The sequence below is a fragment of the Bartonella rochalimae ATCC BAA-1498 genome, from assembly GCF_000706645.1.
Classification (GTDB): domain Bacteria; phylum Pseudomonadota; class Alphaproteobacteria; order Rhizobiales; family Rhizobiaceae; genus Bartonella; species Bartonella rochalimae.
The window spans coordinates 823,806-881,476 of the sequence record NZ_KL407337.1; the positions used below are offsets into that span (position 1 = coordinate 823,806).

Annotated in this window: 44 protein-coding genes (2 of these 44 cut by a window edge); 32 read left to right on the forward strand and 12 right to left on the reverse strand. The window is 34.8% G+C overall.

Going from position 1 to position 57,671, the window contains the following annotated elements; genetic code table 11:
* The 19 genes from gyrB to O99_RS03625 form a co-directional block, all read left to right on the forward strand.
* Positions 1-2,347, forward strand: the 3' portion of a protein-coding gene (gene gyrB / locus O99_RS03535) for a DNA topoisomerase (ATP-hydrolyzing) subunit B (protein WP_035006374.1). Its footprint begins 83 nt before the window's first position; 2,347 of the gene's 2,430 nt are visible here — the last part of the coding sequence; its start codon lies off the left edge, out of view; its stop codon occupies positions 2,345-2,347.
* A gap of 121 nt (positions 2,348-2,468) precedes the next feature.
* On the forward strand, positions 2,469-3,251 hold the full coding sequence (gene ubiE, locus O99_RS03540; protein ID WP_035006375.1) for a bifunctional demethylmenaquinone methyltransferase/2-methoxy-6-polyprenyl-1,4-benzoquinol methylase UbiE: 783 nt from the start codon (positions 2,469-2,471) through the stop codon (positions 3,249-3,251).
* A gap of 3 nt (positions 3,252-3,254) precedes the next feature.
* Positions 3,255-4,841: a 2-polyprenylphenol 6-hydroxylase gene (gene ubiB / locus O99_RS03545; protein ID WP_035006376.1), complete on the forward strand. Its 1,587-nt coding sequence runs from the start codon at positions 3,255-3,257 to the stop codon at positions 4,839-4,841.
* An 80-nt stretch (positions 4,842-4,921) separates the two neighbouring features.
* Positions 4,922-6,322 (forward strand): bifunctional phosphopantothenoylcysteine decarboxylase/phosphopantothenate--cysteine ligase CoaBC, encoded by a 1,401-nt coding sequence (gene coaBC / locus O99_RS03550; protein WP_035006377.1) that lies wholly within the window; start codon positions 4,922-4,924, stop codon positions 6,320-6,322.
* Between the two features lie 128 nt (positions 6,323-6,450).
* On the forward strand, positions 6,451-7,173 hold the full coding sequence (locus tag O99_RS03555; RefSeq protein ID WP_035006378.1) for a sulfate transporter family protein: 723 nt from the start codon (positions 6,451-6,453) through the stop codon (positions 7,171-7,173).
* Positions 7,174-7,593: 420 nt separating this feature from the next.
* The gene (gene accD, locus O99_RS03560) at positions 7,594-8,499 is read left to right on the forward strand and encodes an acetyl-CoA carboxylase, carboxyltransferase subunit beta (RefSeq protein WP_035006380.1); all 906 of its coding nucleotides are present in this window, start codon (positions 7,594-7,596) and stop codon (positions 8,497-8,499) included.
* 18 nt (positions 8,500-8,517) lie between these two features.
* Complete coding sequence (locus O99_RS03565; protein ID WP_035006381.1) at positions 8,518-9,837, forward strand: bifunctional folylpolyglutamate synthase/dihydrofolate synthase; 1,320 nt, start codon at positions 8,518-8,520, stop codon at positions 9,835-9,837.
* Positions 9,838-9,882: 45 nt separating this feature from the next.
* A complete protein-coding gene (locus O99_RS03570) occupies positions 9,883-10,881 on the forward strand; it encodes a complex I NDUFA9 subunit family protein (RefSeq protein WP_035006749.1) in 999 nt (332 codons plus the stop codon).
* Between the two features lie 307 nt (positions 10,882-11,188).
* A complete protein-coding gene (gene ahcY, locus O99_RS03575) occupies positions 11,189-12,586 on the forward strand; it encodes an adenosylhomocysteinase (RefSeq protein ID WP_035006382.1) in 1,398 nt (465 codons plus the stop codon).
* A 34-nt stretch (positions 12,587-12,620) separates the two neighbouring features.
* Positions 12,621-15,083, forward strand: coding sequence for a PAS domain-containing sensor histidine kinase (locus tag O99_RS03580; protein WP_035006383.1), 2,463 nt, complete (start codon positions 12,621-12,623; stop codon positions 15,081-15,083).
* 55 nt (positions 15,084-15,138) lie between these two features.
* Positions 15,139-16,659: a tRNA (adenosine(37)-N6)-threonylcarbamoyltransferase complex ATPase subunit type 1 TsaE gene (gene tsaE / locus O99_RS03585; RefSeq protein ID WP_035006384.1), complete on the forward strand. Its 1,521-nt coding sequence runs from the start codon at positions 15,139-15,141 to the stop codon at positions 16,657-16,659.
* A 192-nt stretch (positions 16,660-16,851) separates the two neighbouring features.
* Positions 16,852-19,974, forward strand: a complete 3,123-nt coding sequence (gene addB / locus O99_RS03590; RefSeq protein WP_035006386.1) for a double-strand break repair protein AddB — start codon at positions 16,852-16,854, stop codon at positions 19,972-19,974.
* Entirely contained in the window at positions 19,971-23,429 is a 3,459-nt protein-coding gene (gene addA, locus O99_RS03595) for a double-strand break repair helicase AddA (protein WP_035006389.1), read from the forward strand. The genes addB and addA overlap by 4 nt, the downstream gene beginning before the upstream one ends.
* A gap of 106 nt (positions 23,430-23,535) precedes the next feature.
* Complete coding sequence (gene trxA, locus O99_RS03600; protein WP_035006390.1) at positions 23,536-23,859, forward strand: thioredoxin; 324 nt, start codon at positions 23,536-23,538, stop codon at positions 23,857-23,859.
* A gap of 1,007 nt (positions 23,860-24,866) precedes the next feature.
* Positions 24,867-25,370, forward strand: a complete 504-nt coding sequence (locus tag O99_RS03605; protein WP_035006391.1) for an invasion associated locus B family protein — start codon at positions 24,867-24,869, stop codon at positions 25,368-25,370.
* Positions 25,371-25,409: 39 nt separating this feature from the next.
* Entirely contained in the window at positions 25,410-26,639 is a 1,230-nt protein-coding gene (gene rlmN, locus O99_RS03610; RefSeq protein ID WP_035006392.1) for a 23S rRNA (adenine(2503)-C(2))-methyltransferase RlmN, read from the forward strand.
* A 739-nt stretch (positions 26,640-27,378) separates the two neighbouring features.
* Entirely contained in the window at positions 27,379-28,602 is a 1,224-nt protein-coding gene (locus O99_RS03615) for an argininosuccinate synthase (protein ID WP_035006393.1), read from the forward strand.
* Between the two features lie 382 nt (positions 28,603-28,984).
* Positions 28,985-30,643, forward strand: coding sequence for a lysine--tRNA ligase (locus O99_RS03620; protein ID WP_371441554.1), 1,659 nt, complete (start codon positions 28,985-28,987; stop codon positions 30,641-30,643).
* Positions 30,643-32,220 carry a peptide chain release factor 3 gene (locus O99_RS03625; RefSeq protein ID WP_035006395.1) on the forward strand — a complete coding sequence of 526 codons (1,578 nt, stop codon included), beginning with the start codon at positions 30,643-30,645 and terminating at the stop codon, positions 32,218-32,220. The genes O99_RS03620 and O99_RS03625 overlap by 1 nt, the downstream gene beginning before the upstream one ends.
* Positions 32,221-32,405: 185 nt before the next feature.
* On the opposite strand, the gene lptB is transcribed toward O99_RS03625, so the two are convergent.
* The 3 genes from lptB to lptC form a co-directional block, all read right to left on the reverse strand.
* Complete coding sequence (gene lptB, locus O99_RS03630; RefSeq protein WP_035006396.1) at positions 32,406-33,200, reverse strand: LPS export ABC transporter ATP-binding protein; 795 nt, start codon at positions 33,198-33,200, stop codon at positions 32,406-32,408.
* Positions 33,201-33,206: 6 nt separating this feature from the next.
* On the reverse strand, positions 33,207-33,806 hold the full coding sequence (locus O99_RS03635) for an LptA/OstA family protein (RefSeq protein WP_035006750.1): 600 nt from the start codon (positions 33,804-33,806) through the stop codon (positions 33,207-33,209).
* A 69-nt stretch (positions 33,807-33,875) separates the two neighbouring features.
* Positions 33,876-34,526, reverse strand: a complete 651-nt coding sequence (gene lptC / locus O99_RS03640) for an LPS export ABC transporter periplasmic protein LptC (protein ID WP_035006751.1) — start codon at positions 34,524-34,526, stop codon at positions 33,876-33,878.
* A gap of 213 nt (positions 34,527-34,739) precedes the next feature.
* Between lptC and O99_RS03645 the strand changes: the two genes are divergently transcribed.
* The 7 genes from O99_RS03645 (at position 34,740) to O99_RS03675 (ending at position 40,240) form a co-directional block, all read left to right on the forward strand.
* A complete protein-coding gene (locus O99_RS03645) occupies positions 34,740-35,018 on the forward strand; it encodes an integration host factor subunit beta (RefSeq protein ID WP_035006398.1) in 279 nt (92 codons plus the stop codon).
* Between the two features lie 8 nt (positions 35,019-35,026).
* The gene (locus O99_RS03650) at positions 35,027-35,338 is read left to right on the forward strand and encodes a LapA family protein (RefSeq protein WP_035006399.1); all 312 of its coding nucleotides are present in this window, start codon (positions 35,027-35,029) and stop codon (positions 35,336-35,338) included.
* 159 nt (positions 35,339-35,497) lie between these two features.
* Positions 35,498-36,430: a class I SAM-dependent methyltransferase gene (locus O99_RS03655; RefSeq protein ID WP_035006400.1), complete on the forward strand. Its 933-nt coding sequence runs from the start codon at positions 35,498-35,500 to the stop codon at positions 36,428-36,430.
* Positions 36,431-36,432: 2 nt separating this feature from the next.
* Positions 36,433-37,275 carry a TrmH family RNA methyltransferase gene (locus O99_RS03660; RefSeq protein ID WP_035006401.1) on the forward strand — a complete coding sequence of 281 codons (843 nt, stop codon included), beginning with the start codon at positions 36,433-36,435 and terminating at the stop codon, positions 37,273-37,275.
* Positions 37,276-37,278: 3 nt separating this feature from the next.
* On the forward strand, positions 37,279-37,782 hold the full coding sequence (gene lspA, locus O99_RS03665) for a signal peptidase II (protein WP_035006402.1): 504 nt from the start codon (positions 37,279-37,281) through the stop codon (positions 37,780-37,782).
* A 708-nt stretch (positions 37,783-38,490) separates the two neighbouring features.
* Positions 38,491-39,264 (forward strand): Bax inhibitor-1/YccA family protein, encoded by a 774-nt coding sequence (locus O99_RS03670; RefSeq protein WP_035006403.1) that lies wholly within the window; start codon positions 38,491-38,493, stop codon positions 39,262-39,264.
* A gap of 142 nt (positions 39,265-39,406) precedes the next feature.
* Positions 39,407-40,240 (forward strand): endonuclease/exonuclease/phosphatase family protein, encoded by an 834-nt coding sequence (locus O99_RS03675; protein ID WP_407636705.1) that lies wholly within the window; start codon positions 39,407-39,409, stop codon positions 40,238-40,240.
* Here the strand turns inward: O99_RS03675 and polA are convergent.
* The 5 genes from polA to O99_RS03705 form a co-directional block, all read right to left on the reverse strand.
* Complete coding sequence (gene polA, locus O99_RS03680) at positions 40,237-43,143, reverse strand: DNA polymerase I (RefSeq protein ID WP_035006405.1); 2,907 nt, start codon at positions 43,141-43,143, stop codon at positions 40,237-40,239. The genes O99_RS03675 and polA overlap by 4 nt on opposite strands.
* Positions 43,144-43,447: 304 nt before the next feature.
* On the reverse strand, positions 43,448-44,155 hold the full coding sequence (gene dnaQ / locus O99_RS03685; protein ID WP_035006406.1) for a DNA polymerase III subunit epsilon: 708 nt from the start codon (positions 44,153-44,155) through the stop codon (positions 43,448-43,450).
* Positions 44,156-44,168: 13 nt separating this feature from the next.
* A complete protein-coding gene (gene coaE, locus O99_RS03690; RefSeq protein ID WP_035006407.1) occupies positions 44,169-44,762 on the reverse strand; it encodes a dephospho-CoA kinase in 594 nt (197 codons plus the stop codon).
* Between the two features lie 775 nt (positions 44,763-45,537).
* Complete coding sequence (locus O99_RS03700; protein ID WP_035006409.1) at positions 45,538-46,134, reverse strand: Maf family nucleotide pyrophosphatase; 597 nt, start codon at positions 46,132-46,134, stop codon at positions 45,538-45,540.
* Positions 46,131-46,961, reverse strand: a complete 831-nt coding sequence (locus tag O99_RS03705; RefSeq protein ID WP_257787860.1) for a pyruvate, water dikinase regulatory protein — start codon at positions 46,959-46,961, stop codon at positions 46,131-46,133. The genes O99_RS03700 and O99_RS03705 overlap by 4 nt, the downstream gene beginning before the upstream one ends.
* Before the next feature lie 599 nt (positions 46,962-47,560).
* On the opposite strand from O99_RS03705, the gene rho reads away from it, so the two are divergent.
* The 6 genes from rho (at position 47,561) to O99_RS03735 (ending at position 54,554) form a co-directional block, all read left to right on the forward strand.
* A complete protein-coding gene (gene rho / locus O99_RS03710) occupies positions 47,561-48,826 on the forward strand; it encodes a transcription termination factor Rho (protein ID WP_035006411.1) in 1,266 nt (421 codons plus the stop codon).
* A gap of 25 nt (positions 48,827-48,851) precedes the next feature.
* A complete protein-coding gene (gene mnmE / locus O99_RS03715) occupies positions 48,852-50,159 on the forward strand; it encodes a tRNA uridine-5-carboxymethylaminomethyl(34) synthesis GTPase MnmE (protein ID WP_035006412.1) in 1,308 nt (435 codons plus the stop codon).
* Positions 50,160-50,280: 121 nt separating this feature from the next.
* Positions 50,281-52,149, forward strand: coding sequence for a tRNA uridine-5-carboxymethylaminomethyl(34) synthesis enzyme MnmG (mnmG, locus tag O99_RS03720; protein WP_035006414.1), 1,869 nt, complete (start codon positions 50,281-50,283; stop codon positions 52,147-52,149).
* A complete protein-coding gene (gene rsmG / locus O99_RS03725; RefSeq protein ID WP_035006415.1) occupies positions 52,149-52,808 on the forward strand; it encodes a 16S rRNA (guanine(527)-N(7))-methyltransferase RsmG in 660 nt (219 codons plus the stop codon). The genes mnmG and rsmG overlap by 1 nt, the downstream gene beginning before the upstream one ends.
* Positions 52,805-53,602: a ParA family protein gene (locus O99_RS03730; protein ID WP_035006416.1), complete on the forward strand. Its 798-nt coding sequence runs from the start codon at positions 52,805-52,807 to the stop codon at positions 53,600-53,602. Before rsmG ends, O99_RS03730 begins: the two co-directional genes overlap by 4 nt.
* A gap of 43 nt (positions 53,603-53,645) precedes the next feature.
* Positions 53,646-54,554, forward strand: coding sequence for a ParB/RepB/Spo0J family partition protein (locus O99_RS03735; protein ID WP_035006418.1), 909 nt, complete (start codon positions 53,646-53,648; stop codon positions 54,552-54,554).
* Between the two features lie 84 nt (positions 54,555-54,638).
* Here O99_RS03735 and gloB read toward each other — a convergent pair whose 3' ends face one another.
* From gloB to mtaB, 4 genes are all read right to left on the reverse strand, one after another.
* Positions 54,639-55,400 (reverse strand): hydroxyacylglutathione hydrolase, encoded by a 762-nt coding sequence (gloB, locus tag O99_RS03740; RefSeq protein WP_035006420.1) that lies wholly within the window; start codon positions 55,398-55,400, stop codon positions 54,639-54,641.
* Positions 55,401-55,483: 83 nt separating this feature from the next.
* Complete coding sequence (locus O99_RS03745) at positions 55,484-56,158, reverse strand: septation protein A (protein WP_035006422.1); 675 nt, start codon at positions 56,156-56,158, stop codon at positions 55,484-55,486.
* Positions 56,155-57,396 carry a signal recognition particle-docking protein FtsY gene (ftsY, locus tag O99_RS03750; RefSeq protein WP_051668852.1) on the reverse strand — a complete coding sequence of 414 codons (1,242 nt, stop codon included), beginning with the start codon at positions 57,394-57,396 and terminating at the stop codon, positions 56,155-56,157. Before ftsY ends, O99_RS03745 begins: the two co-directional genes overlap by 4 nt.
* Positions 57,397-57,410: 14 nt before the next feature.
* Positions 57,411-57,671: the 3' portion of a tRNA (N(6)-L-threonylcarbamoyladenosine(37)-C(2))-methylthiotransferase MtaB gene (gene mtaB / locus O99_RS03755; RefSeq protein ID WP_035006425.1), read on the reverse strand. The gene runs 1,023 nt beyond the window's last position; 261 of the gene's 1,284 nt are visible here — the last part of the coding sequence; its start codon lies beyond the right edge, outside the window; its stop codon occupies positions 57,411-57,413.

Sequence of the window (57,671 nt, forward strand, 5' to 3'; positions counted from 1 at the left end):
CAAACGTCCTGGCATGTATATTGGTGATACCGATGATGGTTCAGGTCTGCACCATATGGTTTATGAAGTTGTAGATAACGCTATTGATGAAGCTTTAGCTGGTTACGCTACTCTTGTAAATGTCACACTTCATGCTGATGGATCCTGCTCTGTTCGTGATAATGGACGTGGAATTCCAACAGATATTCATCCAACCGAGGGTATTTCGGCCGCTGAAGTTATCATGACACAACTCCATGCTGGTGGAAAATTTGATCAAAATTCTTACAAAGTTTCCGGAGGATTGCATGGTGTTGGAGTTTCTGTTGTTAATGCACTTTCTGTTTGGCTACGGTTACGTATTAAGCGTAATGGAAAAATTCATGAAATGTCGTTTACACATGGAGTCGCTGATTCCCCATTAAAAATTGTTGATGATTGTGATTCAGAAAGCGGAACAGAAATAACTTTTTTACCAAGTTCTGAAACCTTTACGATGGTTGAATTTGATTTCGAAACTTTAGAGCGTCGTCTACGAGAATTAGCTTTTTTAAATTCGGGTATACACATCATCCTTACAGATCAACGTCATGCTGATGTTCAATCAGTAGAATTGCATTATGAAGGTGGATTAATTGAATTTGTCAAACATATCGATCAATCAAAAAAAGCTCTCATTGATAATCCTATTTATATCACAAACCAAAAAGATGGCATGAGCGTAGATGTTGCTTTATGGTGGAATGATTCCTACCATGAAAAAGTATTGTGTTTTACTAATAATATTCCGCAACGAGATGGCGGAACTCATTTAGCAGGTTTTCGTAGCGCTTTAACACGTCAAATTAATGGTTATGCAGAATCCTCAGGGATTGCCAAAAAAGAAAAAGTTAATTTAACTGGTGATGATTGTCGTGAAGGCTTAACAGCTATTCTTTCTGTCAAAGTGCCTGACCCAAAATTTTCCTCTCAAACAAAAGATAAATTGGTTTCTTCAGAGGTGCGTCCTATTGTTGAAAATTTGGTCAATGAAGGTCTTTCATCATGGCTAGAAGAACACCCTAATGAAGCAAAAATCCTTATCAGTAAAGTAGTAGAAGCTGCAGCTGCCCGTGAAGCAGCTCGTAAAGCACGGGAACTCACACGACGTAAAGGAGCCCTTGATATCACTTCTTTACCAGGAAAACTTGCTGATTGTCAGGAACGTGATCCTACAAAATCAGAAATCTTTATTGTCGAGGGAGATTCAGCTGGTGGATCCGCTAAAAGTGGACGTTCACGTCAAAATCAAGCAATTTTGCCCTTGCGTGGTAAAATTCTTAACGTCGAACGAGCACGCTTTGACCGAATGCTTTCATCTGAAATGATCGGAACACTCATCACTGCTCTTGGTACCTCCATCGGGAAAGACGAATTTTCGCCAGATAAGGTACGTTATCATAAAATTATTATTATGACAGATGCGGACGTTGACGGAGCACATATCCGCACCCTACTTCTCACCTTCTTTTTTAGACAAATGCCTGAATTGATTGAACGTGGACATCTGTATATTGCTCAACCACCTCTTTATAAAGTATCCCGTGGTAAATCTTTTCAATATATAAAAAATGAAGCAGCATTCGAAGAATTTTTAATTGATGCGGGATTGGAAGAAACGACATTAGAACTTGCAACAGGTGAGGTTCTTGCCGGTGCTGATTTGCGTAAGCTTGCTGAAGATGCCCGTATGTTACGCCAACTTCTCAATGGTCTTCACACACGCTATGATCGTAATATCGTTGAGCAAGCCGCAATTGCTGGTATTTTTGGCTCTAAAGCTTTTACAACACCAGAAAAAGCTCAACAAACAGCAGACAATGTGGCAAATCGATTGGATTTAATTGCTGATGATATGGAACGCGGTTGGACGGGTATCTGTGCACCAGAAGGAGGGTTGTATTTTGAGCGTATTTTGCGTGGCGTTAAAGAAGTTATTACACTTGATGCAGGGCTTATAAATTCAGCGGATGCGCGCCAAATTGATCGTATTGCTCAAAATCTCATAGAAGTCTATAGTCCCCCTCCTCTCTTGCATCGCAAGGATAAATCAGAGCGTATCTTTGGACCTATTAGTTTATTAGAAAGTATTTTTAAAAATGGCAAAAAAGGTTTGACTTTACAGCGTTATAAAGGTCTTGGAGAAATGAACGCCGACCAATTGTGGGAAACAACCCTTAATCCTGACGCACGTACTCTTTTACAGGTTAAAATTAATGACGCAACGGATGCAGACTCACTCTTTTCTCGCTTAATGGGTGATGAAGTTGAACCACGGCGATCTTTTATTCAAGATAATGCCTTAAGTGTTGCTAATCTGGATATCTAAAAGCGCTTTTTTATCTTAAGCTGTATATAAACATTATGATTTTATCCGTTGTTTTTTCGTATTTGAGCATTTTTTTCACATGTCGTTTACGATAAAAGAAAAATAAGAAAGGTCATGTATTATGGCGGCGGAAACAGAACGCGTAGGAATTGAAGGAGGTATGGAACATTTTTTTGGTTTCAAAAAAGTTGATGAAATGCAAAAACAATCTATGGTTGATAATGTATTTCATTCTGTTGCTGAAAACTACGACAAAATGAATGATATCTTATCTCTTGGACTTCATCGTATATGGAAAAATTCTATAGTGGCGTGGCTATCTCCCCCTGCTATTTCTAACTGGAAAGCTCTTGATGTAGCCGGTGGTACTGGCGACATTGCTTTTCGTATTCTCAACGCCTCACGCAAAAAAGCTCATGTTACAGTCCTTGATATTAATGACTCAATGCTAAACGTTGGTAAAAAACGTGCACAAAAAAATAATCTTGCCTCTCTTATTGACTTTATTGAAGCCAATGCAGAACTTTTGCCTTTTGAAGATCAAAGTTTTGATGCTTATACTATTGCCTTTGGAATTCGTAATGTACCACATATTGATAAAGCTCTTAAAGAAGCTTTTCGTGTTTTAAAACCAGGTGGACGTTTTTTGTGCTTAGAATTTTCAAATGTTGAAATGCCTCTACTTGATAAAATTTATGACCTTTGGTCTTTCCATGCTATTCCCAAACTAGGTCAATTCATTGCAGGTGATCATGATGCATATCATTATTTGATTGAATCGATTCGTAAATTTCCTAAACAAAATGACTTTGCCCATATCATCAAAAGTGCAGGCTTTTCCTCGGTATCATATCGCACTCTTACAGGTGCTATTGCAACATTATATTCAGGTTGGAAAATTTAAAAAATGGTACAAATTTCTACCTATTTTCAACTTTTACGTGCATTATTTGTTTTTACGCGAGAAGGTGTTATTAGCGCTCTCCCTTGTGATGGCCTTCAAGGATTTCCAGCAGTATATCACCGTATAGCGAGCGTATTAGCACGACGTAAAACGAAAAAAAAACATCGATCTGAAAATATATCACATGCTATCAATAAACTCGGCCCATCTTACGTCAAACTTGGTCAATTTCTTGCTACTCGGCCAGATATTGTTGGGCGCGATATTGCAGCAGACTTAGCTCAACTCCAAGATCGTGTTCAAACTTTTCCTTGTGCCGATGCAATTATTCAAATTGAAAACTCTCTCGGCCAATCTATTAATGATTTATTCACAGATTTTCACCCGCCTATTGCAGCAGCTTCTATTGCCCAAGTTCACCCAGCTGAATACTATGATAAAACAGGCAACAAAAAAAAATGCGCCGTTAAAGTTATCCGTCCTAATATTAGAAATCGTTTTGCAAAAGACCTTAAAGGTTTTTATCTCATTGCCCATTTACAAGAACGTTATATACCTGCCTCTCGACGTTTACGTCCCGTTCGTGTTGTTGATACTTTGGCACAAACAACGCAAATTGAAATGGATTTGCGCTTAGAAGCAGCTGCTATATCAGAAATGGCTGAAAATACTCAACATGATGCAGGTTTTCGGGTACCCAAAATTGATTGGGAACGAACGGGGCGGAATGTTTTAACAATGGAATGGATTGATGGCATAAAAATGTCTGATATTCCAGAACTTAAAAAAGCTGGTTTTGATTTAAAAGCTTTAGCCATTACACTCATTCAATCTTTTCTCCGTCATACTTTACGTGATGGCTTTTTTCATGCTGATATGCATCCTGGTAATTTATTTGTTGATCCACAAGGATGTATTGTTGCGGTTGATTTAGGAATCACAGGACGGCTTGGAAAAAAAGAAAAGCATTTTCTTGCTGAAATTCTTTACGGTTTTATTACTCGCGATTATCATCGTGTAGCATACGCTCATTTTGAAGCAGGTTATGTCCCATCACATCATAATATTGAGAGTTTTGCTCAAGCCAACCGAGCTATTGGTGAACCTATTCATGGACAATCCGCACAAAGTATTTCTATGGCCAAATTGCTTACACTCTTATTTGAAGTTACTGAACTATTTGATATGAAAACGCGGCCTGAACTCTTATTACTGCAAAAAACCATGGTGGTTGTTGAAGGAGTAGCACGCTCATTAGATCAAGATTTTAACATGTGGAAAGCCTCTGAACCAATTGTCAAAGAATGGATTAGCAAAAACTTAGGACCGATCGGACTTGTAAAAGATATGAGTGAAGGAACACAAGCATTGCTTTCACTTGTACGTCAAACTCCACAATTGATACAAAATTTCCAACAGATAGAAGAAGGGTTAAGTAAAATGACAAAGACAGGACTTTATCTTTCTCCTGCTACGCTTAAACAACTTGCTTTTGAACAAAGCCGCAATAACCGTTATGGTCGCTATAGCTTATTCATTATTGCTTTTTGTTTGCTTTTTATAACTTTTTTTCTTTTTCCTTCTTTCTAACTTACGCAATATATTAAAATATTAAAGGAGACACAATTAATGAAACTATTTCTATCATTTTAATATTTCGGAGATATATTATGGCGAATATTACCCTTCGAAATGTATCACTTGAGATTCAAGAATTTCTGCGTGTACGCGCTGCGCAAAATGGTATTTCTATAGAAGAAGAAACTCTTCACATATTAAATAATCTCGCAAAAACATCCATTATATCACAACAAAAAGTAAGCACTGTTGAACAACAATCATTAAAATCAAAATCAATTCTTCTTATTATTGGTGGCAGTATTGCAGCCTATAAAGCACTTGATTTAATTCGCCGTTTGCGAGAACGTGGAGCCCATTTAAACATTATTATGACAAAAGCAGCTCAAAAATTTATTACCTCTCTAGCTGCTGAAGTTCTCAATGGTGGTCATGTATATAACGATTTATTTTCACGTGAAGAAGAACAAGATGTTGCTCATATCCGATTAGCGCGTCAGGCTGATTTAATTATTGTAGCTCCAGCCACTGCAAATCGTATTGCAAAAATAGCCACTGGAATAGCGGATGATTTAGCTAATTGCGCCATCTTAGCAGCACATTGTCCACTTTTAATTGCTCCTGCAATGAATCCAGCTATGTGGACACACCCAGCGACTATTCGTAACATTGCAAAATTGTGTGCAGATGGAGTCCACATGGTAGGACCAGAAGTAGGCGAAATGGCTGAACAAAACGAAAGAGGTTGTGGACGTATGAGTGAGCCTCTAACCATTGTAGCTTCAACAGAAGCACTTTTGGGTGCACAAAAAAAATCACTTTGTGGTCGTCACTTTATTGTAACTTCTGGACCTACTCATGAACCAATTGACCCAGTGCGTTATCTAGCTAATAGCTCATCAGGTAAACAAGGACATGCCATTGCAATAGCCTTAGCTAACTTAGGTGCAACTGTGACACTTATTTGTGGTCCTGTTGATCTTATGGATCCAGGAGGAGTAAAAACTATTCATGTGAAAACAGCTTGCCAAATGTTACAAGCCGTACAAGAATCACTCCCCGCTGATGGTGCTATTTTTGTTGCTGCTGTTTGTGATTGGCGCAGTCAAACACAATCTTTGCAGAAAATAAAAAAGGAATCCAATCAAACACCATTTTCTTTGCACATGGTTGAAAATCCTGACATTTTAGCTACAATCGGTCATGCTCCAAATCGTCCTCCACTTGTGATTGGCTTTGCTGCTGAAACGTGCAATATCATTGCTAATGCACAAAAAAAATGTATTCAAAAAGGAGCAGACTTCATTCTTGCTAATAATGTTTCTTTTAACGCAGATGGTAAAAACGTCATGGGTTCTGATACAAATGAAATTTTTTTCGTAAGCAAAAACAATATCGAACATTGGCCACGTATGAGTAAACAAAAAGTAGCTGAAAAATTGGTAAATATTATTGTATCATTTTTTTCTTCTCTTGCTACCACTCATGAATAACGAATAGAATCCTATTCTCAATGAAAACAATTAATCCTAAAAATATAATTTACACGATAAATATTATAATATAAAATACTCTTTATTCTATCTCTCGTTTTTTATTCTTCATTTCTCACTTATTGCTCATGATTTTTACTGCTGCTTATTACGCTCTACAACGCCTTTTTAGTCAGAAATATCGCTCAATGATATGGAAAGTGTTAGGACTTACTTTTATCGTCTTTGTTATTATATGGTCATGTACACGTCAGTTTTTTATGTCCTACTTTTGGCTTTGGATTGCTCATTTTGTTCCTAGATTAACCAATTGGGCAGAATGGATAGAGTTAAGCATACTGATTATTTTTAATCTTGGTTTGTCTTTATTAATCGCCTTTTTTATTGCTCCAATCACAGCAATGATTGGCAGTTTTTTTATTGATAACGCTGCTGAAATTATTGAAAAAGAAGATTATCCAAATGAGCCTACTGGACAAGCTATGTCATTTGGATATTCTGTTATTTTTGCTTTGAAATTTATTATCTTAAGTCTTTTCGGAAATGTAATTGCTTTTTTCTTGTTTTTTATACCGAATATTAATTTACTTGCCTTTTATATAATTAATGGCTATCTTTTTGGCCGTCAATATTTCGCCTTTGCTGCTTATCGTTTTCGATCTAAACAAGAAGCTCATGCTTTTTTACGGACTCATCATACCACTGTTTTTTGTGCAGGTTTATTGATAGCGTTTTTTGTTTCTATTCCTATCCTTAATTTGGTCACGCCGCTTTTTGCAGCTGCCTTTATGACACATTTACACAAAATGCTTTCACGCCAAAAATCTACATCCATTACACTGAAACAATAACACTTGATTCATTAAAATAAGGAAAAGAAATATATTTTTATAAAACCAACACGACTTCAAACAATTTTATAAGCTGAGAAAAAATAGGCTTAAATTTAGAATATGCCATCTTAAAATTATTGAAATAATAAATTTCAGAATAAAAGATTGACCTATTATATTTTCTCAAAAATTCCTTATAATAAAGTCATTATTGCCAATTTCTCGCATAATCGTACCGCAATGCAATTTGACATTAAAATAAAAAACTAACAAAATAAATTATCTTAATTATAGAAAAATTTTTATTTGAGCTATTATCATCGCATTAAATGAAGTAATTTATTGTTTATTTGGAGCAAAGATAAGCTTCACTATTCGGTCCTACATTCCCTCAACCCACACATAAGGTGTATAACATTTCATAGAGAGGCGACAAAGATGAACTGGATTACAAATTATGTTCGTCCTAAAATCAATTCCATATTAGGACATCGTGAAATTCCGGATAATCTATGGGTCAAAGATCCCACCAATGGTCAAATGGTTTTCCATAAAGATCTGGAAGCTAATCAATATGTGATTCCTAATTCTGGCTATCATATGCGTATTAGTGCTAAAAATCGCCTCATGCATTTCTTTGATGATGGCATTTATACACTGATTGAAAATCCAAAAGTTGTCATAGATCCATTAAAATTTCGCGATGAAAAACGTTATATTGACCGGTTAAAAGATTATCGTTCTAAGCTTGGTGTTGATGATAATATTCTAAATGCACGAGGAACTATTGAAGGTTTACCAATTATTGCTACTGTTCAAGATTTCGCGTTTATGGGTGGATCACTTGGCATGGCTGCAGGAGAAGCTATTATAAAAGCTTTTCATACTGCCATTCAAGAGAAGTGCCCTTTAGTTCTTTTCGCAGCTTCAGGTGGAGCAAGAATGCAAGAAGGAACATTATCATTGATGCAAATGCCACGCACAACAGTAGCAATTGAAATGATAAAAGAAGAAAAACTACCTTATATTGTGGTTCTTACCAATCCTACCACTGGTGGTGTTACTGCTTCTTATGCTATGCTAGGTGATATCCATATTGCTGAACCTGGTGCTATGATTGGCTTTGCAGGACCACGTGTTATTCAACAAACAATTCGTGAAACATTGCCTGAAGGTTTCCAAAGTAGTGAATATCTCTTTGAACATGGTATGATTGATATGGTTGTTTCTCGTTTGGAAATGAAAACTACTATTGCGCGGCTTTTACGTTTAATGACAAAAAGTCCTGCAATTTCTAAATCTTCTAATCCATCATCCATTCAATCTGCAAAAACTGATTTCTGAAGCCAAATCTATTAAATTATGAAAAAAAGCTGCATGCAAAAAGTGATAGATGATTTACTAAAAATCTATCCGCGAAAGTGTGATCTTTCTTTAGAGCGTATTTCACGTCTTTTAAAATGTCTTGATAACCCACATTTAAATCTTGCTCCTATTATTCATATTGCTGGAACAAATGGTAAAGGATCTGCTTCAGCTATTTGTCGTGCTCTTTTAGAGAGTGCAGGCTATCGTGTTCATGTATACAGCTCTCCTCACTTAGTTAATTGGAATGAGCGTTTTCGACTCAATCACAAAGGAGGCAGCCAATTTGTCACAGATAGCCTATTAAGCAAAACAATTCATCAAATTATAGAAGTAAATTGCAACGAACCTATCACTATTTTTGAAGTTTTTACGGCTGCTGCTTTTATGTTGTTTAGCACGCACCCAGCTGATGTCATTATTTTAGAAGTTGGATTAGGAGGACGTTTTGATGCCACAAATATCATTAACAAGCCAGCTGTATCGCTTATCATGCCTATTGATTATGATCATGAATCTTTTCTTGGTAACACAATTGAACAAATTGCTTTTCAAAAAGGAGGAATTATTAAACCAGAAGTTCCTGTAGTCATTGGTAAACAAGATCATGAAATAACTTATTCTTTTCTTAGTGATCTTGCTGTCAAAAATAAAGCACCCTACTACCTTTTTAACCAAGATTATCAAAGCTATGAAGAATACGGACGTATGGTATTTCAAAATAATCAAGGCCTAATGGATCTCCCGCTCCCTAAGCTTATTGGTGCTCATCAAATTGACAACGCCGGTGCTGCTATTGAGGCAATTTACCAAGCAGGTTTTCAACTCTCAGAACAAGTCATAAGCAACGCTTTACAAAATCTTTATTGGCCAGCACGGATGCAACATCTGACTCACGGGAAATTGGTCGATCAACTTCCTCCCGATTTTGATTTATGGCTAGATGGTGGTCATAACTCTGCCGCTGGAAAAGCCATCGCAAAAATATTAACCCAGTGGAAAGAAAAATCAAATTGCCCCATTGTAATGATTGCTGGCATGCTTAATACTAAAGACAGCGTTGGTTATTTTCGCCCTTTGGTCAATCTTGTCAAGAAAGTGTATACAGTTCCTTTAATTTCCAGTAATGCAGGTATTTGTCCCAAAATTTTAGCAGAATTAGCTCAAAAAGCAGGGCTTATCGCTAATCCACAGGCTAATCTACAAGCTGCATTTCACAAAATTAGCTCAGAATATAAAAAAGCAATTGTCCTCATTGGTGGTTCTTTGTACCTTGCTGGTGATATTTTGCGTGACAATCAAACGCCCCCATGTTAGTAACAACCAGGTGTTTTTAGCGCCTTAATGACAGGATTTTTGATCATGAAACTTGATTACGCCCTTTATCAAAAACCTAAACTTATCACTGTTTTTGGCGGATCCGGTTTTGTAGGACGGCATGTTGTAGAAGCCTTAACAAAGCGAGGTTATCGAGTACGTATTGCTGTACGTTGTCCACAAAAAGCTTATTATATGTTACAAATAGGCGAAGTAGGACAAACACAGATGCTTAAAACTGACGTCAGAAATTATACTTCAGTTGAGCATGCATTATTGGGAACAGATGGTGCAGTTTTTCTTCCTGGAAGCTTAGCCCAAACAAACAAGCCGAATTTTCAAAATATACAAGTTGATGGTGCGAAACATGTTTCTGAATTAACAGCTAAAGCTGGTATTCCTCTTATCTATATGTCAACACTTATTTCCGATGAAAATGCCTCATTTTCTTATGCACGCGCTAAAGCTATAAGCGAACAGATTGTTCGTAATACGCATTCTCAAGCAGTTATTATGCGTTCATCTGTTATTTTCGGACCAGAAGATTGTTTTTTTAATTTTTTAGCAAATTTCTCTCGTTTTATGCCAATTATGCCACTTTTTGGTGGGGGGCAAAGTAAATTGCAACCTGTTTATGTTGGTGATATTGCTAAATTTGTTGTATATGCTTTAGAAAAGCGTGTTGTTTTAGGCAAAAATTATGACCTTGGTGGGCCCAAAGTTCTTACATTCCAAAATACTCTTGAAGAGATATTAAAAGTTATTCACCGCAAAAAAAGAACACTTCCTCTACCTCTGGCTATGGGACTTTTTATCGGAGGTTTCTTCGGAACTCTTGGCAAAGTACCCCTCTTTCCAAAACTCGTAACAGCTAATCAAATACGCTTTTTACAAAAGGATCATATTGTTTCTCAAGAGGCTAAAGATAATGGATATACTTTAGAGGGAGTAGGAATTACGCCTAAATCAATGGCAGCTATTTTACCAAGTTATCTGTGGCGATTCCGTCCGCAAGGACAGTTTTCTCATAATTTATCAATTTAATACACTTCGATTTTGTGAGCTCATTTATTTTCCTATAAAAAAGAAAAAAATTTAAAGATCTTGAAATATCTGTAAGTTTTACATTTTTCTCAAAATAAAATTTTATAATGATTTTTTCTTGCATCTAAAGAACTTTAAAATTTTCTGGTTCGCTTCTCACATCACCATTTAAAATGTTAATACACATTTGTTCCGTAAACTGATGAACATTTAAAATTTTTTTTCATTTAGACAAATATTTGTATTTGCTTGCATTTCTTTTTAATTTCTCCTACCGTTCTGGAAAAATAATTTTGAAAGAACAAAAATGACAGCTCAAGATTATGTTATCAAAGATATCGCACTAGCTGCTTATGGTCGTAAAGAACTTGATATTGCAGAAACGGAAATGCCTGGTTTAATGGCTTGCCGTAAAGAATTTTCTTCCAGTCAACCTTTACGTGGAGCACGTATTTCTGGTTCATTACACATGACCATTCAAACAGGCGTCTTGATTGAAACATTAAAAGCAATTGGTGCTGATATACGATGGAGCTCTAGTAATATTTTTTCTACACAAGATCATGCAGCAGCAGCTATTGCAGCTACGGGAATCCCAGTCTTCGCAATCAAGGGAGAAACACTTGAAGAATATTGGACCTATATTGATGCAATTTTTCAATGGCCTGATGGTAAACTTTCTAATCTTATATTAGATGATGGAGGCGATGCTACTAACTATATTTTAATAGGTAGCTGTGCAGAGGAAAACAAAAACATCCTATCGAATCCTAAAACAGAAGAGGAAGAATTATTTTTCAAACAAATTCAAAAACGTATAGCTCTCACACCGGGATTTTTTACGCGTCAGCGCGCAGCAATCAAAGGTGTAAGCGAAGAGACTACAACGGGAATACACCGCCTTTATCAATTACAGAAAAAAGGACTTTTGTTTTTTCCTGCTATTAATGTCAATGATAGCGTTACAAAATCAAAATTTGATAATAGATACGGATGTAAGGAATCATTAGTCGATGGTATCAGGCGTGGAACGGATGTGATGATAGCAGGTAAAATAGCTATTATCTGTGGTTATGGTGACGTTGGTAAAGGTTCAGCAGCTTCTCTTTCAGGCGCTGGAGCACGTGTAAAAATAACAGAAATTGATCCAATTTGCGCTCTTCAAGCCGCTATGGATGGCTATGAAGTTGTTACTTTGGAAGATGCAGCTTCTAGCGCTGATATTATTATAACAACTACTGGAAATAAAGATGTTGTCCGCTTAGAACATATGCGACAAGTTAAAGATATGTGTATTCTAGGAAATATTGGTCATTTTGACAATGAAATACAAGTATCAGCTCTCAGAAATCTACCATGGACAAATATTAAACCACAAGTTGATATGATTACTTTTCCTGATGGCAAACGCATAATTTTATTATCTGAAGGACGTTTGTTAAATCTTGGTAATGCCACAGGCCATCCTTCTTTTATCATGTCCGCTTCATTTACTAATCAAGTATTAGCGCAGATTGAGCTGTTTATTAATGCAAAAAATTATAAAAATGAAGTAACGTGTTTACCTAAACATCTTGATGAAAAAGTTGCGCGTCTTCATCTTGATCGGCTAAAAATAAAATTAAGCGTTTTATCGGAAGAACAAGCCGCTTATATTGGGGTTCCCTTACAGGGACCTTATAAGCCAGAACATTATCGTTATTAGGATATTGTCTTAGTACAAAGAAAAAAGACGCATTATGCATAGCTTTGGTGACTATACATTCAAAGAAAAAATAAAAAAAATTACTCAAATTTGTGTTGGTGTTTTTTTTCTCTTATTTCTTTTATTTCTAGTATATGCTGTCACTCAAACCTCAGTATTTCATTTGTTTACTTTTTTCGCTTGGCCAAATGAACCATGGCTTATTATACTGATCTTTGGCAGTATTGCTTGCGCGTCATTTCTGATCTGTATCATAGTTATTATAAATACAAAAAGAGCTTTACGGAAATCTTGGATAATGATCCAGGCTCATTTTTCTGAAAAACTCAAACATTATGAATGGCTTCTTGAAGAAACAGGTCAGTGCCTCTTTATTTGGGACAATCCAACAGCCTTACCCCGTATAATTGGTAATATTCCCACATTGCAAAAAGCAGGTATTCATAAAAAAGATTTTCAGCATTTTGAAAAATGGCTTGAAAAAAGCTCTTTGCAGCAACTTGATCAAGCACTCACCCAGCTACGTTGTAACGGTTGCTCTTTTGAATTTTCCGTCACGACTATAACTAAAATATTCTTGCAAGTTACAGGAATTATCGCTGGAACAGCCGCTATTGTGCGGTTTCAAGATATTTCAGCACAACAGAGTGAAAATATCCGATTACAGAAAGAAGCAACCCAAATCCTCACGGAATTGAAAATGCAACGTAATCTTCTTGATCATATTCAAGAACCGGTGTGGATTCGAGATTGTGAAGGGAAAATTTGCTTTACCAACCGCGCTTTTCGGGAAATGACGAATTTTCAAGAAAAGAATAATATTGTTGATCCTTTCAATGAAACAACGCAATGCAAAACAGATGAAACAGAAGCAATTTTTCAAAAGCATATTTATACAGTAGTTAAAGGAGAACGACACCATTTTCATCTCACACGTATCACAACAAAAGAAGGAATGGCAGCCTTTGCGCGTGATGATAGCGCGTATGAAAATCTTGCCAAAGAAATGAAGAGAATTCTTCAAAATCATTGTGAAACACTCGATCAAATTTCAACGGCTGTAGCAATTTTTGATGCCAACCAAAAATTAAAATTTTGCAATCATGCTTTTAAAATTTTATGGCCATTGGAAATCTCTTTTCTAGAAAGTGAACCAAGTCATTCATTGCTTCTAGAACGTTTGCGTGAGAAAGGTTTTATCGGTGAACATCCTGATTGGCATGCGTGGAAAGAAGAGCTTTTTAAAGCTTATCAACAAACAGAATCGAATCAACAAATTTGGAATCTTCCTGATGGACGTACAGTACGTGTCATTTCTAGTCCTCATCCTCAAGGAGGTATTACCTGGCTTTATGAAAATCTTACAGAAAAAATTGATCTTGAACGACGTTATAATACACTCATTAAAATACAAGGTGAAACACTTGACAAACTATCTGAAGGAGTTGTTGTTTTCGGTACTGATGGACGTTTGCGTTTATCAAACCCAGCTTTATCGAAATTGTGGTCGCTCCCTCATAATTTGCCTGTAGAAGGAACGCATATTACCGAATTACAAAACCACTGTTCTGCTTTAACAATAGGAGAAGAATGGAAACAATTTGCACAATTCATTACTGGTTTTGCTGAAAAACGTGATACCTATTCAGGCCGCATAGATTTAAAAAGTGGAATAATAATTGATTATACACTTGCACCTTTACCTAATGGACAAACAATGCTTACATTTGTTAATGTCACTGACACTGTCCATATCGCACGAGCCCTACAAGAAAAGAATGAGGCCTTAGAAAAAGCTGATCGTCTGCGCAATGAATTTGTCCAGCATGTTTCTTATGAATTACGCACACCTCTTACTAATATTATCGGATTTTCTGATATTTTACGTGATCAAATTTTTGGCCCTACCAATGAGCGTCAACAAGAATATCTTGGTTATATTCATTCAGAATCAGGTGTTCTTTTGAATATTGTTAATGATATCCTTGATTTGGCAACTCTTGATGCAGGTATTATGATATTGAATATAAAACCAGTTCACATTGCTGAGGCAATGGCACAAGCAGTCGCACGAGTAGAGGAACGTCTCCATGGACGTCACATCACACTTTCACAAAACATTTCTCCTTCCTTGAAATTTATGTCTGCAGATGCAACACGGTTACATCAGATTTTTGTGAATGTTCTGAATAATGCTATTAATTTTGCAACGGAAAAAAGCATCATTGAATTTTGTGCGAATACACAAGACGATTATATAATCTTCAGTGTTCATAATGAGGGATCTGATATACCAACCGATATTCTTGATCGGATTTTCAAACGTTTTACTTCTCATTCCCATCATGGTGGACGTGCAGGAGCAGGTCTTGGTCTTTCTCTTGTTAAAAGCTTTGTTGAACTCCATGATGGACGCGTTGAAATTTTGACTGGTATGGGTCAAGGGACAACAGTTAAGTGTTTTTTCCCTCATCAAAAAGATACAGGAGTTGTATAACTGTGTTTTTTTGTGTCGTTGTAAAATTTTTCCCATTACTTTTATGGACATTCGAATGAATTTTAGTTTTTTTCTTGAAAACGAAGAAGCAACTATACTTTTTGCACAAGATTTAGCTCTTGCTCTAAAATCCGGTGATCTTGTCACCTTTCAAGGTGACCTTGGAGCAGGCAAATCAACTCTTATACGGGCACTCATCCGTACACTTGCCAATAATTGTACTATGGACATTCCAAGTCCTACTTTCACTCTTGTCCAAAGCTATCAACTTCCACAATTTGAAGTGCTTCACGCTGATCTTTACCGAATTTCGAGCATTGAAGAAATGGATGAGTTAGGACTTCATGAATCACGTAAAGACAATATTTTACTCATTGAATGGCCAGAAAAAGGAGCAGAAGTTTTAGGACCGGTTACTTTCGCTATCACTTTACAATACAAAGGATGTGGACGTCATATCACTCTTGACTCTGCAGAACATGCTACTGAACGCCTGCAACGATCTTTTGCAATTCGTACCTTTTTAATCACACATGGACGTCGTCACATTCAACGTCGCTTTTTAGCTGGTGATGCCTCAGCGCGTTCTTATGAACTGTTAGATGATGGAAATCATCAAGAAGTTCTCATGAATGCACCAACTATGCAAATGGCGCAAAATGTAGACTCTTCCTATGTAGAAACAACACATCTTGCAAAAGATATCAGCCAATTTGTAGGAATTAGTCAAATTATTTTAGAGAATGGCTTCTCAGCTCCTCGTATTTTTGCCAAAGATCTTGAAAATGGTATTTTGATTTTAGAAGATTTTGGATGTGAAGGACTTTTAGACCAATCAGGTAATCCTATAGAAGAGCGTTATATTGCTTGTAGTGAATTGCTTGCTACTTTTCATCAAAAGTCATGGCCTTTAAAAAAGAAATTTGCAACATTCCAGCTTCAGATACCCTTCTATGATTGCCAAGCTATGCGAGCAGAACTTTCCTTATTATTGGACTGGTATCTTCCTTTTCAACAGAAAAAAACTTTAAACATAAAACAGCGTGAAACTTTTTTTACCTGCTGGCAACCTTATCTTGATCTTTTAACTCAAGGAGAAAATACCTTTGTTATGCGCGATTATCACTCACCTAATATTCTTTGGCGTGAACATAAAAAGGGTATTGATCGCATTGGTCTCATTGATTTTCAAGATGGTGTAAGTGGACCAACAGTTTATGATCTTGTTTCTTTAGCACAAGATGCCCGTCTTTTTATTCCACCAGAACTTGAAAATAAAATTTTTAATACCTATTGCAGTGTACGTCACCAAGCACCTCGCCCTTTTGATGAAGATGAATTCCGCAAACTTTACGTGCTTGCAGGAACTCAGCGGGTCTCTAAAATTTTAGGAATTTTTGTACGCCTTCACCAACGAGATGGAAAATCATTTTATCTCAAATATCTCCCTCATCTTCAAAATTATCTCATCCGTAATCTTTCACATCCAATTCTTTCTCCCTTACAAAGACTTTATCAAGAAATGGGACTTTTATCAGAAAGTGAAGCTCTTAACAGAGATATTTTAAACGCTTAATCATTTTATTCCTGAAAAACATCCTCTCTGCAACAATCATTCATGACAATGCGAAGTCATTATGCATTCTTCACATTCACTTTCGCTCAACTTTTTATGAAAATAAACAGAGCTTTTTGGTTTCCCCTTGAATAAAAATTAATATACAGTGAAAAAGAATTAATATAATAATATGGATCACAATGAAGTCAAATGACCCGTACCCCCCGTATATTTTCTATTTCCCCCGGAACTCCTTTTCTGCCTCATTTTGTTGATGCACTTCTCTCTGGAACTCTTATTGATAACTTTGCATCAAATGGGGATATCCAAACCGCTCTTGCTGATACTCTTATTTATGTACCAACGCGCCGCGCTGCTCGTGCATTACGAACAGCTTTTTTCGAAAAAAGCCATACAAAATCTAGCTTTTTGCCTACCATATGTCCCTTGGGAGATATAAATGAAAAAAGTTTTCTTTTTGTTGAAAATAATGAAAATACTTTGCTCAATACTCCCCCTATTGGAGAAAGTGAACGTCTCCTTCTTTTAGCCCGCCTTATTCGCCTTTGGCGTGAAAATTTACCAACTCATCTACGGTCTATGTTTGGCACAGAAGATGTTTTTATTCCTGCCACGACTGCTGATGCAATTTGGCTTGCCCAAGATTTAGCACACTTGATGGATGAAATAGAAACAGAATCCGTAGATTGGTCAAGACTTAAAGAAATTGTACCCGATATGGTTGCCGAATGGTGGCAAATAACCTTAGATTTTCTCACTATTGTAACACAAAGCTGGCCACAAATTTTAAAAGAAAGACAACAATGCAATCCTGCTGAATGGCGTAATCAAGCATTCAAAATGCATGCAGATATTTTATACCGTACACAACCTCATAAAACTATTATCGCTGCTGGTGTAGCAAGCTCTATTCCTACAATTGCAAATCTTTTAAAAGTAATTGCCTGTTTACCAAAAGGAGCTGTGATTCTTCCAGGCCTTGACCTTCAAATGGATGAAATACAATGGAATACCTTAGGTGCATTCAATAAAGAAAAAACAACTTTTAACCCTTCTGACCATATTGCTGCTTTTAGTCATCCTCAATATCATTTAAAAAAACTTTTATCTCTCATGAAATGTCAACGCATTCATGTCCGCGAAATCGGTCAGCAAAGCGCTATAAAAATCCAACGTGCTGCTCTTTTATCGGAAGCATTACGACCAGCTTCCACGACAGATTTATGGGCTCAAATCACACGTAATGATTATGAAAATATTTGTGCAGATTGGTCATTGATTGAAGCTCCCAATGAGCGTGAAGAAGCTTTAGCTATTTCTCTTGCCTTACGCAATGCTATTGAAGATCCTAAAAAAACTGCAGCACTTGTTACAAATGACCGCAATTTAGCACGTCGTGTAGCAGCTGAATTACAAAGATTTGGAATTGAAGCCAATGACTCAGGTGAAATGCCACTTGCACAAACATTACCTGCGACCCTATTACGGCTTCTTTTAGAAAACATTTTTAAACCTGGTGATCCCGTTGCTTTTCTTTCTCTTCTCAAACATCCACTCACAACATTAGAATATAATCATAATTATTTGCGTGAGATGGCTGAGAATTTTGAATTACTTGTCCTTCGAGGAAATGCTTGCCGGATTAATCTTTGTGAATGTGACCAATTTTTTAAAACATGGATGCAAACACATTTTCATAAGGTTTCTAAGAATTATATGCCTGATTTACAAAAGATTGAAGAAGCAAAGTTTCTTTGTCATCTTTTAGTCAAAGCAGTTGACCCTTTAGTGACATTAATAAAACAAGAGAGAGAATGCAGCATCAATGAAGCTGCTATAGCAACTGTTGAAGTTTTTGAAAATTTTGGTCGTGATGCTGATAATTCTCTTGCACATCTTTATCAAAATGAAGCAGGCAAAGCCTTAGCAACTTTTTTGCGTGAATTGGTTAGTGATCAATCAGGATTAAAATTTCATCTTTATGAATGGCCTGCTCTGTTTTCAGCTCTGATGGCCACCCGTTCTGTGAGTCCTTCCCCTGGAGGACATTCACGTTTGTTCATCTGGGGAACTTTGGAATCGCGTTTGCAAACCGTTAATACAGTGGTCATAGGTAGTTTAAATGAGGGATCATGGCCGATAAAAACCCACAATGACGCTTTTTTATCACGGCCAATGAAAATGACTTTAACTCTTGAACCACCAGAACAACGTATTGGCTTTTCGGCTCATGATTTCCAGTGGGCGATGGGAATGGATCAAGTGATTATGAGTCGAGCTACACGCGTCAATCATACTCCTTCTGTTCCATCACGCTGGCTACAACGTTTAGAAACCGTTATAGGCAAACAAGTTTGGAAGCAAATCTGCACACGAGGAGAACTCTTCCTTCATTGGGCAAAAATGCTGGATAATACAAAGAGCATCATCCCTGCGGAACGGCCTTGCCCTGTACCACCACTTGATATGCGTCCACGCCATTTTTCAGTCACAGAAATAGAAACATTACGGCATGATCCTTATGCCATTTATGCAAAAAAAATCTTACGACTCAAACCACTTAAACCACTCATCCATGATCCTTGTTCAGCTGAGCGTGGAACACTTTATCATGCTATTCTTGCTGCCTTTTGCACACAAATAAAAAATCAAAATTCTACTAATATGCTCGAGATATTACTCACCATTGGACGTAAAGAATTTGATAAATTAAATTTACCTCCTGATACTGAAATAATTTGGTGGCTAAATTTTGAAAATCTTGCTCCCTTTCTGATTCAATGGGAACAAAGCCTTGGATCACGAGAACGATATGCTGAAGTTATTGCTCAAAACACCCTCATAGGAGAAACAGGAGTAACTCTTTCGGGACGTGCAGATCGTCTTGATATTTTGCCAGATAAAACAATTGAAATCATTGATTTTAAAACCAGCACTCCCCCTTCATCGACACAGGTTATTAACTTATTTTCTCCACAATTAGCATTAGAAACAGCTTTATTAATGCAAGGAGCCTTTGTAGATTTTAAGGGTCTTACTCCCTCTAATTTACTTTACATTTCCTTAAAAGGAAAAGGGACAATTAAACCTATAGCCATTATAAATAAAAAAACAAAAGATCAAGAAAACGCAATCTCTCTTGGTAAAAAAGCATGGAAGTATCTTATTTCATTGATCAATTATTATCAGAATCCACAACAAGGTTATCTTTCACATGCAGTTCCCTTAAAAAAATCTTATGAAGGCGACTATGACCATCTAGCTCGATTATTGGAATGGTCTATTGGTTTCGATAAAGCGGATCAATCATGACTCTTTTTTCTATTCCTCAAACAGCTCTTGATACACAAGCAAAAGCCACAGATCCGACAACAAGTGTATGGGTTTCTGCGAATGCAGGATCTGGAAAAACCCATGTTTTAACTGAACGTGTCATCCGCTTACTTTTAAATGGAACACCTCCAGCACGTATTTTGTGTCTTACCTATACCAACGCAGCCGCTTCTGTTATGCAATCGCGTATTTTTCGTACACTATCCAATTGGAGTGGGCTTGATGACAAACAGCTTCAAACAATTTTATCAAAGCTTGAAAATAAACCCGTTAATACACAAAAACTTGCCAATGCCCGTCAATTATTTGCCCGCGCTCTTGAAACACCAGGCGGCCTAAAAATTCAAACTTTTCATGCATTTTGTGAATCTTTATTACATCAATTTCCACTAGAAGCGAATATTGCTAGCCATTTTGAACTGTTAGATGATATAAATCGGAAAAAATTATTACAGCAAGCCCGTCGCAAACTTTTAATCCATCGTGATGCACAATTAGCGTTAAAAGAATTATTTAAAATTATCAGTGAAAATACACTCAATCAATTGCTCTATGAAGCAACTCAAAAACAACATGAATTATCTGAGTTCTTACCTTTCATCTTCTCTGAAAATGGAACAGAACAATTCCGTGCATTTTTTAATTTAGCACCGGATGACACAAACCAACGACTGCTCGATAAAATTCAACAAATTGCGGCACTTCCTTCTTACGCAATAAAATATTATCAAACCCATAGCACCCCAAAAAACAAAGATATAATCGAGAAATTTTTACAGTTAGCAACATCATCTGATGAAACAAATATCATCAACCTTGTTTCAAATATTTATTTTGAAAAATCAGGAAAACCACGTGATTTTTCGCGCTTATTTTCTAAAAAATCAGATGAAGTCTGGCCTTTTATCGAAAAAGAAATCGAAGACAAACAAAATCAGCTTCCTCTTCTTTTAGATAAATATCAATGTGTCAAACTTGTTACACTTAACATAGCAGCTTTTCAGCTTTGTGATATTTATCTCAAAATCTATACGGATTTAAAAAAAGCCAATAACCTCTTAGATTTTGACGACCTCATTGAACGTACTCTCTATTTATTGCAGCATAAAGGTGCAAGCCAGTGGGTACAATATAAACTCGACCGTGGAATTGATCATATTTTACTAGATGAAGCACAAGATACCAATCCTAAGCAATGGCAAATTATTCAACTTTTAGCGCAAGAGTTTTTTACAGGTCACAGTCAACGTACAAATACACGTACTGTTTTTGCTGTTGGTGATGAAAAACAATCTATTTATTCTTTTCAAGGAGCTGTACTAGAAAATTTTGCTGAAAATGGCCGAATAATTCAAAAAAAAGTTAAACAAGTTGAACAAAAATTTGAAAAAATACAACTCAATTATTCTTTTCGCTCTACAGCCGATGTCCTTAAAAGCGTTGATCTTGTCTTTGAATCACCCGAAAATTACAAAGGACTTTCAGCAGAACACGTAAAGACAGTCCATGAACCTATCCGTGTTCATAGTCCAGGCGATGTTATTATATGGGATGCCATCTCCAAAAAAACAAACGAATTTCCTGATGATTGGCTCTCAACTGTTGATCATCTCGATACACCCCAAATATGTTTAGCAGAAAAAATTGCCGAAACCATTTCTAGTTGGTTGAAAAATGGTGAAATGCTCCCAGCAAAAAAACGTTTACTGCGTGCTGGTGATATTATGGTTTTGGTTCGTAAACGTGATCAATTTGTTCCTGCCCTTTCTCGTGCACTCAAACTCCGTCATGTCCCTGTCGCTGGTGCTGATCGTTTACAATTAACAACCCATATTAGTGTGCGTGATTTAATGGCGCTTGCCCGTTTTGTTTTGCAACCGCAAGATGATCTTTCCCTGGCCTGTGTTTTAAAAAGTCCACTTTTTTCGCTTAGTGAAAACGAACTTTATCAACTTGCCGTTCAACGTACAGGCTCTCTTTGGGAAAGCCTTTCAACTCATTCTTCATCGCATGCCGTTTTTAAAATTATTTTTGAGCGTCTTAACACATATCGAACTTTAGTTGATAAAATGCCCGTTTTTGAATTTTATAGTTATATTCTCAACAACGATAAAGGACGACAGAAAATCATTGCTCGTTTAGGAACTGAAGCAAATGAAGTCCTCGATGCTTTTATAGATCACACACTCACTATTCAAAAAACTGGATTACCAGGATTACAAGCCTTTTTGGAAATATTGAGTATCAATGAACCAGAAATCAAACGTGAACTTGATCAAAATTGTGAAGAAGTAAGAATTATGACGGTTCACGCTGCAAAAGGGCTTGAAGGAGCAGTTGTCTTTTTGGTCGATCCAGGGAGTGCAATATGGCATCCGCAATATGCACCACACTTTCTTAAATGCTCCTTAGGAGATAAGCAAGTTTTCATCTGGCGCCCAAATGCACAACATCATACAAAACATTTTGACAAAGTGCTTTCACGTTTAAAAGAACGTGCCGAAGAAGAATATAAACGTCTTCTTTATGTGGGTATGACACGCGCCGAAGATCGACTCATTATTTGTGGTTATACGAATCAAAAAGAAACCCCGAATACATGGCTGCAATTAGTAAAGAAAGCTCTTAAACCTCATGCTGTTCCTATAAAAGGTCCTGCAGAAGATATCACAGCTTGGCGTTATTGCATCACCTCTTCCTGTCCAGCACCAATGTATCAAGAAATATCTTGTGAAACTCACCAAATTTTTCCACCTTTACCTGCGTTTTTTCATAATAAAGTGCCTACAGAATTAACCTTATCAAAACCTCTAAGGCCCTCTGTTGTGGGAATCAATGATACCAAAACTGAATTTTTCCCTCAAAAGGAACGCTTTAGCATCTCACCTGTCTTAGGAGAAAAAAATACCAAGAAAACTTTTTCTATTGAATATGGTAATTTTATTCACCAATTACTGCAACATTTGCCCAATTACCCCCCTACAAAACGCCAAGATTACGCGCAATTCTATTTAAATACAAAAGCTTCTCATTGGCATAAAACCCAAAGAGAAAAAGCCCTTCATCATATTTGGACAATCTTAGATAATCCAGACCTTGAGCCATTTTTTTCTAACCTTTCACATGCTGAAGTTGCGCTCATGGGTATCGTAAAAATTAATGGTAAAGAACAAATGGTTTCTGGTCAAATTGACCGTTTATGTATCACCCATAATAGTGTTTTTTTTGCTGATTTCAAAACTGGTCTTTCACCAGAAAATGATACCGATATTAAGAAACATCATTTATTACAAATGGCACTTTATCAGAAATTGTTGCAAACTATCTATCCTGATAAAAATATGCATGCTCTTCTCATTTATATAAAAAAAGCCAAGATCTTTAAATTGCTTCCTGAAAAACTTGACGCACTTCTTGATGAAATCATCGTATAAAAATAAAAAAGGAAATGTTTTCTAAAAAATCTATTATAATTTATTTTTACAATAACTTAACATAAATAATTCATACTCATTTATAAAAGCAGTAAAGGATAAATCAATGACATGTATAAAAATTGATAGTAGCAATTTTGAAAATGAAGTTCTCTCTTCTCCTCTTCCTGTTGTTGTTGATTTTTGGGCAGAGTGGTGTGGTCCTTGCAAAAGCATTGCACCAATCCTTGATGAAATTGCAACAGAAATGCAAAGCCAGATTAAAGTCGCTAAAATTAACATTGATGAAAATCCAGACTTAGCTACGCAATATGGAATAAGATCGATTCCTACTTTATTAATGTTTACAAATGGAAAAGTATCATCCAATAAAGTTGGTGCTACGTCTAAAGGACATCTTGTTGAATGGATTAAAAATAGTCTTGGTTGAATTTCCTCGTGACTCTTTTTCTAAAAGAAAGGAGCTCAAAGTGCTCCTTTTCATTTAAAATTCTCTACGATTGTAAGCTTAAACTACTAAAATTCTTCACAATAAGTCTGTTAATTGTTTTATTTATCCAACTGTTTCCTGTATTATTGATCATAATTTATAATAAATAGTAGATAAGATTATGAGCTTATATTTTCTGAAAAATACGAATTTTGAAAATACACTTTTGTTTTAGTTTACTCTATATCGGCTGTATAAAAACAATTTAAGAAAAAAATCATTTAAAAGATGTTGAGTTGTTTATTAAACTTTAAAAATGATAAATACATTGGATAATAGTTGTTATTTTTGATATAACTACAATAGTTAATGTTTCTTTGTTTTTTCAATTTTTACTTAAATTAACTTTTAAGCTGCTCACATCGTAATTGTTTTTTATCTATTATAAATTAAAAAATAAATATATACGTAAATGTCAAAAATCTTTAAAATTACTCTTGATTAAGTAAGTATGTAGATATTTAAAAAATTTACAAATTTCAGCTAAAAAGCTACTATGCCAATAAATCTTGATGAACAGCTATTTATTAAGATTATTTTACACTATGAGAAATTGGAATCAACAAATATAGGAAATGATACTGCGATTCTTCAGGAAAAATGGCTAAATATATTTGAGAAAAAATAAGTCCAGCTAAGAATTTTATAGAAAAAACTCAATATTTTTTTTGTTTTAATCTGAAGTCATATTAAAAAAAATATCAAACTTTTATATAAAATTTTATCAGATTAATTGAGAATATTTTAAAAAATCTAGCTGTTGAATAAAAAATTCATACTTTAGTAATGACTAAAAGATCACAATTGAAAGAAAGACTTATTTTGACTAAAATAATATTTCTTTTGTAAACAATTAAAAAAATTACCTTATATATTACTTCGGCCTTTATTAAACTTTGCTAATGTAAAGAAATTTTTTAAAAAATAAAAAAGTAAGCGAGATTAAGATGTTGAAAAAAATTTTTACTGTTGTATGCACTATGATTATGACTGTTGTTGGTTCGGCTTGGGCACAAACACCAAACCGTTTACAACAATTTGAAGCCTGGGGAGCTTATTCTTATAAAGCACCAGATAATATGATTTGTTATATATTATCAGTTCCTTTAAAGGCAGATCCAACAACTGTTAAACACGGTGATAATTTCTTTTTGGTAACCAAACGTTCTAATTCTCCTGTTTCGTTTGAACCACAATTTATGGCTGGTTATCCACTTAAAGAGGGATCAAAAGTTACTGTCACTATTAAAGATAAAAATTTTGACTTTTTTACAAAAGATTCATCTGCTTGGTTAACATCATCAGGAATGGAAAAACAGCTTGTTGCTGCTATGCGTTCAGGAGCGGACATGACAGTGAGAGCTACCTCAAAACGAGGAACTCACACTACCTATACTTACTCTTTAAAGGGAGTGAAAGCTGCGTTAAATATGGCACAAAAATGTCACTAAATATTTATAATTCTAAAATAGCTGATAAAATGGAAAACCATGGCCATTTCACATGACCTTAAATCTATTGAAACATATCAAATATTAAAAGCAAAGAATACTATAGTAACGAAACAATCTAAATTACCTTTAATTGGCTTATCACACGATGAAATAGCACAGGCTTTACAGGCAATTGGTGTTCCAGAACATCAAACGCAAATGCGTGTACGTCAAATTTGGCATTGGCTTTATGTGCGTGGAGTTTCTCATTTTGATGAAATGTTAAATATTTCTAAGCCAATGCGGGAGATGCTCAAAGAGCATTTTTCTATTGCGCGTCCAGAAATTGTTGCAGAACAAATATCACAAGATGGTACTCGTAAATGGCTTTTACGATTTCCAGCTTCTGGAGCTGGGAAACCTGTTGAAATTGAAACGGTTTATATCCCTGAAGAAGCGCGTGGTACTTTGTGTATTTCATCTCAGGTAGGATGCACATTAACGTGTTCTTTTTGTCATACGGGAACACAAAAACTTGTTCGTAATCTAACAGTTGAAGAAATTTTAGTGCAATTATTGGTTGCCCGTGATTGTTTAGGTGATTTTCCTGATAAGAAGACACCTGATGGCGCAATTATCCCAATTGAAGGACGTAAAATTACTAATGTTGTTATGATGGGTATGGGTGAACCGCTTTATAATTTTGAAGCAGTTAAAAAAGCTTTATTAATTGCTTCCGATGGAAATGGGCTTTCTTTATCGAAACGTCGTATTACTCTTTCAACGAGTGGAGTAATTCCTGGAATTATACGAACAGGAAAAGAAATTGGCGTTATGTTAGCAATTTCGCTCCACGCAGTACATGATACATTGCGAGATATTCTTGTTCCAATTAATAAAAAATACCCCCTTGCTTTGTTAATGGAAGCTTGCCGTAATTATCCTGGCCTTTCAAATGCTAAGAGAATTACATTTGAATATGTTATGCTGAAAAATGTAAATGATAGTTTAGACGATGCGAGAAAATTAATTCAATTGCTTAAAGGTATTCCTGCTAAAATCAATTTGATTCCTTTTAATCCATGGCCTGGAAGTAATTATCAATGTTCTGATTGGGAACAAATCGAACGTTTCGCTGATATCATTAATAAAGCAGGTTATGCCTCACCTATTCGCATGCCACGTGGACGTGATATTTTGGCCGCATGTGGGCAGCTTAAATCAGCTTCAAAGCGTTTAGCTAAATCTGAACGGATAAGACTTGAAAATATAATTGGTAATGAATAAACTAGGTCTTTCAAGATAAGTTGAGAGTAGAGCAAAACTAATAAAATTTCTGCAATGAATCAATCAAGAAAACGATCGCAAAAAGAGTGATCAGAAAATTTTTAAATATTTGCTTATCATAAAACTATAGAAATTATAATGAACAAAGAAATATTTAAAAATCCTTAAAACTGGCCATTTATGTAGTCATACGATCATGAGCATTAATCAATCATTGTAAGAACATTATGTTAAAAAGAGTACTTTAGGATTACTGGTTAAATAGTTGCATTTAAGACTATGGCGTTCTGAAAATATTAAGTGTTGACGCAAAGCCTGAAAAGCAAATCATAAAAGTGCGTGATAATATAAAATAAATGCCGATAGATCAATGGCTATAGCCATAGCTTAGAGAATAAAACCTGTTGCACAGACGAAAGCGCACATAATTGCAGCTTATTTACTTTATGTAATGGTACATTCTAATGAGAGTATAATATTAAATCGTAAAGTGAAAGAAAAAATAACGTTGCTAGAATGCGTTAAAAACAATAGACCATTTGGATAAAAATGACATACTAATTTCTTTTATGCTTAGAAATAAGGAGCGTAACTTATATCTTTTATCGATTTTCTCTTTATAGTTTTTTATTTTTTTGCATCTTTTTTATGTTGTTTTTAAAAATTTATTTTCATTCCTTGCATGGCTTTGATTTCTGAGTAAAAGATAAAGGGAGAAAATAATAATAAGAGCTTAAAAATGAAAAAATGGAAAGAGATTAAAAAAGTTGTTTTAGCTTATTCAGGGGGACTGGACACATCAATCATTCTCAAATGGTTGCAAAGTGAACTAGGAGCTGAAGTTGTAACCTTTACAGCAGATTTAGGTCAAGGAGAAGAACTGGAGCTTGCACGTCGTAAAGCTGAAATGCTTGGCGTTAAAGAAATTTATATTGAAGATTTACGGGAAGAATTTGTGCGTGATTTTGTATTCCCGATGTTTCGAGCAAATGCGGTTTATGAAGGAGCTTATCTTTTAGGAACATCGATTGCTCGCCCACTTATTTCAAAACGTCTCGTTGAAATTGCCCAAAAAACCAATGCAGATGCTATCGCTCATGGAGCAACGGGAAAAGGCAATGATCAAGTACGCTTCGAACTTTCTGCTTATGCTCTTAATCCTGATATTAAAATTATTGCTCCTTGGCGTGATTGGAATTTTAAAAGTCGAACAGATTTGATTGAATTTGCGCATGCGCATCAAATTCCTGTAGAGAAAGATAAACAAGGTGAAGCACCTTTTTCAGTAGATGCAAATTTATTGCATTCTTCATCAGAAGGAAAGATTTTAGAAGATCCAGCAGTTTCTGCTCCTGAATATGTGCATATGCGTACTCTTTCTCCAGAAGCTGCTCCAAATCAAGCAACTATAATTACAATTGGTTTTAAAAAAGGAGATGCTATTTCAATTAATGGAAAAGTTTTATCTCCCGCGGATTTGTTAACTCAATTAAATAGCTATGGGTGTAAAAATGGTATTGGCCGATTAGATTTGGTAGAAAATCGCTTTGTGGGTATGAAATCGCGTGGTATTTATGAAACACCAGGAGGAACTATTCTTTTAACTGCTCACCGAGCAATGGAATCCTTAACACTGGATCGTGGTGCAGCTCACCTGAAAGATGAATTAATGCCACGTTATGCAGAACTTATTTATTACGGTTTTTGGTTTTCACCTGAGCGTAAAATGTTACAAGCAGCGATTGATTTATCTCAAGAAAATGTTGAAGGGGAAGTAACACTAAAACTTTATAAAGGAAATGTAATTGTTGAAGGACGTCAAAGTGAAAAATCACTTTATTCTGATAAGTTGGTGACTTTTGAGAATGACCAAGGTGCTTATGATCAAAAAGATGCAGCAGGTTTTATTAAATTGAATGCATTGCGTTTACGAACATTAGCAGCTCGTTCCTCGAAATTATAAAACTCCATAAACTCATCTTGATAAAATTCATAAAAAAGGTTTTTATATAAAAACCTTTAATTCCGTATTTTCTTTATCTTATTTTTTAGTAAATGTGTCATTATCCAATTTTTAGTTTGATGCCAAAGGATTCATGATCTTTAATATAATAGAAAACTAAGATAATGGTAACTAAAACATCAATAATTCAAATGAATAAATCATGTTTATAATACTTTAAGTTACATAAGATAAGAAAGCTATAACTGAAAATAAGGTATGTATTGATCATGATAAAGGAAAAATGAGAAGATTTTTTCTGCTTTTAGATGACTATTATTGACGAAAAAGTTTAACAATCATACATCTTGTCATTAAGTAATTTATTTTTGGGATAAAGATGATGCACAATCCGTATGGTACCTATAACTTTTCACCTGAACTAAGAGATTCAGCTGCTCAATCAAAAGCTTGGCCGTTTGAAGAAGCCCGTAAAATTATCAAACGCTATGAAAAAATTGGCTACCCAGAGCATATCTTATTTGAAACAGGTTATGGACCGTCTGGCTTGCCACATATTGGAACTTTTGGGGAAGTTGCACGTACAACTATGGTACGTCATGCATTTCATATTCTTACCGAAAACAAAATTAAAACAAAACTTCTTTGTTTTTCTGATGATATGGATGGTTTGCGCAAAGTTCCTGATAATGTGCCTAATCGAAAAAAAATGGAAGACTATCTTGGTCAACCGCTTAGCCGTATCCCCGATCCTTTTGGAGATGATTATCCTTCTTTTGGAGCTGCTAATAATGCACGTTTGCGTACTTTCCTTGACCGTTTTGGTTTCAACTATGAATTTGCTAGTGCTACCGATTATTATCATTCTGGTCGTTTTGATGAAACACTTCTAAGAATACTGTCCTGTTATGATAAGGTTATGGAGCTCATTCTACCAACATTGGGTAAAGAACGACAAGAAACTTATTCACTTTTTCTGCCTATTTCTCCACTTTCTGGAAAAGTATTACAGGTCCCAATGATTGCTCGAAATGTTGAGAAAGGAACTGTAACCTATATCGAACCTGAAACAGGTGAGCCCATTGAAACAGAAATTACAGGTGGAAAAGTTAAGTGTCAGTGGAAAGTGGATTGGGCAATGCGCTGGACTGCACTCGGAATTGATTACGAAATGGCGGGAAAAGATCTTATCGATTCAACAAATCTTTCTTCTAAAATTTGCAAAATTCTTGGTGGCCAGCCTCCTGAGGGATTTAATTATGAGCTTTTTTTGGATGATAAGGGACAAAAAATTTCCAAATCTAAAGGAAATGGTTTGACTATTGATGAGTGGTTAACTTATGCACCAACAGAAAGTTTAGGACTCTATATGTTCTTAAAACCAAGAACAGCAAAACGGCTTTATTTTGATGTTATTCCAAAAACTGTTGATGAGTATTACGCACATCTTTCAGCATATGAGCATCAGCAATGGAAAGAGCGTCTTAATAATCCCGTATGGCATATTCATCATGGATGTCCTCCTCAGGTCAATTTGCCTGTTTCTTTTGCTATGCTGTTGAATTTGGTCAGTGCTTCTAATGCTGAAAATAAAGACGTTCTTTGGGGATTTATTTCTCGTTATGCTAAAGGAGCTAATGCGCAAATATATCCGATGCTTGACCAGTTAGTGCAGTTTGCTCTTAAATATTTTGAGACATTCGTAAAACCAAATAAAAAATTTCGTACAGCTGATGAAAATGAACGCTCAGTATTGATTCAAATTGATACAAAATTAGCGAGTTTGCCGAAAACTGTTGATGGAAATACTCTTCAAAATGCACTTCTTGATGTTGCACGCTTAACCGAATGCTATCAAGACCATAGCAAAAAAAATCCAGAAGGGGGGCCTGGTGTTTCAAGTGTTTTTTTTCAAATGCTTTATGAAGTACTCTTAGGACAAGAACGAGGACCACGGTTTGGATCATTTATAGCACTGTATGGAATTGATGAGACACGTGCACTCATTGCTACAGCACTTGCCCGATCGGTAGAAAAATAATGGAACGTAGAGCACAAGAAGTAAAACGACGGCGTACATTTGCAATCATCGCGCATCCTGATGCCGGAAAGACAACCTTAACAGAAAAGTTGTTATTATTTGGTGGTGCTATTCAGTTGGCTGGTGAGGTGAAAGCAAAAAAAGACCGTATTCAAACCCGTTCTGATTGGATGAATATTGAACGCGACCGTGGTATTTCTGTTGTTACATCTGTAATGACATTTGAATATGAAAATCATATTTTTAATTTGTTAGATACCCCAGGTCATGAGGATTTTTCGGATGACACATATCGTACTTTAACAGCCGTTGATAGTGCAATTATGGTACTCGATGGAGCACGCGGAATTGAGCCAAGAACACTCAAACTGTTTGGAGTATGCCGAATGCGTGATATCCCTATTGTCACTTTTGTTAACAAAATGGACCGTGAAGCCCGTGATCCCTTAGAAATTTTAGACGAAATTGAAGAAAAACTTGCGCTTGATACTGCTCCAATCACTTGGCCTATTGGTATAGGAAAGAATTTTACTGGCACTTTTGATCTTCATAATAATTGTTTTCGCCAGCAAGACCATGAAGTTATTTCACAAACGATTTCTGATCTTCGCGAAGTTGCAAATTTGCTTCCTGAAAATCAACAAACACTCTTTATTGAAGGAGTAGAGCTTGCTCGCAGTGCTTGCAAGAAATTTAATCTTAAAGCTTTCTATGAAGGGTATATGACACCTGTTTATTTCGGTTCAGCTTTACGAAATTTTGGTGTCCGTGATTTGATTAATGCCCTGATTGATTTTGGTCCAAGCCCTCGTGATCAGGTAGCCGATCAACGAAATGTAGTGGCTACTGAACCCAAAATGACCGGTTTTGTCTTTAAAATTCAAGCTAATATGGATCCTAATCATCGTGATCGTATTGCATTTTTGCGGGTGTGTTCAGGAACACTTGAACGCGGTATGAAAACGAAGTTAGTACGAACAGGAAAATCAATGACACTCTCAGCACCGCAGTTTTTCTTTGCGCGTTCACGTCAAATTGCTGATCAAGTGTATGCTGGTGATATAGTAGGTATTCCGAACCACGGAACTTTGCGTATTGGAGATACCTTGACTGAAGGAGAAGATATTCTCTTTAAAGGCCTACCAAATTTTGCACCAGAAATTTTACGTCGCGTTCACTTAGGTGACCCGATGAAAGCAAAAAAACTAAAAGAGGCTTTGCATCAAATGGCTGAAGAGGGAGTCGTACAGTTATTTATCCCTTATGATGGTTCCCCAGCTCTTATTGGTGTTATTGGTGCTTTGCAAATTGATGTTTTAACAGAACGACTTAAAGTAGAATATTCTCTACCTGTGAGTTTTGAATCATCGCGTTTTAACGTATGTCGTTGGATTTCTGCAGAAAGTAAAGAAGAACTTCAAAATTTTCTTACTCATCATCGATCCGCTATTGCGCATGATTTAGACAGTGATCCAGTTTTTTTAGCAGAAAATCATTTTTCGTTAAATTATGAAGCAGAAAGAGCTCCGAAAATAAAATTTGTCGCTTTTAAAGATTATCAGATACGCTCTAAATAAAAAAGGATCTTTAATTTTAAAAAAAGAAATTATTATAAATAAAAACATTAAAATGAGCTATGATTCTTTTGTAAGTTTAAAAATTTTATAGTGAATTAGACTATTCTTTTTCTAATCGTCACGAAATACTTATATATCATATGACAATAATTTTTAAACTTGAATATTCTATAGAAATGGAAAAACTAAAGAGAAAACTGCTCTCCCAAATAAATTTCACGAACATCAGCATTATTGATAATGTCGTTCGGACAACCATGAACTAGCACTTTTCCTGCGTGAATAATATAAGCACGATCAACAAGCTCCAATGTTTCACGCACATTATGATCCGTTACTAAAACGCCAATACCACGTTGAGTTAAATGACGAACAAGCTGTTTAATATCAGAAATAGCGATGGGATCAATTCCTGCAAAAGGTTCATCAAGCAACATAAAGTTGGGGCGAGAAGCTAAAGCGCGTGCAATTTCAAGACGCCTACGTTCACCTCCCGATAAAGAAAGAGCGGGCATTTTTCGTAAATGATCAATTTTGAATTCATGCAAAAGGGCATCCAACTCTTCATGGCGTTTAAAGCGATCTTTTTGAATTACTTCCAAAACAGCCTTAATATTATCTTCTACTGAGAGACCACGAAAAATTGAAGCTTCTTGCGGTAAATATCCAATCCCTAAACGAGCACGTCGATACATTGGCAAATGGGTAATATCAAACCCATCAATCTCTATTGAACCACCATCGGATTTTACTAAACCTGTAACCATATAAAAGCAGGTCGTTTTGCCAGCACCATTAGGACCCAAAATACCGACAGTTTCTCCAGCATGAATATTAAAAGAAACACGATCAACAACCTGTCTTCCTCGATAAACTTTAACTAAATTATGAGCAACTAAAGTCCTATTTGAGGTTTTTTTTAAAACCCTACTCGTAAGGTTGTGTTCAATCGTCTTTTTTTCTCTTTTGATTCCAAACATGAAATCTTAACGACCATTCTTTGAGCTTGATTTTAAAATAATCGAAACACGATTCTTTTTTCCAGGAGTCTTACATCCTTCAAGAGAAGCTTTTCCAGTTTTCATATTCGCTGTTAATATGCATCCTTGAGCGACATTATCGCCATCAGTCAACACAACATTATTACCTGTTAAGATTATCATATTCGATTGTCCATCAAAAATAGCTTTATCACCCGTAGCAGTTTGTTTTGCCATTTTTATATAAACCTCACCTAAGGCTTCTACTTTTTGAATATCTGTCGAACCAATCTTTTCAGGAAAAATCGATTGTTTCCTCAACTGATTTATACCACCTGTTATATGTGCTTTATTATAATAAATAACTAATTTTGACGTTCGTAAAAGTCGTTCGCCCTGCATCACTGAAACATCGCCATTAAAAACAGCAATGCCTTCCTTATCACGTATTTCTAAAGAATCTGCGTAAAGTTCCATTGGCTCTTGCCCATTTAACCCATCGATTCCAAAATGAGTGACTGCAGCATATCCATTAATTGATCCCAATATCGCTAGACTTAAAGTTAAGAGACTTACCTGTTCTTTACACGATTTTTTTGTCTTCATTATTCTTAATTTTTTTTCTCGTATAAATGTACATACGCCTTCTATAAACACTACTCCAAGTTCCTTCTATTATTTTTCCTTCTTATCAAGAACAATACGTACCCCCTTTTGGAAATACATAACTTGCTCTTTCTCACAAACTTGCAGAGCATTTGCTATAAGATGAAAATTGGCACTTTGAATATTCACAGGCTGATCTGTATTAAATTGGCTTTTAGATAAATCAATATTTGCAGCTATAAATTTTGCAATTATTCCATCTTTCGTTGTAACCGTAAAAGGTTCATTGAATTGTAAATGACTTTTAATATTATCATAAACTCCTCCTTGTGCATCAATAAAAATTTGCCCCTGTCCCTTTGTAGGGACTTCAGCTGTAATATTCTTTAACCCAATAATTCCAGAAGACTTACGATCTTGAAACGCCTTTTCTGCTTTAATCCAGTAAGGCTTATGAAAATTTGTATAACCTTCTAATCTTGGATTAAGCATTGTTAATTGTGCTATTTCCTCTTCTTCATGACTCGAAAGCACCTTATCAAAGGAAAAAGAAATAGAAAAAAATGTGAACCAACAAAAAATTAATGCTATAATCAATGCAAGAAATGGTAAACAAATTTTTAACAAGCGAACTTTACGGGAATGAGAATAGGTTTTTTTTAAAATATTGGTAAAAGATGATTCTATAGAAAAAAATTCATGTTGGTTACGCACAGTCATATTGTTAATTTCCCAGATATTTCGCTTTTTTTTATTTATAGAGTTTTTATAAGGCATGTTTTAAATCTTATTTATTGCAATCTTTCTTTTACTGGCTTTATTTTACTTTTAATGATTTATATATTGGAATATGCATATCTTATATATGTAACGTGCATATATGAAACACACAATTATAACAAAAATCTTTTTTCGTATGAAAGAGAGGCTATTTTGGTTAAATCAGAACTTGTACAAATTATTGCTCGTCATAATCCGCATCTTATGCAGCGCGATGCAGAAAATGTTGTGAGTGCTATTTTTGAAAAAATTTCAGCTGCTCTTGCTAATGGTCAACGTGTTGAACTCCGTGGTTTCGGTGCTTTTTCTATAAAAACACGTTCAGCTCGTAATGGTCGCAATCCACGAACAGGTGAAACTGTTATGGTCGAAGAAAAATGGGTTCCCTTTTTCAAAACAGGTAAAGATCTACGTGACCGGCTTAATAAATGAGTAAATCCATGATCATTAAACGCTTTCTCTTAGCGGTTATTTTGGCGCCTATTACAGCTTTTTTGATTGGCTTTATCGTTGCTAATCGCCAAGTTGTTATATTAACGCTTAATCCTTTTCAAAACAATTCTGAACATTTTACTTATCAAGCTCCTCTTTTTGTTTGGCTTTTTACTTTTTTTTGTTTTGGTCTTTTGTTAAGCAGTATAATCAATTGGTTTGCACAATACAAAAACCGTAAAGCCTTAAAAGAAAGCAAAGCTCAAATAGAGAAATTAAAAATATCAATTGCTAATAAATCTAATACGGTAGCACTCTAATAAAATCTTTTCTATAGTGCTCAAAAGATAACAAATCTAAAGATGTTTTCTCTTGTTTCCTGTACATAGTTTAATTACCTTACGGCTCTTAACATCATAAGGACTTCAACGAATATTTAAAATAATCCCTTTTTAGGACAATATATTACGACACTCAATATGCCTGTACAATGTTTCCAACCACACTCTCATAAAGTATACCCACAAGAGAAATTGCCTTTCATTTTAGAAACAGGTGCAAGCACAGATTATGCTTTAATTGATTCTGGGAATGGAAAAAAATTGGAGCGTTATGGTTCCTACCGTATTATTCGGCCAGAAAGTCAAGCGCTATGGCAACCAGCTTTATCACAGAAAAATTGGGCTAATGTTGATGCAATTTTTACAGGTAACCGAGATGAAGAAGGAGTTGGTCGTTGGTATTTTCCTAAAAAGCCTCTTGGTGAAACATGGCCACTTTCTTGGAATGGCTTATCTTTTCTGGGACGTTTTACTTCCTTTCGCCATGTGGGTGTTTTTCCCGAACAAGATGCTCATTGGCGTTCACTAGAAGAACAAATTATTAAAACCAATCGTCCTGTTAAATTATTAAATCTTTTTGGCTATACAGGCATTGCTTCTCTCATTGGTGCACGTTCAGGTGCGATTGTTACCCATGTTGATGCTTCTAAAAAAGCTATCAGTTGGGCGAAAGCTAATCAAGAAAAAGCAGGATTATTAGATCGTCCCATTCGCTGGATATGCGACGATGCAATAAAATTTGTTGAACGTGAATTACGCCGTCAAAAAAGCTACGATTTGATTCTTCTTGATCCTCCTGCTTATGGACGCGGACCTCATAATGAAATTTGGCAATTGTTTGATCACTTACCAGCCATGATTAAAAACTGCCGCAAACTCTTATCGAATAAACCACTTGCTGTTGTTCTCACAGTTTATTCTATTCGTGCTTCCTTTTATACGTTTCATACTTTAATGCGTGATGCATTTATAAATCTTGGTGGTACGATAGAGTCAGGAGAATTGATTTTGCGTGAAGAATCCGCTGGACGAGCTCTTTCTACTTCACTTTTTAGCCGTTGGATTGCTTGAACATGTGTAAACAAAAAACCGGCAAAGTGAAAGAAATTACATCCCTTAGCAATCCTATTATTAAATATTTTAAAGCACTAGACAAAAAGAAAAATCGTAATCGAGAAAATATCTTCATGGCAGAAGGGTTAAAATTAGTCATTGATGCTTTAAATCTTGGTTGGACAATTCACACACTTATCGTTTCTAAAAATTCACTAAGTAATTCCACCATTGAAAATACCGCTGCAAATACTATAGCTAATGGTGGTTTTGTAATTAAAGCCTCACAAAAGGTTCTGGAATCCATTACCCACCGCGATAATCCACAAACGGTTATTGGTATTTTTAAGCAACAATGGCACTCTATTGAAAAAATAATAAGACAAATCGGTGATGTCTATATCGCCCTTGATCGTGTGCGTGATCCTGGAAATCTTGGAACTATCATCCGTACTGTTGATGCAGCAGGAGCTAAAGGAATTATTTTAATTGGAGAGACAACAGATCCCTTTTCACCAGAAACAGTACGTGCAACAATGGGATCTATATTTTCCGTACCACTTTATCGTTGTAATGAAAGTACTTTTTTAAATTGGTCTACACATTTTAAAGGGATAATCGTTGGTACGCACCTTAAAGGATCTGTAGATTACCGCACAATTGATTTTAAAAATGGTCCGATTATACTTTTAATGGGAAATGAACAACAAGGTTTATCAGATGTTCTCGTAAATCACTGCCATAAGCTGGCGCGCATCCCACAATGTGGGCATGCCGATTCACTTAATTTAGCAGTAGCAACAGCTATTATGCTCTATGAAATTCGTCGTTCTTACTTAACTCTTGAAGTCATGCAGGGATAAAAAATGACAAGGAAATCATTGCTCTTTCTTTTTTTCACTTTAATCTTTACAGTGGGACTTGATCAAGCAATCAAATATTGGATTATGCATAGCTTACAATTAGGAGCAGAAATACCGATTTTTTCTTTTATTTCTCTTTATCATGTCCGCAATACTGGCATTGCATTTTCATTCCTTTCTTCCTATCCTCATTGGGGAATTATTGCTCTTACACTCATTATCATTGTTTTTCTTTTATGGTTGTTGAAAAATACTGCAAAAGACAAATTTTTATCGCATTTTGGTACTACCCTTATTATTGGTGGGGCAATTGGTAATCTCATTGATCGTGTTCGTTTTCATTATGTCATAGATTACCTGTTATTTCATATTCGTGATGTTTTTTCTTTTGCCGTTTTCAACCTTGCTGATACTTTTATCACACTTGGTGCTGTTGCTGTTTTAATTGATGAATTTTGTATATGCGCTAAAAAAAAACGTTATTCTAATAACACATCTCTTGAATAAAGAAATTCTGTGATTTTTTTTGATTTTACATTAACAGTTTCTGGCCTCTTTCAAAGGCTCTATAGAGCTACATTAGCATAGAAAAGCTCGCTTTTCTGTGTTAGTATATATTAATATATAAATAAAAAAATACACTTTTTCTTAGATCTGTTAAGGTTCTCATGATTATAGGGTATAGATAAAAATTTTTAAAACCTTCTTACAAACACTAAAGATTAATTCTCACAGAAATCGTTATTATAATTAATTAAAACAATAGAGCTCACTCAAAAGAAAGAGAATATTAGAAGCGTTCTTTCCTTTTGAAGGATCGTATATTCACTTTTTTATTTTACAAGCGACTTAGAAAACATTAATCATATTGAATTTTTTTGCTTATCCATTTTATTTTTCTTTAGCCACTAAAATTAACAAAATTTGTACTATCATCATAATACTGTTTTTACATCAATCACATTACACTTCTCTTAATACTCTAGAGAAAAATAACCCTTTATTACTAATTTTTAAACTTTTCTTTTAATAAAAAACTCTTGTAATTTCCAAATAAATCCCCATAATAGAGGGAAGTGTGCTAGAATTCCATTAAGGCTTTGAGAACCTTTGTATTCGCCTAACAAAAAAGGCTTATATTTTAAGAGCATAAAGGAGTATAAGCTTCTTTTAACTCGAGTACCTTAAGGAAACATATGCTAAAGGACTTATATTATGGCTGATTTTAAAAATTTACGTTCGGCATCTATTTCTCATGCCGATGCATCAATTGATCAAGGGTTGCGCAGTTATATGCTGGGCGTTTATAACACAATGGCCATTGGTTTGCTTATTACAGCTGCTGCCGCTTATGCAATCGCGTCATTGGCTACAACAACAGATATGAGTCAAGCTGTAGCCCAAATCAATGGAAGTGTTTATTTAACATCATTTGGTGTGACATTTTATATGTCACCGTTTTCTTATGTTATTATGTTTGCACCGCTTGTAGCTGTATTATTTCTCAGTTTTAAAATTAATACGCTCAGTACTAGTGTTGCGCGCAGCCTCTTTTTTGGTTACGCTACTCTTGTAGGGCTCTCGCTATCGTCTATTATTCTACGTTATACGCCAGAAAGTATTGTACAAACATTTGTTATTACTTCTGCTGCTTTTGGTTCTTTATCACTATACGGTTATACTACAAAACGAGATCTTACAGCTGTAGGTTCATTTTTGTTTATGGGCTTAATTGGTTTAATGCTTGCTACAATTGTGAACATTTTTCTTGGGTCAAGTGCTTTACAATTTGCAATCTCTGTGATTGGTGTTCTCGTTTTTGCTGGTTTAACAGCTTACAATACACAAAACATAAAGTTGATGTATTATGAAGGAGATGGATATGATACTCGCAGTCGTAAAATTATTATGGGTGCATTGAATCTATATCTTGATTTCATTAATATGTTTGTTTTTTTATTGCAATTTCTTGGTTCTAATCGCGATTAATAAAAATTATTATTTAATTTAAAAGCCTTGTTTTCTTAAAAACAAGGCTTTTTTATCTTTTATATAAGTGCTGTCTTTAAATCTATTGACATGATTAAACACTAAAAATAACAAAAAACTAAAATTTTGTTGGCTTATTACATTGATCCAGAAAAAAATTCATAATTCTTTATTAAGAGCAATCTATAATCACTCTGGTTATCATAAAAATGTAATCAACTATAATGATAACTATGATCTTACTATAGCCTCTTATAATGTCCACAAATGTGTTGGTGTTGATAAAACTTTTAATCCTTCTCGTATTGTACGTGTTATCGCTGAATTACAAACAGACATTCTCGCCCTTCAAGAAGCGGATAAGCGTTTTGGTGAACGCACGGGTTTGATTGATCTTCAACTCTTAAAAGCTGAAACAGGATTAATTCCAGTGCCTTTAAAAACTATGTCACCGAATGGCCATGGCTGGCATGGCAATGCTCTTTTTTTGCGTCAAGGATGTGTACATAATATTTCACAAATTACTTTACCTGGTTTTGAACCCCGTGGCGCTATAATTGTAGAATTAAAAATGAAGTCAGATTTTATTCGTGTTATAGCAACTCACTTTGGTTTGTTACGTCATTCTCGTAATCAGCAAGTTAAAATGCTTCTTGCGCTTCTTAAAAAATATTCTGTTATGCCTACACTTCTCATTGGTGACTTAAATGAATGGCGCAAAGGTAAAGGCTCATCATTAAATTTTTTTTCCCCTTACTTTGATATCACACTTGGTAGCGTACCAAGTTTTCCTTCTCGTTTTCCTTTTTTAGCTCTTGATAGAATTTTTGCTTTTCCTCATCAATTATTGATAAATGTTGAAAACCATTATTCACCACTCGCACGTATTGCCTCTGATCACTTGCCTATTAAAGCATACCTTAACCTTTCAAAAGCAATGTCTACTCTTAAACATAAAATGAATAAAACAAATTAATGTGCCTCATCCCAATTTTGAGCAGCTATAACTTTCACTTCAAGCGGTACAGATAAAGATAATGCTGGCATTGTAGCATTTTCCATAACTTTTTTAATGAGAATCGCTGTTTTTGTACTTTCAGATTTTGGGACTTCGAAAATAAGTTCATCATGGACTTGCAATAACATTTTAGCCGACAATCGTTCTTTTTCTAAAGCATTTTCCATTTGAATCATAGCACGGCGAATAATGTCTGCTGCTGACCCCTGGATTGGTGCATTGATAGCAGCTCGTTCATTAAAAGCACGAATTTGTGATTTAGCGGTTTTTATTTCAGGATAGTGAATACGACGTCCAAAAATGGTCTCTACATAACCATGATGACGTGCAAATATTTTTGTTCTTTCCATATAATCCTCTATTCCTGGAAATCTTTCAAAATAGAGTTGAATATAATCGCTAGCTTCCTTACGTGAAATTCCCAATTGGCTCGCTAATCCAAAGGGCGAAATGCCATAAATAATACCAAAATTAATAGCTTTTGCACGTCGACGTATTTCTGATGTCATTCCTTCAACTGCAACTCCAAACATTTGGGATGCAGTCATAGTATGAATATCCTGACCTTTTGTAAATGCTTCTTTTAATGCCGTTATATCAGCAACATGAGCAAGAATACGTAATTCAATCTGACTATAATCAGCTGATAATAATAAATACCCTTTTGAAGCAACAAAAGCTTTTCGGATTTTTCGTCCCTCAGCAGTTCGTACTGGAATATTCTGCAGATTAGGTTCTGATGATGATAATCGTCCCGTTAATGTTGTTGCTAGGGAATAATTTGTATGAACACGACCAGTTGTAGGTAAGATATAAGAAGGTAAAGCATCTGTATAGGTAGACTTTAGTTTTGTAAGTTGGCGCCAATCAATAATTTTTCTTGGTAAAATATGGCCTTCAGCAGCTAACTCTTCTAAAGTTTGTGCAGATGTTGACCATTGGCCACTTTTCGTCTTAGCACCACCAAGTAAGCCCATTTTACCAAAAAGGATATCCCCTAGTTGTTTGGGTGAAGCAATATTAAATTTTTCACCAACAAGCTGATAAATTTCCTCTTCCAAATTTAAAGCAGCCTGTGCCAATTCTCCTGAAAGGCGTGATAAAATCTGTCGATCGACAAGAATTCCACGCTCTTCCATTCTTGCGAGAATTTCTATCAATGGACGATCAAGACGTTCATAAATTTTTGTCATCTTTTGTGCAACAAGCTGTGGCTTTAATACTTGCCATAGACGAAGCGTTATATCAGCGTCTTCTGCCGCATATAGTGTAGCTTGTTTCAAATCTACTTGTGCAAAAGAGACTATTTTTCTTCCACTATGAGTCAAATCTTTGTAACTAATTGGCTTATGCCCAAGCCAACGTTTAGATAAAACATCCATACCATGTGTCGAAATTCCAGCCTCTAAAGCATAAGATAAAAGCATTGTATCGTCAAAAGAGCACATTACAATATTGTATTGTTTCATGACTAACCAGTCATATTTTATATTCTGGCCAATTTTTAAGACGGCTTGATTTTCCAATATAGGTTTTAAAAGTGCTAAAGCTTTTTGTGTTTCAATTTGTGGAACAATACGCCCACCTCCCAAAAGATTTTCTTCTTCTGCAACATGTTCAAGTGGAACATAGGCTGCTTTCCCAGGTTGTAACGCCAATGAAAAACCAACAAGCTTTGCTTGCATAGGATCAAGAGAAATTGTTTTTGTATCAAAGGAAAAATAACCTTGCTCTTGCGCTTCTAACAGCCATTCTTTTAGAATTTCCTCATCAAGAATAGTTTTATAGGCATCTCTTGCAATTTTTTGAATAAGAGCTTGATCCTTGCGTTTTTGTGCTAAAATTTGTGGAGAATTCTCAAAAAAATCATGAAATAAAACTGTATTATTTTCTTTGCTACTCAAATCAGTCTTGTACGTAGTTTCTTTCCATTCAATATCTAGCTCTAACGCATCAATAACCGCAGCATCACATGCCGTCTCTTTTGCGACACGACGTGTTAGTGCTGTAAACTCCATAGCTTTCAAAAAAGCGATCAAACGCGGACCGTCTTGTGGTTCCAAAATGAAATGATCTAAGTTTTTATCTACAGGAACATCTGTTTTAAGTTTAACGAGTTCACGAGAAATTTTTGCTTGTTCACTATAAGTTTGAATATTTTCACGTCGCTTTATTTGCTTAACTTCTGTCACGCGTTGCAGTAAAAGATCAAGAGAACCAAACTGATCTAATAATTGTGCTGCAATTTTGGGGCCAATACCTGGAATACCTGGTATATTATCTGTTGGGTCTCCAGTTAAAGCCTGCAAATCAATCATTTTTTCAGGCATTACACCCCATTTTTCTATGACCTCAGAGATACCTATATGCTTATCTTTCATGCTATCATATAAAGACACATGTTTGTTTACTAATTGCATCAAATCTTTATCAGAAGAAATAATCGTTGTTTTTGCTCCAACCTGTGTCGCTAATTGCGCATAGGTAGCAATTAAATCATCTGCTTCAAATCCTTCTTTTTCGATACAAGGCAAATTAAAAGCTTTTGTTGCTTGTCGTATGAGTGCAAACTGAGGAATAAGATCTTCTGGAGGAGCTGCTCGATTGGCTTTATATTGAGGATAAATTTCCTTGCGAAAAGTATTAGATGAATAGTCAAAAATAATAGCAATATGAGTTGGAACAACACCAATAGCGGTATTACGGGCGTCACAGAGTAATTTCCATAGCATGTTACAAAAACCAGCCACGGCTCCTACAGGAAGTCCATCCTTTTTGCGTTTTAAAGGTGGTAGAGCGTGATAAGCACGAAAAATATAGCCTGATCCATCAACCAAAAAAAGATGATCATTTTCTTTCATAACGATTTTATTTCTCCCTTTTCATAAAAAGAAAATACACTTTTATATTTTTATTGATCCTATTTTAAAATCTGTTGGTTTTGCCTCTAAAAAGCCATTTTTTATTGTCATAGGTTTGGAATATCGTTGCATTTTGTGTTCAGTACCTAAAGCTTTTCTTTGCTGTTACAGGATATAATAGCTTTATTTTGTTCCTCCTATGATAGCTGGGGTGCAATGTAGCGATAAGGTCGTTGTGGTGTTCCCCTCCCCACAACGACCGTATTTTTTTAAGAGTTGATGAAAACCCAGAACAATTTTTATTTTAAATAATCTTGAAGTGATTCCATAAAGCTTTGTCACCTATCTTTTTGATTAAATCGGCATGCATATCTTTTTCCTGTTTACTTAATCTTTGAGGCAAAGCTTGGGAGCGTGTTTTTATCGTATAGAAAGCATTTTTGTTATCTTGAACATTCATAACATCACAACTTTCATAATTATCAAAACTAAATATTCCCTGTTTTCCACCAATTAACTCAATATACACATCAGCGAGAATCTCTGCATCAAGTAGAGCCCCGTGAAGAACACGATGACTGTTATCAATTCCAAAGCGTTTACATAAAACATCAAGAGAGTTAGGCCCCATAGGAAATCTGCGCCGTGCTATAGATAATGTATCGATGACATTATCACTATTAATAAGAGGCTTATTAACTCGCTCTAATTCCGCATTAAGAAAACCGATATCAAAATTTGCATTATGAGCAACAATTGTTGCGTCATCAATAAAATCTAAAAGCGCATCGACAATATCATCAAATTTTTTTTCATCTTTTAAGCGTTCATTCGTCAATCCATGAATAGCAACAACTTCATCAGGAATAATAACATCTTGTGGATTTAAATAAACATGAAATCGACGTCCTGTAAGATAACGGTTGATCATTTCTATACAACCGATCTCAATTATGCGGTCACTTTCTTTATTTAATCCCGTTGTTTCAGTATCAAAAATAATTTCACGCATTGTCCTAACTCTTTTAAGAACCATCTTTTAATAGATTTTTTATCACCCGTAAAACTTGTTGACGTGTATTTTCCAAATCTTTTCCCGTATCAATAACAAAATCAGCGTATTTTCGTTTTTGTTTATCGGATAATTGTTTAGCATTAATGATTGAAAATTTTTCTTCGCTCATATTCGGCCGACTCATTGCACGTGCCTTTTGTATTTCTGGTGGAGAAGACACAACAACTATATTATTAACACGACTCTCACTTTTTGTTTCAAAAAGAAGAGGAATATCAAGAACAACTAATTTTTTTTTCTGCTGACGTGCTATGTTAATAAATTCCCTTTCTTTTTCTCGTACCAAAGGATGAATTATTTTTTCTAAAATCTTTAATTTTTTACTGTTATTGACTAAAATTTCAGAAAGTTTTAGACGATTGACTTGACCATTTTCAGTAACACCAGGAAAAGCACGTTCTATAAGAGACACTGTTGGTTCACTGCTATAAAGTTGGTGTACAACCTCATCTGCACTAAAAACAGGAATACCGGCTTGTCTAAAAAAATAAGCAGTTGTTGATTTTCCCATTGCTATTGATCCAGTCAATCCTATAATCTTCATAATTTATCTTCACCTGTGCCTTCTAAGATTGCTTTTCGCAATTGTTTTGTTACCAATGATTTCACTGCAAATCATTGTTCAAAACTAGGAACAACTTAGTATAAAGACATCCTGTCCATCGATTATTTTTATTTGCTTGCTGTAATAGAAATGTCATTAATAGAATATAAAGAGTATTTTTCACAAATGTTATTCGCTTAATTTTATAAAAATCGCAAAAAATTTTTGTTTTAATTTTCATAAATGCTTACCATATTTATAAAATTTCCGAAGTACTCAGCTAAATTTTCTGCATGTTGTTTTATACTATTAAGTAAAAAATTCATTCAAATTTATGTTTTTGAAAGCATACAAAAGAATATTTGCAATCACTATCTGTAAAAATGAACACTGTTTCCGCAAGTCGTCTATAATAAAAGCCGTCAAATTAGCATAAAAACTATAATTACCATGATTTATAACGTAATCTTTTTCTTAAATCATAGTATATTAACAATACTAACAATTGTAATCATCTGATCTTTATAGATTACTAAATGGAAAATATTTTTCTTATATAATAAAGCATTACTTTCACAAAAATTTCTCATTTTTGCAAATAGCAAATATAAGCAAATTTTTTAATTTTCCAAATGTTACTTTTTTTACAAGAAAATTATAGTAAGCTTATTGTTTGAGCTAAAAATCGTGGATTTTTGGCGATTTTGAATGATAAATCGAATAACTAACAATAAAAATGCACAAACATATTTTCTTTTTACCGTTTTTTATCAAATTAGCTATCAATAATTCCTAAATGACGTAATTTGATTAATAAAGGTAATAAAGGTAAACCAATAATAGTAAAGAAATCCCCTTCGATTTTTTCAAAAAGATGGATTCCTTCTCCTTCAATCTGATAGATTCCTGCGCTTCTTAAAACATCTTTTTTTACACACTTTAAATAATTTTCGATAAATTTTAGTGAGAGAGGACGCACTGTCATATGAGCGCTAAAAACCTCAGACCAAATTTTTTTACCATTTTGAACTAAAGCAATGGCACTATGAAGAGAATGTTTTTTTCCTGATAACATATGTAAACGTTGACGTGCTTCCTCATCATTTTTTACCTTATGAAAAATTTGACCTTCAAAATCGAAAACTTGATCACAACCAATAACGAATGCATCAGGAAAACGACCAGAAACATTTTTTGCCTTCATATTAGCAAGAAAACAACAGAGTTCTTGAGGAGTTTTTATTTTTGCTGTTTTTTCTATTTCTCTCTCATCAAAAGAAGCTCCTTCAACAGAAAAACTTAAACCAGCTCTCTTTAACAACTGAGCGCGATAAGGACTAAGAGATGCTAATATTAATATTTTTTTCATCATATTTTCTTCTCCTTTCCTTCACGAAATTGCGATAAAAGCTCAAAAACTGCTGCAGCTGTTTCTTCAATAGAACGTCTTGTAACATCAATAATAGGCCAACCAAAACGTTCACAAATACGTTTTGTGTAAATAAGTTCTTCAGCTATGCTAATGCGATCAGTGTAGCTTTCAAAAGAAAAACCATCTCCCAAATCTCTATTTTCACGAATATGTGAAATTCTTTCAGCTGAAGCAATAAAACCAACAATTAAGGCGTTCTTTGCTTCAAAAATAGTTTGAGGTAAATTAATTCCCTGAACAAGAGGAACATTAGCAGTTTTAATTCCACGATTTGCTAAGTAAATACTGGTTGGTGTTTTAGAGGTCCTTGAAATACCTATAAGAATTACATCCGCATCTAATAAACTATCTGGAGATTGCCCATCATCATGTTCTATTGTAAAATCTAAAGCTTTAATACGACGAAAATAATCTGCATTAAGTTCATGTTGTGCACTTACACGTAAATTTTTAGGTTTTCCAATATAAGATTGAAAGACATTTAAAATAGGGTCTAATATATCAACACAAGGGACAGATATTTTTGCGCAGGCTTCATCAATCAATTGTTTAATTTCTTTATCAATAATCGTGTAAAGAACAATTCCTGGTTCTTTTTCTATCTCATTAATGACTCGCTGCAACTGCATTTTACTGCGAATCATTGGATAAACATGTTCTATAACTTTTCTTATTTTATACTGCGATGCTACAGCTCTTCCAGCAGAAATTAATGTTTCTCCCGTCGCATCAGAAATCATATACAAATGAAATTTTTTTTCACCCACAGAAAATTTAATCCTTTGTTAATCAGTGTGTATAAAATTTTATAAATTTTAAAAAGCTAAAATTTAGAAATTTATTATTATTATTATGCACAAATTTAAAAACAATAATAAATAAATTTATCTTATTGAAAAAAACAAGGATAATATCTTTAAACAGTTATTTATTATTGTTTTTTTTCTTTTTCCTTGTTGATAAAATTGAGGATAAATGAAGGATAAATAATAATCCACATTAAACACAGATTTTAATAAGAATAATCCCTTCAAAATTTTAACTTTATTAAATTATATCTCAAAAAAAATTTAATATATTCCAAGTGGTATCTAAGTGATTAGATATATCAGCTCTTAAACTCTAACGAACTTAAATAAAATTCCATATTCGTTTTATAAAAAAATAAAATAATATAATTTTCCTAAAATAGCTTATGAAAAAATACCTTCTTACAGAACAAATTTGTTTTTTCTTTAATATTCGTGATTGAGTAATGCTTGCAGTTTAAAAGAGTTGAGTATATAACGTCCTTATCTAGAGGAATATTCTTTATCCTTTTAAAAACTCTAGAAACAGTTCCCCCATTAATCAAAGAGCATGTTTTATGCAGGAAATGAAATTACAAGAGCTAAAAAGTAAAAATCCAGTTGAACTTGTTTCTTTTGCTGAAACATTGGAAGTTGAAAATGCTTCTTTAATGCGCAAACAGGAATTAATGTTTGCTATTTTAAAAAAACTTACTTTACAAAATGTAGAAATTATAGGCGAAGGTGTTGTTGAAGTTTTACAAGACGGATTTGGATTTCTTCGATCTGCTGATGCTAATTATCTTCCAGGACCAGATGATATTTACCTTTCACCAACACAGATACAAAATTTTTCATTAAAAACAGGAGATACCGTCGAGGGACCAATACGAGGACCAAAGGAAGGAGAAAGATATTTTGCCCTCCTTAAAGTTAATAAAATTAATTTTGAAGATCCTGAAAAAATTCGTTACAAAATTCATTTTGATAATCTTACTCCTCTTTATTCAAATGAGCGTTTTCAAATGGAAGTGCAAAATCCTACGGATAAAGATATGTCATCACGAGTAATTGATTTGATATCTCCTCTAGGAAAAGGACAAAGGGGATTGATTGTTGCACCACCACGAACAGGAAAAACAGTTTTATTACAGAATATTGCTCGTTCTATTACAACAAATCATCCTGAATGTTATCTTATTGTTTTATTAATAGATGAACGTCCAGAAGAAGTTACTGATATGCAACGTTCTGTAAAAGGGGAAGTTGTTTCTTCTACTTTTGATGAACCAGCAATACGTCACGTACAAGTCGCTGAAATGGTTATTGAGAAAGCTAAAAGATTAGTTGAATATGGACGTGATGTTGTTATTCTTCTTGATTCAATTACACGTCTTGGACGCGCATATAATACTGTTGTTCCTTCATCAGGAAAGGTTTTAACAGGTGGTGTGGATGCAAATGCCTTACAACGTCCTAAGCGTTTTTTTGGTGCAGCTCGTAATATTGAAGAAGGAGGATCTTTAACTATTATAGCAACAGCTTTAATAGATACGGGAAGTCGCATGGATGAAGTTATTTTTGAAGAGTTTAAGGGGACTGGTAACTCAGAAATTGTTCTTGACCGTAAAGTTGCTGATAAGCGTACTTTTCCAGCTATGGATATTATTAAATCAGGAACACGTAAAGAAGATCTTTTAGTAGCTCGTCAAGATTTACATAAGATTTTTGTTCTTCGTCGTATATTAGCACCTATGAGTGTAACAGATGCTCTTGAATTTTTAATTGATAAATTAAAACAAACAAAAAATAATAGCGAATTTTTTGATTCAATGAACACGTAAATTTTTTTGGATTAGGATTAATCCTGTGGATACAATCTTTGCTATTTCAAGTGGATTGTTGCCTTCAGGGGTTGCAATTGTTCGCCTTTCTGGCCCTCGTGTGAAATATATTGTAAAAACACTTTGTGGTTGTTTACCTAAAGCGCGCTTAATGCATTATGGTAACCTTACTGCTCGTGACGGAAGTTTTTTAGATTCTGCCTTAACTGTTTTTTTTCCTGCTCCTCATAGTTTTACAGGAGAGGATTGTGCCGAGTTTCATTTACATGGAAGTAAAGCAGTTGTTAATCGCTTTCTTGATGAATTAACTACATTTGAAGAATGTCGTCTTGCAGAGGCAGGAGAATTTTCGCGTCGAGCATTTATTGAGGGTAAATTAGATTTAATTCAAGCAGAAAGCCTTGCTGATTTAATTCAAGCAGAAACAGAAAGTCAGCGACGTTTAGCTGTTATGGGTACGAGTGGTACTTTAACAAAACTTTATCGTGATTGGCGCCACATACTTATAACAGCACGTGCTTTAATAGAAGCAGAACTCGACTTTTCTGATGAGAATGATATTCCTAATTCAGTATCTGATAAAGTTTGGAAAGATATAAAAAAACTTTATCATTCGTTGTGTGAACATATTTCTGCAGGAGAACGTGCAAGTATTTTGCGTGATGGAATTAAAATTGTTATAGTAGGTGCTCCAAATTCTGGAAAATCGAGTATTCTTAATCGTCTTTCTGGGAGATCTGTTGCTATTGTATCAGAAGAAGAAGGAACAACACGTGATGCTTTAGAAGTTAGATTGGTATTGAGTGGTTTACTTGTTCTTTTTACAGATACGGCTGGTTTAAGGAAAACAGAAAATACGATTGAGCTTTTGGGAATTGAAAAAGCAAAACAGCATATTGTGGAAGCTGACTTAGTTATTTTTGTTTATGATATGAATAATCCTCAAGAGATTAATTTACCAAAAACATCAGCTGAAATTTGGCATGTAGGTAATAAACTTGATCTTTGTGAAGGAAATAAAGCACGTTGGCCAATACAATTTTCGACATTAAGTGGTTTAAATTTTGATTATTTTATAAAAGAGATAGAATTATTTTGTTTACGTCGTGCTACTGAAATTGGAGATGCTATTCCAGCAAGAAAAAGGCAGCTTCAATTATTGAAGGAAGCTGCTGAAGAAATTAATGCATCTATGAATTCTACTTCTCTTGATTTAAGTTTATGTGCAGAACATCTTCGTCGTGCAAGTCATATACTTGGGCGAATTGTAGGTGATATTGATGTTGAAGATTTACTTGACGTTATTTTTTCAGAATTTTGTGTTGGTAAATGATGATTCACGTGAAACATTCCAGTTCTTCTGTAATTATTTTATAGACAGATTAACAAGATTATGTATTTTATAAGTTTTGTTTATATAAAATTTAAAATCAATTCTGTATGGAATGAATTAAATGCAATCATATGATGTCATTGTTATAGGAGGTGGACACGCTGGTTGTGAAGCAGCTTCGGCTTCAGCGCGTGTTGGAGCTCAAACAGCACTTATTACATATCAAATATCAACAATTGGAACAATGTCATGCAATCCCGCTATTGGCGGACTTGGAAAAGGGCATTTGGTTCGTGAAATAGATGCTTTAGACGGTTTAATGGGGCAAGCAGCAGATGCTGCTGGAATTCAATTTAGACTTCTTAATAGAAAAAAGGGACCAGCAGTAAGAGGTCCACGGACACAAGCAGATAGACAATTATATAAAAATAAAATTCAACAACTTTTGCAGGAACAAGATAATTTAATTCTTATTGAAGATGAAGTTATTGATCTAATTGTTAAAGATAATCGCGTATCAGGTGTTGTTTTAAAAAAACAAGGAAGTATTTTTTCGAATGCCGTTGTTTTAACAACAGGTACATTTTTGCGTGGATTAGTCCATATTGGCAATAAAACATGGCCTGCTGGTCGTATGGGCGAAAAATCAAGTATACAACTCGCCGAACGCTTAAAGAATTATAGTATAAATCTTGGACGATTAAAAACAGGAACACCTGCTCGGCTTAATAAAAAAACAATTTTTTGGAATAAACTTTCTAAACAACAGGCTGATGAAGACCCTGTTCCATTTTCTTTTTTGACAGAAAAAATTGAACAACCTCAAATTGAATGCGCCATAACACGAACAAATGAAAAAACACATCAAATTATTCGTGAAAATATTCATAAATCAGCTTTATATTCTGGAGCCATTGAAGGATTAGGACCGCGATATTGTCCTTCAATTGAAGACAAAATTATCAAATTTGGTGATCGTGATGGACATCAAATTTTTCTAGAGCCAGAAGGATTAGAGAATAATACGATTTATCCAAATGGTCTTTCCACATCTCTTCCTGAAGAGATACAACTCTCTTTTTTGAGAACAATTGAAGGTTTGGAAAATATTGAGATTTTACAACCTGGTTACGCAATCGAATATGATTTTGTTGATCCTAGACAACTGTTCAAAACTTTAGAATTACGATCTTTGCCAGGTTTATTCTTAGCAGGACAGATAAATGGTACAACAGGCTATGAAGAAGCTGCAGCTCAAGGTCTTTTAGCTGGATTAAATGCCGCTCGTAAGGTTGGTGGTTTGGAAGAAATTATTTTAAGTCGTTCTACAGCTTATATTGGTGTTATGGTAGATGATTTAATTTTACGTGGGGTTTGTGAACCTTATCGAATGTTTACATCGCGAGCTGAATTTCGCTTATCACTTCGAGCTGATAATGCAGATACCCGCTTAACACCTTTAGCACAAGAATGGGGTATTGTGAGTCAGACTCGTTGGAGTTGCTATCAACAAAAACAACACCATCTTGATCAAGCACGTTTAATGTGTCAAAAACTTTTTTTAACGCCTAATGAAGCATTTGTTCATGGCTTGCAAATAAATCGTGATGGAGTTAGACGTTCTGCTTATGATCTTTTAGCTTACCCTCATATGAATGTAGCACGTCTTGCATATTTTTGGCCACAATTGCATTCAATCGATGCCAAAATAGTTGAAGCTTTGGAAATTGAAGCTCAGTATGCGGTCTATTTAAAAAGACAAACACAAGATATTATAGCTCTTCAACGCGATGAGCATTTAGAAATACCTTCTTCTCTTAATTTTCAAGAAATTTCTGGTCTTTCGAATGAGTTAAAAACAAAAATTCAACAAATATCGCCGCGTTCAATTGCTGATGCACAAAAAATTGATGGTATGACACCAGCAGCATTATCTCTAATCCTTACATATATTCAACGTCAACGACGTGAAAAAGCGAAATTAGCTTAATGGTTATTTCTACAGAACAAAAATATCAAGATATTTTAGAAATAATACCCTCTGTTTCACGTGAAACGATGAAGCATTTAATAGAATTTGAATCTCTCGTAATTCAATGGAATATACATATTAATTTGATTTCTGCCACAACAATACCAGTTTTATGGAAACGTCATATTTTAGATTCTGCACAAATTTATCCTTTGAAAAGTCAATTTCTACACTGGTGTGATCTTGGATCAGGAGGAGGTTTTCCCGCCATTGTTCTTGCTATTTTTCTCAAAGAAAAAAAAGGTGGGCATATTGATTTAGTAGAAAGCAATGGGAAAAAAGCAGCTTTTTTACAAAATGTTATAGCAAAACTTAATCTTCCAGCAACAGTTCATCATTGTAGAATCGAAGATGTCTATAAAAAAATAAAAACACCGGATATTTTAACAGCAAGAGGTTTAGCTTCATTAGACACTCTTTTACATCTTATGTCACCTTGGTTAACACAAAAAACAGTTGCTCTTTTGCAAAAAGGTAGGGATTACGTTAAAGAAATAAAAAATGCTACTGCCAATTGGCGCTTTGATCTGCTAAAACATGAAAGTAAAATTGATAAAAATTCTGTTATCTTAGAAATTTCTCATGTTCGATCATGTAAAAAGGGTAAAGCAAAATGAGCGAAACACGAATTATCGCTATTGCAAATCAAAAAGGTGGGGTAGGTAAAACAACAACGACAATTAATCTTGCAACAGCTTTGGCTGCTATTGGTAAAAACATTCTTATTATGGATATTGATCCACAAGGAAATGCAAGTACAGGATTGGGAATTGATCGGAATAGTCGTCCTTTATCATCTTATGATGTTTTGGTTTCTGGAATCTCAGTTGCAGATGCTGCTTTAGAAACAGCGGTACCTAATCTCCATATTGTTCCATCTACACTTGATTTATTAGGCATTGAAATGGAAATTGCTTCTTCACAAGATCGTATTCAAAGATTGCGTAAGGCTCTTTGTCATGATTCCAAAATAGCCAAAAAATTTAATTATATTTTAATTGATTGTCCTCCTTCTCTCAATCTTTTGACATTAAATGCTATGGGGGCTGCAAACTCTGTTCTCGTTCCAATGCAGTGTGAATTTTTAGCTCTTGAAGGCTTAAGCCAATTACTTGAAACTGTGAAACAAGTAAGGTCTATTTTAAACACATCTTTAGAAATTCAGGGTATTGTTTTAACAATGTATGATGGGCGAAATAATCTTTCAAATCAAGTTGTCGAGGATGTTCGCTCTTTTATGGGAGAAAAAGTTTATCGTACTGTTATTCCTCGTAATGTACGTGTTTCTGAAGCTCCTTCTTTTGGAAAACCAGTACTGCTTTATGACCTCAAATGTGCTGGTAGCCAAGCCTATCTGCGGTTGGCGTCGGAAGTTATTCAACGTGAAAAACAAGCGCAAGCTGCAGCTTAGAAAGTGTAAAGAAATAATTGTAAAAAATTTAAAGAGAAAAATTATGAGTGATGATCAATCAAAAAAAAGACTGGGACGCGGGCTAGCAGCATTGATTGGGGAGATCAACTTAAACGGTAATCCTGCGTATTCGGCGAGTTTTGATAAGTTCACGTCGAAACCGAGTGTTGCTCCTATAGCTTCTGAAAAGTTTGTTCCTATTGAATTTATTTCCCGTAATCCAAATAATCCAAGACGTCAGTTTACTGATTCGGAACTTGATGACTTAGTACAATCAATTCGTCAACATGGTATTATTCAACCTATTATTGTTAGACCTTCACGTACTCATCCTAATCAATTTCAATTAATTGCTGGTGAACGGAGATGGCGAGCTGCACAACGAGCCAATTTAAATCAAGTACCAGTTATTATTCGCGATGTAGATGATAAGACTGCTTTGGAATTAGCAATTATCGAAAATGTTCAACGAACTGACCTTAATCCTATTGAAGAAGGGATAGGATATGAGCTTTTATTGAATGAACACGGATATACTCAAGCAGATTTAGCAGAAATTATTGGAAAAAGTCGTAGCCATGTCACAAACACTCTTCGCTTGTTGAAACTCCCACAAAAAGTGCAACAATTTTTGATAGATGGTCATATTTCAGCGGGTCATGCACGTTGCCTTATTACAGTTGAAAATCCACAAGAGTTAGCAGAAAAGATTATCCATGAAGGACTCTCTGTACGCCAAACAGAAATACTTGCACAAGAATATGGAAATTCTAAGATTAAAAAACAGACTTTAGTAAGAAAAGATATGGAAACACAATCTTTAGAAAAATTGCTTACTGATGTGATTGGAATGAAAGTCATCATTAGACATGGTAAAAAAGGTGGTAATTTGAAGATTCATTACTCATCATTAGAACAATTAGATGATATTTGTCGGCGTTTACAAAACTAATTTAAAGATATAAATCCAATTGATATATTTAAAATTGAATCTCGAATTTTTCTATTTTAAAAAAGGACATTATCGTAAATAAAGTTAAAAATGATCTTTTCTTTTACGGATTTCAGCAAAAACTTCTTCATCTGTTGCTTTTTCCATTGCGAGGTTTTTTCGTAAAATGGGATCATCCCAACGAAGAAAAGGATTTGTTTCTTTTTCTTTTCCTAAAGTTGTTGGCAAGGTCATAGCGTTTTGGGCACGTAACGAAAAAACTTCTTCTGCTCTTTGATGAAGTTTTCTATTTTGTGGATCAATCGTCAATGCAAAAAGAGCATTTTTTTCGGTATATTCATGTCCACAATAAAGGATTGTTTCATCAGGAAGTTGACGGAGTTTTTTTAAAGATGTTAACATTTTTAAAGGGGTTCCTTCAAAAAGACGTCCACAACCGAGTGAGAAAAGTGTATCTCCAGCAAAGAGTAATTTAGCTTGAGGAAAATAATAGGATAATGCTCCTAATGTATGGCCAGGTGTTGAGAGGGCCATAAGAGTTTGTGTACCAAAACAAAATGTTTCATCAGGTTGTAGTGTATGATCAAGAGGAGTAATTTTTTTGCTTTCTGCTGCTGGTCCAATAATCATAGCATTATAAGCTTGTTTTAATTCTGCCAGTGCTTCTACATGATCATAATGATGATGAGTGACAAAAATAAATTGAAGTGTCCAGTTACGCTTCTTCAACATATTATAAATTGCTTTGCCTTCAGGCGCATCGATTGCAGCAGTACACCCACTTTTTTCATCGTGAATGAGAATGCCAAAATTATCTTCTCGACAGATAAATTGTTCAATTAACATCTATCTTCTCTACGGTATAATGTTAAATTTATGAAGCAATTCATAGTGATAAATTCTCGATGCGCGATGTAAGAATAGGATTATTAATCTTCTTTTGTTAAATTTTTTGAATGTTTTATGATAAGAGGCATTTGTGTCAGCATAAAGAGAAATGTTAGAGGCATAACGCCAAAGACTTTAAAATTGGTCCAAAAATTATCGCTAAAATTTCGCCAGATGATTTCATTTAGAACAGCAAGAAAAATAAAAAAATATGCCCAATTATAGGTGAGTTTGTTCCATCCAGACTCGTCAATTTTCAGACCAGAATCAAAAACATAACGCAAAAGGGGTTTTTTAAAGAATAAACCACCAAATAAAATAAAAGAAAATAGGCCATTAATGATTGTAGGTTTCATCTTAATAAAAGTATCATCGTGAAGCCAAAGAGTTAGAAAACCAAAAACAAGGATGAATATTCCTGAAATAAGTGGGATTACAGGAATTACACGTGTAAGAAACCACGATAAGCTTAAGGCAAGAGTAATTGCTATCATAAAAAGAGCTGTTGCGGGAAAGATAGGTTTATCAAAGTCTTTAAAAAGCGCGATATTCTTTATCAACCACTCACCTTTATAATTAGCAAGGAAAAAAACAACTAACGGACCCATTTCTAAAAGAAATTTAAGAATTGGCAAAGACGGTTTTTTTTGCATGTTATTGTTTTTTTTCAAATTAGAGTCATTATCTGCATTTGGTTTGAAAAGAGAAAATTTCATGTGTATTTTCCTATAATAGCTTCAGCAAAATCAGAGGCAGAAAAAGGTTCAAGATCTTCAACATTTTCGCCTACACCAATAAAATGAACGGGAATTTTATGTTTAGATGCAATGGCAACAAGAATTCCTCCGCGCGCAGTACCATCAAGTTTTGTCATAACTAAACCATTTACACCAGCTATATCACGAAAAACATTCACTTGGTTGAGAGCATTTTGCCCAGTGCTCGCGTCAAGTGTTTGAAGAACAGTATGAGGTGCTTGAGGATTATGTTTACCCAAAACACGAATAATTTTTGCTAATTCATCCATTAATTCAATTTTATTTTGTAAACGTCCCGCTGTGTCAATAAGCAAAACATCATAGTTTTCTTTTTTAGCTTTTTCATAAGCATCAAAAGCTAAGCTTGCAGCATCAGCACCAAGTTTTGTTGAAAAAACAGGAGCTTTAGCACGTTCCCCCCAAATATGTAATTGTTCAACAGCTGCAGCGCGAAACGTGTCTCCAGCAACAAGCATAACTTTTAGACCTCCCATAGTTAGTTTAGCCGCTAATTTTCCAATGGTTGTGGTTTTTCCGGTTCCATTTACACCGACGAGTAAGATAACATGGGGTTTGTGGTTAAGATCAATTTCTAATGGAAATGCAATTGGCTCAAGTACCTTTTTGATTTCGTTAGTTACAATAGTATAAATATCTTTTGGTGACAAATTTTTTTCATAATAACGCGTTGATAAGATATCAATAATGCGTGTGGTTGTTTCTATACCGAGATCTGCTTGAATGAGAATATCTTCTAATTCTTGTAATGTGTTTTCATCGAGTTTTTTCTTGACAAAAAGCGTACCAATTGAATCACTTAATTGTTGTGAAGAACGAGATAATCCTTTTTTTAGGCGCTCAAACCATGCTGCTTTTTTTTGTTCAACGGTTAAGGCGGATAAAGGCTTTTCATTTTTTTCTATAATTGTATCAGTAACAATCACTTTACGAGAAGATTTTTCAGGAAGAGCAATTTTTTCACTAGATTCGATAAGTGTTGTCTTTTGTATTTTCTTTTGCTCGCATTCTTCTTTTTGTGCATCTATGGAAGAATATTTGCTGTTTATCTTTTCACTTTTATATTCATTTTGCTCTTCTTCACTGATTTCATGGGAGATAAGAGGCTGCTCTTTTTTTATTATTTTTTCCTTAGATGTATTAAAAGAGAGTATTTTTTTGATAAAAGACTTTTTCATGAGGGCTTTCCTGCTTAGGCTGCATTCGATTCAGGAAGTGTGGCAATTAATTTATTTCCATCGTGATCAACAATGAGAGCTTTAACGATTGCTCCAGCTTTAACATCTTTAATTTGTGTAAGTGTATAATCTTCTGTTCGTCCAATTCCATCTCTTTCGACAAGAATTGCTTGTTGGCTATTTTTTAAATAAATAAGATGTTTTTGGTAAGCTTTTTCCCCTTCTTTACGTAATTTTTCAGCACGAATTTTAATTATTTCACGACTAATTTGTGG

What these genes read in the sequence shown, in the direction of transcription:
- addB (WP_035006386.1), top strand. Translation starts at nt 16,852, where the DNA reads ATGACCCGTACCCCCCGTATATTTTCTATTTCCCCCGGAACTCCTTTT.
- coaE (WP_035006407.1), bottom strand. Translation starts at nt 44,762, where the DNA reads ATGAAGATTATAGGATTGACTGGATCAATAGCAATGGGAAAATCAACA.
- lspA (WP_035006402.1), top strand. Translation starts at nt 37,279, where the DNA reads ATGACAAGGAAATCATTGCTCTTTCTTTTTTTCACTTTAATCTTTACA.
- polA (WP_035006405.1), bottom strand. Translation starts at nt 43,143, where the DNA reads ATGAAAGAAAATGATCATCTTTTTTTGGTTGATGGATCAGGCTATATT.
- O99_RS03660 (WP_035006401.1), top strand. Translation starts at nt 36,433, where the DNA reads ATGTGTAAACAAAAAACCGGCAAAGTGAAAGAAATTACATCCCTTAGC.
- tsaE (WP_035006384.1), top strand. Translation starts at nt 15,139, where the DNA reads ATGAATTTTAGTTTTTTTCTTGAAAACGAAGAAGCAACTATACTTTTT.
- ubiB (WP_035006376.1), top strand. Translation starts at nt 3,255, where the DNA reads ATGGTACAAATTTCTACCTATTTTCAACTTTTACGTGCATTATTTGTT.
- O99_RS03565 (WP_035006381.1), top strand. Translation starts at nt 8,518, where the DNA reads ATGAAAAAAAGCTGCATGCAAAAAGTGATAGATGATTTACTAAAAATC.
- O99_RS03555 (WP_035006378.1), top strand. Translation starts at nt 6,451, where the DNA reads ATGATTTTTACTGCTGCTTATTACGCTCTACAACGCCTTTTTAGTCAG.
- lptC (WP_035006751.1), bottom strand. Translation starts at nt 34,526, where the DNA reads ATGACTGTGCGTAACCAACATGAATTTTTTTCTATAGAATCATCTTTT.
- O99_RS03605 (WP_035006391.1), top strand. Translation starts at nt 24,867, where the DNA reads ATGTTGAAAAAAATTTTTACTGTTGTATGCACTATGATTATGACTGTT.
- addA (WP_035006389.1), top strand. Translation starts at nt 19,971, where the DNA reads ATGACTCTTTTTTCTATTCCTCAAACAGCTCTTGATACACAAGCAAAA.
- rho (WP_035006411.1), top strand. Translation starts at nt 47,561, where the DNA reads ATGCAGGAAATGAAATTACAAGAGCTAAAAAGTAAAAATCCAGTTGAA.
- trxA (WP_035006390.1), top strand. Translation starts at nt 23,536, where the DNA reads ATGACATGTATAAAAATTGATAGTAGCAATTTTGAAAATGAAGTTCTC.
- O99_RS03620 (WP_371441554.1), top strand. Translation starts at nt 28,985, where the DNA reads ATGCACAATCCGTATGGTACCTATAACTTTTCACCTGAACTAAGAGAT.
- rsmG (WP_035006415.1), top strand. Translation starts at nt 52,149, where the DNA reads ATGGTTATTTCTACAGAACAAAAATATCAAGATATTTTAGAAATAATA.
- O99_RS03745 (WP_035006422.1), bottom strand. Translation starts at nt 56,158, where the DNA reads ATGAAATTTTCTCTTTTCAAACCAAATGCAGATAATGACTCTAATTTG.
- O99_RS03670 (WP_035006403.1), top strand. Translation starts at nt 38,491, where the DNA reads ATGGCTGATTTTAAAAATTTACGTTCGGCATCTATTTCTCATGCCGAT.
- O99_RS03615 (WP_035006393.1), top strand. Translation starts at nt 27,379, where the DNA reads ATGAAAAAATGGAAAGAGATTAAAAAAGTTGTTTTAGCTTATTCAGGG.
- ftsY (WP_051668852.1), bottom strand. Translation starts at nt 57,396, where the DNA reads ATGAAAAAGTCTTTTATCAAAAAAATACTCTCTTTTAATACATCTAAG.
- lptB (WP_035006396.1), bottom strand. Translation starts at nt 33,200, where the DNA reads ATGTTTGGAATCAAAAGAGAAAAAAAGACGATTGAACACAACCTTACG.
- O99_RS03635 (WP_035006750.1), bottom strand. Translation starts at nt 33,806, where the DNA reads ATGAAGACAAAAAAATCGTGTAAAGAACAGGTAAGTCTCTTAACTTTA.
- gloB (WP_035006420.1), bottom strand. Translation starts at nt 55,400, where the DNA reads ATGTTAATTGAACAATTTATCTGTCGAGAAGATAATTTTGGCATTCTC.
- coaBC (WP_035006377.1), top strand. Translation starts at nt 4,922, where the DNA reads ATGGCGAATATTACCCTTCGAAATGTATCACTTGAGATTCAAGAATTT.
- ahcY (WP_035006382.1), top strand. Translation starts at nt 11,189, where the DNA reads ATGACAGCTCAAGATTATGTTATCAAAGATATCGCACTAGCTGCTTAT.
- O99_RS03730 (WP_035006416.1), top strand. Translation starts at nt 52,805, where the DNA reads ATGAGCGAAACACGAATTATCGCTATTGCAAATCAAAAAGGTGGGGTA.
- ubiE (WP_035006375.1), top strand. Translation starts at nt 2,469, where the DNA reads ATGGCGGCGGAAACAGAACGCGTAGGAATTGAAGGAGGTATGGAACAT.
- O99_RS03655 (WP_035006400.1), top strand. Translation starts at nt 35,498, where the DNA reads ATGCCTGTACAATGTTTCCAACCACACTCTCATAAAGTATACCCACAA.
- O99_RS03625 (WP_035006395.1), top strand. Translation starts at nt 30,643, where the DNA reads ATGGAACGTAGAGCACAAGAAGTAAAACGACGGCGTACATTTGCAATC.
- O99_RS03580 (WP_035006383.1), top strand. Translation starts at nt 12,621, where the DNA reads ATGCATAGCTTTGGTGACTATACATTCAAAGAAAAAATAAAAAAAATT.
- O99_RS03570 (WP_035006749.1), top strand. Translation starts at nt 9,883, where the DNA reads ATGAAACTTGATTACGCCCTTTATCAAAAACCTAAACTTATCACTGTT.
- O99_RS03735 (WP_035006418.1), top strand. Translation starts at nt 53,646, where the DNA reads ATGAGTGATGATCAATCAAAAAAAAGACTGGGACGCGGGCTAGCAGCA.
- mnmG (WP_035006414.1), top strand. Translation starts at nt 50,281, where the DNA reads ATGCAATCATATGATGTCATTGTTATAGGAGGTGGACACGCTGGTTGT.
- O99_RS03700 (WP_035006409.1), bottom strand. Translation starts at nt 46,134, where the DNA reads ATGATGAAAAAAATATTAATATTAGCATCTCTTAGTCCTTATCGCGCT.
- rlmN (WP_035006392.1), top strand. Translation starts at nt 25,410, where the DNA reads ATGGCCATTTCACATGACCTTAAATCTATTGAAACATATCAAATATTA.
- dnaQ (WP_035006406.1), bottom strand. Translation starts at nt 44,155, where the DNA reads ATGCGTGAAATTATTTTTGATACTGAAACAACGGGATTAAATAAAGAA.
- O99_RS03650 (WP_035006399.1), top strand. Translation starts at nt 35,027, where the DNA reads ATGATCATTAAACGCTTTCTCTTAGCGGTTATTTTGGCGCCTATTACA.
- accD (WP_035006380.1), top strand. Translation starts at nt 7,594, where the DNA reads ATGAACTGGATTACAAATTATGTTCGTCCTAAAATCAATTCCATATTA.